Annotated in this window: 50 protein-coding genes (1 of these 50 only partly in view); 26 read left to right on the plus strand and 24 right to left on the minus strand. The window is 60.2% G+C overall.

Annotated features, from left to right (window positions below; all coding sequences use genetic code 11):
• Positions 1-205: 205 nt before the first annotated feature.
• On the minus strand, positions 206-1,234 hold the full coding sequence (gene mtnA / locus ABIE02_RS16170; RefSeq protein WP_336994774.1) for an S-methyl-5-thioribose-1-phosphate isomerase: 1,029 nt from the start codon (positions 1,232-1,234) through the stop codon (positions 206-208).
• A gap of 105 nt (positions 1,235-1,339) precedes the next feature.
• On the opposite strand from mtnA, the gene mtnK reads away from it, so the two are divergent.
• Positions 1,340-2,539 carry an S-methyl-5-thioribose kinase gene (gene mtnK / locus ABIE02_RS16175; RefSeq protein WP_336994873.1) on the plus strand — a complete coding sequence of 400 codons (1,200 nt, stop codon included), beginning with the start codon at positions 1,340-1,342 and terminating at the stop codon, positions 2,537-2,539.
• Between the two features lie 66 nt (positions 2,540-2,605).
• Here the strand turns inward: mtnK and ABIE02_RS16180 are convergent, their stop codons facing one another.
• The 4 genes from ABIE02_RS16180 to ABIE02_RS16195 all read right to left on the minus strand — a co-directional run bounded on the left by ABIE02_RS16180 (position 2,606) and on the right by ABIE02_RS16195 (position 7,527).
• Positions 2,606-3,847: an LVIVD repeat-containing protein gene (locus ABIE02_RS16180; RefSeq protein ID WP_032617000.1), complete on the minus strand. Its 1,242-nt coding sequence runs from the start codon at positions 3,845-3,847 to the stop codon at positions 2,606-2,608.
• 101 nt (positions 3,848-3,948) lie between these two features.
• Entirely contained in the window at positions 3,949-5,013 is a 1,065-nt protein-coding gene (locus tag ABIE02_RS16185) for a sugar ABC transporter substrate-binding protein (RefSeq protein WP_077227977.1), read from the minus strand.
• A gap of 19 nt (positions 5,014-5,032) precedes the next feature.
• Entirely contained in the window at positions 5,033-6,028 is a 996-nt protein-coding gene (locus tag ABIE02_RS16190) for an ABC transporter permease (protein ID WP_032616998.1), read from the minus strand.
• Positions 6,025-7,527 carry a sugar ABC transporter ATP-binding protein gene (locus ABIE02_RS16195; RefSeq protein ID WP_336994775.1) on the minus strand — a complete coding sequence of 501 codons (1,503 nt, stop codon included), beginning with the start codon at positions 7,525-7,527 and terminating at the stop codon, positions 6,025-6,027. The genes ABIE02_RS16190 and ABIE02_RS16195 overlap by 4 nt, the downstream gene beginning before the upstream one ends.
• Positions 7,528-7,688: 161 nt before the next feature.
• Between ABIE02_RS16195 and ABIE02_RS16200 the strand changes: the two genes are divergently transcribed.
• Together ABIE02_RS16200 and ABIE02_RS16205 are read left to right on the plus strand one after the other, a co-directional pair.
• Complete coding sequence (locus ABIE02_RS16200) at positions 7,689-8,786, plus strand: oxidoreductase (protein WP_059308533.1); 1,098 nt, start codon at positions 7,689-7,691, stop codon at positions 8,784-8,786.
• Between the two features lie 61 nt (positions 8,787-8,847).
• Positions 8,848-9,591 carry an SDR family NAD(P)-dependent oxidoreductase gene (locus ABIE02_RS16205; protein ID WP_103791895.1) on the plus strand — a complete coding sequence of 248 codons (744 nt, stop codon included), beginning with the start codon at positions 8,848-8,850 and terminating at the stop codon, positions 9,589-9,591.
• Positions 9,592-9,658: 67 nt separating this feature from the next.
• Here ABIE02_RS16205 and ABIE02_RS16210 read toward each other — a convergent pair whose 3' ends face one another.
• Entirely contained in the window at positions 9,659-9,856 is a 198-nt protein-coding gene (locus ABIE02_RS16210; protein ID WP_032616994.1) for a YbdD/YjiX family protein, read from the minus strand.
• A 58-nt stretch (positions 9,857-9,914) separates the two neighbouring features.
• On the minus strand, positions 9,915-12,020 hold the full coding sequence (cstA, locus tag ABIE02_RS16215; RefSeq protein ID WP_059308535.1) for a pyruvate/proton symporter CstA: 2,106 nt from the start codon (positions 12,018-12,020) through the stop codon (positions 9,915-9,917).
• A 279-nt stretch (positions 12,021-12,299) separates the two neighbouring features.
• Between cstA and ABIE02_RS16220 the strand changes: the two genes are divergently transcribed.
• From ABIE02_RS16220 to ABIE02_RS16230, 3 genes are read left to right on the plus strand one after another with little or no spacing between them, the layout of a single operon-like run.
• Positions 12,300-13,022 carry a nucleoside recognition domain-containing protein gene (locus ABIE02_RS16220; protein ID WP_059308536.1) on the plus strand — a complete coding sequence of 241 codons (723 nt, stop codon included), beginning with the start codon at positions 12,300-12,302 and terminating at the stop codon, positions 13,020-13,022.
• Positions 13,019-13,483: a YjiG family protein gene (locus ABIE02_RS16225; RefSeq protein ID WP_032616991.1), complete on the plus strand. Its 465-nt coding sequence runs from the start codon at positions 13,019-13,021 to the stop codon at positions 13,481-13,483. The genes ABIE02_RS16220 and ABIE02_RS16225 overlap by 4 nt, the downstream gene beginning before the upstream one ends.
• 13 nt (positions 13,484-13,496) lie before the next feature.
• Positions 13,497-14,609 (plus strand): M20 family metallopeptidase, encoded by a 1,113-nt coding sequence (locus ABIE02_RS16230; RefSeq protein ID WP_270736398.1) that lies wholly within the window; start codon positions 13,497-13,499, stop codon positions 14,607-14,609.
• Between the two features lie 255 nt (positions 14,610-14,864).
• On the opposite strand, the gene entH is transcribed toward ABIE02_RS16230, so the two are convergent.
• Genes entH through entC form a run of 5 tightly spaced genes read right to left on the minus strand, consistent with a single transcriptional unit; the run spans position 14,865 to position 19,682 of the window.
• Complete coding sequence (gene entH, locus ABIE02_RS16235; protein WP_032616989.1) at positions 14,865-15,278, minus strand: proofreading thioesterase EntH; 414 nt, start codon at positions 15,276-15,278, stop codon at positions 14,865-14,867.
• Positions 15,279-16,034 carry a 2,3-dihydro-2,3-dihydroxybenzoate dehydrogenase EntA gene (gene entA, locus ABIE02_RS16240; RefSeq protein ID WP_032616988.1) on the minus strand — a complete coding sequence of 252 codons (756 nt, stop codon included), beginning with the start codon at positions 16,032-16,034 and terminating at the stop codon, positions 15,279-15,281.
• Positions 16,034-16,888, minus strand: coding sequence for an isochorismatase (locus tag ABIE02_RS16245; RefSeq protein ID WP_059308538.1), 855 nt, complete (start codon positions 16,886-16,888; stop codon positions 16,034-16,036). The genes entA and ABIE02_RS16245 overlap by 1 nt, the downstream gene beginning before the upstream one ends.
• A gap of 10 nt (positions 16,889-16,898) precedes the next feature.
• The gene (gene entE, locus ABIE02_RS16250; protein WP_130589177.1) at positions 16,899-18,497 is read right to left on the minus strand and encodes a (2,3-dihydroxybenzoyl)adenylate synthase EntE; all 1,599 of its coding nucleotides are present in this window, start codon (positions 18,495-18,497) and stop codon (positions 16,899-16,901) included.
• A 9-nt stretch (positions 18,498-18,506) separates the two neighbouring features.
• On the minus strand, positions 18,507-19,682 hold the full coding sequence (gene entC / locus ABIE02_RS16255) for an isochorismate synthase EntC (protein ID WP_077227982.1): 1,176 nt from the start codon (positions 19,680-19,682) through the stop codon (positions 18,507-18,509).
• A 187-nt stretch (positions 19,683-19,869) separates the two neighbouring features.
• Here entC and fepB point away from each other — a divergent pair, with 187 nt between their 5' ends.
• Positions 19,870-20,829 carry a Fe2+-enterobactin ABC transporter substrate-binding protein gene (gene fepB / locus ABIE02_RS16260; protein ID WP_103791891.1) on the plus strand — a complete coding sequence of 320 codons (960 nt, stop codon included), beginning with the start codon at positions 19,870-19,872 and terminating at the stop codon, positions 20,827-20,829.
• Between the two features lie 850 nt (positions 20,830-21,679).
• Here the strand turns inward: fepB and entS are convergent.
• Positions 21,680-22,927, minus strand: a complete 1,248-nt coding sequence (gene entS / locus ABIE02_RS16265; protein ID WP_148569776.1) for an enterobactin transporter EntS — start codon at positions 22,925-22,927, stop codon at positions 21,680-21,682.
• A gap of 111 nt (positions 22,928-23,038) precedes the next feature.
• Here entS and fepD point away from each other — a divergent pair, with 111 nt between their 5' ends.
• From fepD to fepC, 3 genes are read left to right on the plus strand one after another with little or no spacing between them, the layout of a single operon-like run.
• Positions 23,039-24,043, plus strand: a complete 1,005-nt coding sequence (fepD, locus tag ABIE02_RS16270) for a Fe(3+)-siderophore ABC transporter permease (protein WP_032616982.1) — start codon at positions 23,039-23,041, stop codon at positions 24,041-24,043.
• On the plus strand, positions 24,043-25,032 hold the full coding sequence (gene fepG / locus ABIE02_RS16275; protein WP_059308542.1) for an iron-enterobactin ABC transporter permease: 990 nt from the start codon (positions 24,043-24,045) through the stop codon (positions 25,030-25,032). Before fepD ends, fepG begins: the two co-directional genes overlap by 1 nt.
• Positions 25,029-25,829, plus strand: a complete 801-nt coding sequence (gene fepC / locus ABIE02_RS16280; protein ID WP_336994776.1) for an iron-enterobactin ABC transporter ATP-binding protein — start codon at positions 25,029-25,031, stop codon at positions 25,827-25,829. Before fepG ends, fepC begins: the two co-directional genes overlap by 4 nt.
• A 306-nt stretch (positions 25,830-26,135) precedes the next feature.
• Here fepC and entF read toward each other — a convergent pair whose 3' ends face one another.
• Genes entF through fes form a run of 3 tightly spaced genes read right to left on the minus strand, consistent with a single transcriptional unit; the run spans position 26,136 to position 31,425 of the window.
• Positions 26,136-29,999, minus strand: a complete 3,864-nt coding sequence (gene entF / locus ABIE02_RS16285) for an enterobactin non-ribosomal peptide synthetase EntF (RefSeq protein WP_336994777.1) — start codon at positions 29,997-29,999, stop codon at positions 26,136-26,138.
• A complete protein-coding gene (locus tag ABIE02_RS16290) occupies positions 29,996-30,208 on the minus strand; it encodes an MbtH family protein (RefSeq protein WP_336994778.1) in 213 nt (70 codons plus the stop codon). The genes entF and ABIE02_RS16290 overlap by 4 nt, the downstream gene beginning before the upstream one ends.
• A gap of 14 nt (positions 30,209-30,222) precedes the next feature.
• Positions 30,223-31,425: an enterochelin esterase gene (fes, locus tag ABIE02_RS16295; RefSeq protein WP_336994779.1), complete on the minus strand. Its 1,203-nt coding sequence runs from the start codon at positions 31,423-31,425 to the stop codon at positions 30,223-30,225.
• Positions 31,426-31,679: 254 nt separating this feature from the next.
• On the opposite strand from fes, the gene ABIE02_RS16300 reads away from it, so the two are divergent.
• The 6 genes from ABIE02_RS16300 (at position 31,680) to ABIE02_RS16325 (ending at position 39,804) form a co-directional block, all read left to right on the plus strand.
• The gene (locus tag ABIE02_RS16300; RefSeq protein WP_032616976.1) at positions 31,680-33,920 is read left to right on the plus strand and encodes a TonB-dependent siderophore receptor; all 2,241 of its coding nucleotides are present in this window, start codon (positions 31,680-31,682) and stop codon (positions 33,918-33,920) included.
• Positions 33,921-34,846: 926 nt separating this feature from the next.
• Positions 34,847-35,491, plus strand: a complete 645-nt coding sequence (entD, locus tag ABIE02_RS16305) for an enterobactin synthase subunit EntD (RefSeq protein ID WP_336994780.1) — start codon at positions 34,847-34,849, stop codon at positions 35,489-35,491.
• Between the two features lie 135 nt (positions 35,492-35,626).
• Positions 35,627-36,568, plus strand: a complete 942-nt coding sequence (locus tag ABIE02_RS16310) for a D-ribose ABC transporter substrate-binding protein (RefSeq protein ID WP_032616973.1) — start codon at positions 35,627-35,629, stop codon at positions 36,566-36,568.
• A gap of 11 nt (positions 36,569-36,579) precedes the next feature.
• Positions 36,580-37,188: a DUF2291 family protein gene (locus ABIE02_RS16315; RefSeq protein ID WP_059308547.1), complete on the plus strand. Its 609-nt coding sequence runs from the start codon at positions 36,580-36,582 to the stop codon at positions 37,186-37,188.
• Positions 37,188-38,714 carry a sugar ABC transporter ATP-binding protein gene (locus ABIE02_RS16320; RefSeq protein ID WP_336994781.1) on the plus strand — a complete coding sequence of 509 codons (1,527 nt, stop codon included), beginning with the start codon at positions 37,188-37,190 and terminating at the stop codon, positions 38,712-38,714. Before ABIE02_RS16315 ends, ABIE02_RS16320 begins: the two co-directional genes overlap by 1 nt.
• A gap of 1 nt (position 38,715) precedes the next feature.
• Positions 38,716-39,804: an ABC transporter permease gene (locus ABIE02_RS16325; RefSeq protein ID WP_032616970.1), complete on the plus strand. Its 1,089-nt coding sequence runs from the start codon at positions 38,716-38,718 to the stop codon at positions 39,802-39,804.
• A 787-nt stretch (positions 39,805-40,591) separates the two neighbouring features.
• On the opposite strand, the gene ABIE02_RS16330 is transcribed toward ABIE02_RS16325, so the two are convergent.
• The gene (locus ABIE02_RS16330; protein ID WP_032616967.1) at positions 40,592-41,545 is read right to left on the minus strand and encodes a sugar-binding transcriptional regulator; all 954 of its coding nucleotides are present in this window, start codon (positions 41,543-41,545) and stop codon (positions 40,592-40,594) included.
• Between the two features lie 296 nt (positions 41,546-41,841).
• Here ABIE02_RS16330 and ABIE02_RS16335 point away from each other — a divergent pair, with 296 nt between their 5' ends.
• Genes ABIE02_RS16335 through ABIE02_RS16350 form a run of 4 tightly spaced genes read left to right on the plus strand, consistent with a single transcriptional unit; the run spans position 41,842 to position 46,582 of the window.
• The gene (locus ABIE02_RS16335; protein ID WP_164539997.1) at positions 41,842-42,672 is read left to right on the plus strand and encodes a transketolase; all 831 of its coding nucleotides are present in this window, start codon (positions 41,842-41,844) and stop codon (positions 42,670-42,672) included.
• Positions 42,665-43,615, plus strand: a complete 951-nt coding sequence (locus tag ABIE02_RS16340; RefSeq protein ID WP_032616965.1) for a transketolase family protein — start codon at positions 42,665-42,667, stop codon at positions 43,613-43,615. Before ABIE02_RS16335 ends, ABIE02_RS16340 begins: the two co-directional genes overlap by 8 nt.
• A gap of 34 nt (positions 43,616-43,649) precedes the next feature.
• Positions 43,650-45,068 carry an L-fucose/L-arabinose isomerase family protein gene (locus ABIE02_RS16345; protein ID WP_059308548.1) on the plus strand — a complete coding sequence of 473 codons (1,419 nt, stop codon included), beginning with the start codon at positions 43,650-43,652 and terminating at the stop codon, positions 45,066-45,068.
• Positions 45,069-45,082: 14 nt separating this feature from the next.
• Complete coding sequence (locus ABIE02_RS16350) at positions 45,083-46,582, plus strand: FGGY family carbohydrate kinase (protein ID WP_336994782.1); 1,500 nt, start codon at positions 45,083-45,085, stop codon at positions 46,580-46,582.
• A 96-nt stretch (positions 46,583-46,678) separates the two neighbouring features.
• On the opposite strand, the gene ABIE02_RS16355 is transcribed toward ABIE02_RS16350, so the two are convergent.
• The 3 genes from ABIE02_RS16355 to ABIE02_RS16365 form a co-directional block, all read right to left on the minus strand.
• Positions 46,679-46,831: a Hok/Gef family protein gene (locus ABIE02_RS16355; RefSeq protein ID WP_032616956.1), complete on the minus strand. Its 153-nt coding sequence runs from the start codon at positions 46,829-46,831 to the stop codon at positions 46,679-46,681.
• A 376-nt stretch (positions 46,832-47,207) separates the two neighbouring features.
• Positions 47,208-47,360, minus strand: coding sequence for a Hok/Gef family protein (locus ABIE02_RS16360; RefSeq protein WP_032616956.1), 153 nt, complete (start codon positions 47,358-47,360; stop codon positions 47,208-47,210).
• 361 nt (positions 47,361-47,721) lie between these two features.
• On the minus strand, positions 47,722-48,435 hold the full coding sequence (locus ABIE02_RS16365; protein WP_032616955.1) for a GNAT family N-acetyltransferase: 714 nt from the start codon (positions 48,433-48,435) through the stop codon (positions 47,722-47,724).
• A gap of 210 nt (positions 48,436-48,645) precedes the next feature.
• Here ABIE02_RS16365 and ABIE02_RS16370 point away from each other — a divergent pair, with 210 nt between their 5' ends.
• From ABIE02_RS16370 to ABIE02_RS16390, 5 genes are all read left to right on the plus strand, one after another.
• Complete coding sequence (locus tag ABIE02_RS16370) at positions 48,646-50,214, plus strand: ABC transporter substrate-binding protein (RefSeq protein WP_155166417.1); 1,569 nt, start codon at positions 48,646-48,648, stop codon at positions 50,212-50,214.
• 66 nt (positions 50,215-50,280) lie between these two features.
• Positions 50,281-51,303, plus strand: coding sequence for an ABC transporter permease (locus ABIE02_RS16375; protein WP_032616953.1), 1,023 nt, complete (start codon positions 50,281-50,283; stop codon positions 51,301-51,303).
• Positions 51,303-52,136, plus strand: a complete 834-nt coding sequence (locus ABIE02_RS16380; RefSeq protein ID WP_059308556.1) for an ABC transporter permease — start codon at positions 51,303-51,305, stop codon at positions 52,134-52,136. The genes ABIE02_RS16375 and ABIE02_RS16380 overlap by 1 nt, the downstream gene beginning before the upstream one ends.
• Positions 52,129-52,965, plus strand: coding sequence for an ABC transporter ATP-binding protein (locus tag ABIE02_RS16385; protein ID WP_130589196.1), 837 nt, complete (start codon positions 52,129-52,131; stop codon positions 52,963-52,965). Before ABIE02_RS16380 ends, ABIE02_RS16385 begins: the two co-directional genes overlap by 8 nt.
• Positions 52,952-53,656 (plus strand): ABC transporter ATP-binding protein, encoded by a 705-nt coding sequence (locus ABIE02_RS16390; protein ID WP_032616950.1) that lies wholly within the window; start codon positions 52,952-52,954, stop codon positions 53,654-53,656. The genes ABIE02_RS16385 and ABIE02_RS16390 overlap by 14 nt, the downstream gene beginning before the upstream one ends.
• A 150-nt stretch (positions 53,657-53,806) precedes the next feature.
• On the opposite strand, the gene ABIE02_RS16395 is transcribed toward ABIE02_RS16390, so the two are convergent.
• The 3 genes from ABIE02_RS16395 to ABIE02_RS16405 all read right to left on the minus strand — a co-directional run bounded on the left by ABIE02_RS16395 (position 53,807) and on the right by ABIE02_RS16405 (position 55,170).
• The gene (locus tag ABIE02_RS16395; protein WP_032616949.1) at positions 53,807-54,289 is read right to left on the minus strand and encodes a cold-shock protein; all 483 of its coding nucleotides are present in this window, start codon (positions 54,287-54,289) and stop codon (positions 53,807-53,809) included.
• A gap of 96 nt (positions 54,290-54,385) precedes the next feature.
• A complete protein-coding gene (locus ABIE02_RS16400; RefSeq protein ID WP_032616948.1) occupies positions 54,386-54,631 on the minus strand; it encodes a YmjA family protein in 246 nt (81 codons plus the stop codon).
• Between the two features lie 44 nt (positions 54,632-54,675).
• Positions 54,676-55,170, minus strand: a complete 495-nt coding sequence (locus ABIE02_RS16405; protein WP_032616947.1) for a GNAT family N-acetyltransferase — start codon at positions 55,168-55,170, stop codon at positions 54,676-54,678.
• 165 nt (positions 55,171-55,335) lie between these two features.
• Between ABIE02_RS16405 and ABIE02_RS16410 the strand changes: the two genes are divergently transcribed.
• On the plus strand, positions 55,336-56,457 hold the full coding sequence (locus tag ABIE02_RS16410) for a YbdK family carboxylate-amine ligase (RefSeq protein WP_155166416.1): 1,122 nt from the start codon (positions 55,336-55,338) through the stop codon (positions 56,455-56,457).
• Here the strand turns inward: ABIE02_RS16410 and ABIE02_RS16415 are convergent.
• On the minus strand, positions 56,447-57,270 hold the 3' end of the coding sequence (locus ABIE02_RS16415) for an efflux RND transporter permease subunit (protein WP_336994783.1). It continues 2,272 nt past the right edge of the window; 824 of the gene's 3,096 nt are visible here — the last part of the coding sequence; the start codon falls outside the window, past its right edge — the gene reads right to left on this strand; the stop codon is at positions 56,447-56,449. The genes ABIE02_RS16410 and ABIE02_RS16415 overlap by 11 nt on opposite strands.

A 57,270-nucleotide genomic window follows, 5' to 3' on the forward strand; every position in this document is an offset into this window, starting at 1 on the left:
CACCAGCCTGCATCCCTGCAGGCTATGCCCTCTCGGCGCGTCCCTGCGCCTCGCCCCGGCCTTACGGAAACGCTTCGTCGATTTTCAGCCGGACAAGGGAGTCGCTGTAAGTCATTTATAATATTGTGATTATTTCATTGCTGTAAGGGCAATAAAATGACTGGGGATCCCTCCCCCTGTGGCAGAGAGTTATCACCAAGGAATATCAGCTCACACGCTCCCCAAACCCCCCCTTCGCCACCTCTTCCGGCGTCACAACCCCGCTATCCAGCACCCAGCCACTGATCAGCGCCGCAGGCGTAACGTCAAACGCCGGGTTATACACCTGCGCGTCAACCGGTGCCCACTGCACTGCCCCAAAGCTCCCCGCCACACCGGTCACTTCCCGGGCATCGCGCTGCTCAATCGGGATGGCCTCGCCGTTCGGGCACGCGGGATCGAGGGTGGTTTGCGGGGCCGCCACGTAAAACGGAATACCGTGGAATTTCGCCAGCACCGCCAGGGAATAGGTGCCGATTTTGTTCGCCACATCGCCGTTGGCGGCAATGCGATCCGCCCCGACCCATACCGCATCCACTAGCCCTTTTGCCATCAGGCTGGCGGCCATGGAGTCGGTGATCAACTGATAAGGAACGCCCAGTTCGCCTAACTCCCAGGCGGTTAACCTACCGCCCTGCAACAGCGGACGGGTTTCATCCACCCAGACGTGGCTGACATTGCCCTGCTGATGCGCGAAGGCAATCACGCCGAGCGCGGTGCCCACGCCTGCCGTCGCCAGCCCGCCGGTATTGCAGTGGGTCAGCAGGCGGCTGCCCGGCGTCACCAGCGCGCTACCGGCGCGGGCAATGGCATCGCAAAGCCGCTTGTCTTCGTCGATCAGGCGCAGCGCCTCAGCCACCAGCGCCGGAACATAATCCTCCTGCCACAGCGCCTGTTTCATGCGGTCGAGGTTGTTCATCAGATTCACCGCCGTCGGGCGTGCAGCGCGCAGGGTCTCCAGCGCCACCGCCAGCGCGTCCCGGTTATGGCCGTTTTCCGCCAGCAGCGCCAGGAGCAGGCTGGCAGAGAGACCAATCAGCGGCGCACCCCGCACGCGCAGGGCGTGAATATGCCCCACGAGGGCGTCAACCGTCGAGGCATCCAGCCAGCGTTTCTCCTGCGGAAGCGCCTGTTGATCGAGAATAAATAGCTGATTTTCCGTCACCCGCAGGCTGGTCGTCTGTAATCTCTGCATGTCGTTAATTCTCTGTTGCGTTGTTGTAGCACATTGTGTCAGGATAAAATTCAGATGTATAGACGTCTAAATGTCTTTATTACCGGAACAGATGAGGAACTGGCAATGTCGCAATACCGTACCTTTACCGCTCATGACGCCGTGGCCTACGCCCAACAATTTGGCGGCCTTGAAGATCCCTCGTCACTGGTGGAGGCGCAGGAGGTGGGCGACGGCAACCTTAATCTGGTGTTTAAGATTTTCGACAGCGCGGGCGTAAGCCGCATTATCGTTAAACAGGCGCTGCCCTACGTGCGCTGCGTGGGGGAATCCTGGCCGCTGACGCTGGACCGCGCCCGTCTCGAAGCGCAAACCCTGGTGGAGCACTATCAACACAGCCCGCAGCACACGGTGAAGATCCACCACTTCGACCCGGAACTGGCGGTGATGGTGATGGAAGATCTCTCCAGCCATAAAATCTGGCGCGGCGAGCTGATCAACAATGTTTACTATCCACAGGCGGCCCGTCAGTTGGGGGAATACCTGGCCCACACCCTGTTCCACACCAGCGATTTTTACCTGCATCCTCACGCTAAAAAGGCGCAGGTGGCGCAGTTCATTAACCCGGAAATGTGCGAGATCACCGAAGATCTGTTCTTTAACGATCCGTACCAGATCCACGAGCGCAATAACTACCCGGAGGCGCTGGAAAACGACGTCGCCGCCCTGCGCAATGACCATCAGCTGAAGATTGCCGTCGCCTCCCTGAAGCACCGCTTCTTCTCCCAGGCCGAAGCGCTGCTGCACGGCGATATTCACAGCGGCTCGATTTTTGTCGCCGAGGGGAGTCTGAAAGCCATTGACGCAGAGTTCGGCTATTTCGGCCCGATTGGGTTTGATATCGGCACGGCGATTGGCAACCTGCTGCTTAACTTCTGCGGCCTGCCGGGTCACCTGGGCATTCGCGATGCGGCAGCCGGTCGTGAACAACGCCTGATCGATATCCAGCAGCTCTGGACCACCTTCGCGGAACGTTTCCAGGCCCTGGCGGCGGAAAAATCCCGCGATGCAGCCCTCAGCGTGCCGGGCTACGCCAGCGCGTTTCTGAAGAAGGTCTGGCAGGATGTGATTGGCTTCTGCGGCACCGAACTTATACGCCGCAGCGTCGGCCTGTCCCACGTGGCGGATATCGATTCTATCCGCGACGACGAGATGCGCCACGAATGCCTGCGCCACGCCATCACCCTCGGTAAGGCGTTGATTGTGATTGCCGACCGTATCGACAGCGTGGATGAGCTGGTGGCGCGGGTGCGTCAGTACAGCTAAGAGCAGGCGCGACACTTACCGGGCCTCTCTCCCAGAGAGACCCGGCGTAAAAACATCACACCGCACTCATCCCAGATACTCAATCACCGACAATCCGCCGTTGTAATCCGTGCTGTAGATAATTCCCTGCGCATCCACAAACACATCGCAGGACTGGATCACCTGCGGGCGATTGGGCCGGGTATCCATCATTTTCTCTGGCGCCGCGGGCACCAGCGCCGCGGTTTCTACCGGACGGTACGGGTCCGAAATGTCATAGGCGCGGACGCCTGCATTCTGATAGGTCGCGAAAATCAGGGTTGAGCTGATAAAACTGCCGGGGCGGTTTTCATGCAGGTTATGCGGCCCGAAGTGCGCCCCTTTCGCCACGTAATCCCGCTCGTTGGGCTGCGGGAAGGTGGCAATACTCACCGGGTTCGACGGCTCGCGAATATCAAACAGCCAGATCAGCTTTTCGCCATCCTCCTGATTGTCGAGCACCGCTTCGTCCAGCACCACCAGCAGATCCCGGTCCGGCAGGGGTAGCGCGGTATGGGTGCCGCCGCCAAACGGCGGACTCCAGTTGCGATGGCTGATCAGCTTCGGCTGCGTTCTGTCTTTCACATCCAGCAGCGTCAGGCCGCCGTCACGCCAGCTCCCGTAGGCGGTATCACCCGCAATGATCGCATGATGCAGAGCATAGCGTTTGCCTTCCGGCCACGCTGGCGTTTCGCCTGCCGCCTGGTTCATCCCCGGTAGCCACCAGCGCCCCGCGACCTCTGGCTTGCGCGGATCGGCAAGGTCTATCGTCAGAAAGATATAATCGGTAAAGCCGTCGATCAGCGCCGAGACATAGGCCCAGCGTCCCCCCACGTACCAGATGCGGTGAATGCCGATCCCGTCCAGCGACAGAAAGCCGATCTCCCGTGGCTTATCCGGGGTAGAGATATCAAAGATGCGCAGCCCGGCGCTCCAGCCTCTGTCCTGTACGTCGCTGACCGTCTCCCCCACCTGGCGGGTGTAGTAGACCTTTTCGTCCGCAAAGCGGGCATCGGCAAACAGATCCCGGGCGTTAATCACCAGCAGCAGGTCGTCATGCGCCTGAAGATGTACGTTCCAGGTGCCGGGCGGCGCGGGCACATAGCCTGCGGCCCTCGGGTTTTTCGGGTCGCGCACATCAACGATCGAAAAGCCCTGCGACACCATATGGCCGATATAGGCAAAGCCGCGATGCACCATCAGCTGCACGCCGTCCGGGCGTCCGCCCTGGTCGCTGTGGCCGATCAGCCGCATATTGCGGCTGTATTCGGGGGTGGGTAGTTGAGACACCTTAAACTCCTTTCGCCCGGTGGCGTAGGTTTCATCCTCTTTCTGGGGAAGAGAGTCAGGGTGAGGACACCAGGCCCCACCCCGCCACGTCCGGGAAAGTGTTACTTATTCTTCGCTTCTAACGTCGCGAACCACGGGGCAATAAAGTCTTCGGTCTGGCCCCAGCCCGGGATGATTTTCCCTAATGACGCCACATTCACCGCGCCCGGCTGGGCCGACAGCAGCGCCTGCGGAATGGCCGCGGCTTTGAAGTCATAGGTTGCAGGCGTAGCTTCACCGGCAATCTTATTGGCGATCAGACGCACGTTGGTCGCACCAATCAGCTTCGGATCCACCGCCACGCTCACCACCCACGGACTGCCCGCCTCACGCATCAGCTGTAAATCCTGGTTGGAGATGTCGATGCTGTAGAGTTTGATCTCCGTGCGGCCATTCTCTTTCAGAGCCTTATACGCGCCCTGGCTGAAGGCATCCCAGGTGCCCCAGATGGCGTCGATCTTACCTTTCGGGTATTTCGCCAGCACCGCGCCCACTTTGTTGGCGGTGTCACCCTGCACGTCGGAGGAGACCGCGCCGATGGACTCCAGCTCTTTGATGCCCGGATTCTCTTTCAGTAACGCCTGGTAGGCCGTCTGACGACGCTCCATCGGCGGGAAGCCAGCGACCCACAGCTTGATGATGTTGGCCTGGCCGTTGAAATCTTTCACCAGCTGGCCGAAGGAGAGATTGGTCAGGGAGGCATCATCCTGCTGCGTGACGGTCACGCCCGGGATCTCCCCGGTCACTGCGGTATCGAACACCGCCACTTTGATCCCGGCATCGACGGCTTTTTTCACCAGCGCGGTGGAGTACGGATCGCGCCCCTGAGAGAGAATAATGCCGTCATATTTCTGGGTGATCGCCTGGTTAACGAAGTCCTGGAATTTGGCGTCGTCGCCGTTGCTTAAAAAGGTGCTGACCTTAAAGCCGAGCTTTTTGCCTTCCTGGATCGCGCCCGCCACAAACTGGGTGGTGTTGTCGTCAGAGCCGAGGTTACGGATCACCGCGATGCGGATCTGCCCGTCGTGGTTGGCGATGGCAGCCGGCACCGGCGCAGGTGTCGCCGCATAGCCCGGCAGTGAACTCAGTAATCCCAGCGTCAGCAAAGAGAGTGCAACTTTTTTCATTTTAAATCCCGTCGTGTTGTTAGCGTTTTTGTACGTAGGTGATGGCCAGCGCAATCGCCAGCACCAGCCCTTTTATAATGTCCATGGCGTAATAGGGCACCGAGAGCATCACCAGCCCGTTAGAGAGCACCCCAAGGATGACCGCCCCCACCAGGGTGCCCAGCGCATTCGGTTTACCGGAACCGGCCAGCGAGAAGCCGATCCACGCCGCTGCCACCGCATCCATCAGGTAGCCACCGCCGGCATTCACCTGCGAGGAGCCAATACGCGAGGCCAGCAGAATGCCGCCGAGGCCCGCCAGCAGCGAAGCAATCACATAGGCGGCCACCTTGTAGCGGGTGGTACGAATGCCGGATAAGCGCGCCGCCTCCGGGTTGCCGCCAATCGCGTACATACGGCGTCCGTGGGTGGTCAGCGACAGCCCCAGTTGCGCCAGCAGAGTCACCGCCAGCATGATAATCACGATGGTCGGCACCTGCCCCAGCGCGCCAAAGGCCGCCGGGATGGTGCCCTCTGCCATGTCGCCGCTCGGCAGTACCATGTTTTCGGTAATCGACCCGCCATAGCTGTACGTCATCGCCACGCCCTGGATCACAAACAGACTGGCAAGCGTGGCGAGCATGTCAGGAATGCGCAGAATGACGATCAAGAAGGCGTTAAACAGCCCCACCAGCGTGCAGAGCGCGAGGGTGATCAGAATGGATTCGGTAGTGCCGAAGCCATGCCAGACAAACAGGGAGATCACCAGCGCATTGGCAAGCGATGCAGTGGAACCCACGGAGAGGTCAAACCCGCCAATGGTCAACGAGATCGAGACCCCGATAGCAATCACCGTCACAATCGCGATAGAGCGCAGAATGTTGATGATGTTGTTGGGATCGAGAAAGTTCTCTGACGCCACGCCGAAGATGGCTACCAGCGCCACCACCGTCAGCAACATGCCCCATTTATAGAGAAAATCGAAAATTTGCTGACGGCCAGACGCCGCCGCCGTCACTGAAAGGGCCTTGCTCACGACGCCGTTCCTCCGGTTGAATAATAAAGTAATGTCTCTTCGCGGGTGGTTGCCCCCTCGAGTTCCGCCACAATGCGTCCGTCCCACAGCACGCAGATGCGGTCGCACAGGCCCACCAGTTCGGCAAACTCACCCGAGGCATAAATCACCCCTTTGCCTTCCCGCGCCAGGCCATCAATCAGCCGGAACAGATCGGTTTTGGCCTTCACGTCCACCCCTTTGGTCGGCTCGTCGAAGATCAGCACCTGGGCGTTGCCGCGCAGCCATTTGCCGATCGCCACCTTTTGCTGGTTGCCGCCGGAAAGCCGACGCAGTACCTGCCCCGGACCGCGGGTGCGCACACCCACCCGGGCGATCACCTCTTCAGCCCAGCGCCACGCCTGGCGATGGCCGAACAGGCTCCAGCGCGAGAAACTGTTATCCGCGCTGACGGCGAGGTTCATGCTCACCGTCTCCTCGATAAAAATGCCCTCTTTGCGCCGCTCTTCCGGCACCAGCGCCAGCCCACGCAGCACGGAGTCCGCCGGATCGCGCGGTTTCCACGGCTTATGATTCAGCTCGCCCTTTGCCACCTGGCTTTTGGTCGCGCCAAACAGTGCTTTGCAGAGTTCGGTTTTTCCCGCCCCGGCCAGCCCGGCAATCCCGAGGATTTCACCCTTGCGCAGATGCAGGGAGATATCTTTCAGCAGCTTTTCATCATGCAGCCCCTCGACCCGCAGCAGCGTTTCATTGCCGTGTGGCGGGCGCGCAGGCGGGTAGATATCACTCAGTTCATGGCCGAGCATCTTCTCGACGATCGCTTCTCCGCTGAGGTCCACCATCGGCCCGGACTCAATCAGCTTGCCGTCGCGCAGCACCGTTAAGGTGTCGCAGATCGCTTTCAGCTCATGGATCCGGTGGGAGATAAACACCACCCCGATCCCCTGCTGTTGCAGGCGTCGTACCACGGCGAACAGCCGCTCGCTCTCGTGGGCATCCAGCGGCGCGGTGGGTTCATCCAGAATCAAAAACCGGCAGTGATGGGAGAGCGCCCGGGCCAGCAGGATTTGCTGTTTTTCTGCCAGGGTGCAGCTGTCGATGGCACGGCGAACGTCGAGGGTGACGTCCAGCTGCGCCAGCGCCTGCCGGGCCTGTTCGCGCAGTTTCCGCCAGTGAAAGCGATGCCCCGGCTGCGCCAGATGATCGAGCATGATGTTTTCCGCAATGCTCAGGCCGGGGATCAGCGCCACGTCCACCTCCTGCTGCACCAGATGAATACCCAGCTGTTTGGCATCCACCGGCTCACGAAGGGTGACGGGCTGGTTATTAATGCTGATTTCGCCTTCATAGCGCGCGTGCGTGCCGCACAGTACCGCCATCAGGGTGGATTTGCCGGCGCCGTTCGCGCCCGTAAGCGCGTGTACCGATCCACCTGTCAGCGTGAAATCGACGCGCGACAACGCCTGAAAGCCAGAAAAAGCCAGGCTGATGCCGCGCATCTCGAGGCGACTGGTTAACATTCGCTGCGATCCCTTATCATTAATCTTTTGATTTATGGAATTTTTCACAGCCGGGTCTGGCTGGCAACGAAGGAAAAAGCATAAGATAAAGCAAAATAGTATTAGCCATCTGGATGTCTAGCCATAACATCAGGTTAGCGCTTCATAAAAAGGACACCATCATGAGCAACACCGATATCCGCGTCGTACCCGGTCCGGCCAACTACTACTCCCACCGCGGGGTACTTGCCCGTCTGGACGCTTTTTTTACCCCGGAGCAGCTCTCCCGGGCGGTATGGATCTACGGTGAACGCGCCCTTGCCGGTGCGCAACCCTTCCTGCCGCAGAGCTTCCATGCAGAGGGCGCAAAACATCTGTTGTTTAAGGGCCACTGCAGCGAGCACGATGTGAGTCAGCTTGTGAACGCCTCCGGCACCGATCGCAGCGTGGTGATTGGCGTCGGCGGCGGCGCGCTGCTGGATACCGCCAAAGCGGTAGCACGGCGTCTGGGCTTACCGGTGGTGGCCATTCCCACTATCGCCGCCACCTGTGCCGCCTGGACGCCGCTGTCGGTGTGGTACAACGATGCCGGGCAGGCGCTGCACTTTGAAATTTTTGACGATGCCAACTATCTGGTGCTGGTTGAGCCGGAGATTATCCTCAATGCCCCGGCGGAATACCTGCTGGCGGGGATCGGCGATACCCTGGCGAAATGGTATGAGGCGGTGGTACTCGCGCCGCAGCCGGAGCTGTTGCCGCTGACGGTGCGGCTTGGCATCAACGGCGCGCTGGCGATCCGCGATGTCCTGCTCGAACACAGCGAACAGGCGCTGGCCGATCAGACGCGCCGGGAGGTCACCCGGGAGTTTCATGATGTGGTGGATGCCATTATCGCCGGTGGCGGCATGGTCGGCGGGCTGGGGGAGCGCTACACCCGCGTGGCGGCGGCCCATGCCGTGCATAACGGCTTAACGGTATTGCCGCAGACCGCGGCCTTTCTCCACGGCACCAAAGTGGCCTACGGCATTCTGGTGCAGAGCGCCCTGCTCGGCCAGGACGAGGTGCTGCGCGAGCTGGTCGCGGCGTACCAGCGCTTCAACCTGCCCACCACCCTGCGCGAGCTGGACGTGGATATCCACAACCGCGACGAACTGGATAAGGTGATCGCCCATACCCTGCGTCCGGTAGAGTCTATTCACGCCCTGCCCATCGCCCTGACGCCTGCGGTGCTGCACGCCGCCTTTGAGAAAGTGGAAAACTTCAGCCACCCGGCGGATTGACGCCGGGCAAACGCCCTCTATACCTAATGATGGTTCTCATTACTTTCGTGTTGAGGTCATCATGCAGATCGATTTAACAGGTAAGAAGGCGCTGGTCACCGGGGCCAGCCGGGGTTTAGGACGCGCGATTGCGCTCTCGCTGGCCCGGGCGGGGGCCGATGTGGTTATCACCTACGAGAAATCCACCGTGAAAGCCCAGGCCGTGGTCGATGAAATTGTGGCGCTGGGACGGCACGGCGAGGCGATTCAGGCCGACAGCGCCAGCGCAGAGGCCATTCAGAATGCCGTGACGCAGGCGGCGCGTACCCTGGGCGGGCTGGATATTCTGGTGAACAACGCCGGGATTGCGCGTGGTGGCCAGCTGGAGTCCATGACGCTGGCAGACATTGATGCCCTGATTAACGTCAATATTCGCGGGGTGGTGATCGCCATCCAGGCCGCGCTCATGCATATGTCCGACGGCGGACGCATCATCAACATCGGCAGCTGTCTGGCCAACCGCGTCGCCCAGCCGGGTATCGCGGTCTATTCAATGACCAAATCGGCGCTCAACTCCCTGACCCGGGGGCTGGCGCGTGACCTGGGGCCGCGCGGTATTACCGTCAATCTGGTCCACCCTGGCCCCACCAATAGCGATATGAACCCGGAGGATGGCGTGCAGGCTGAATCCCAACGTCAGCTCATTGCGACCGGTCATTACGGCCAGCCGGAAGATATCGCCGCGGCGGTCACCTTCCTTGCCAGCCCTGCCGCCGGGCAGATCTCCGGCACCGGCCTGGACGTGGACGGCGGTCTGAACGCCTGACGCCTCGTTGCAAAGATTGGGTAGGCCTCTGCCGTCTGGCAGAGGCGTTTTCATCTGGTCTGGAGGGTTAACAGCACTTGGCTCCGCCTTTAGCACCGTAACGGGCGTCCTGGCGATCGCGGAAGAAGGCTTCGTAGGTCATCGGGGTCTGATCGGGATGGTTGACCCGCATATGCTCAACGTAGTTGTCATAGTCCGGCACGCCGATCATCATTTTCGCGGCCTGGCCTAAGTATTTACCTGCTTTGGATAGGGTGTCGAACATCGCTTTTATCTCACAGGGAATAGAAGCCGGGTAGCGCTAGCGCCACCCGGCATTGTCTTTAATGCGCCCCTTTCGCCTGCGTCACACGCTCATCATAGTTAGCAGGCATCGGCTGATACGGCGTCTCTTTCGCGGTAGGTTTGTCCTGTTTCAGGGCAGCCATGGCGGTCTTCAGAGAATACAGCGCCAGCACCACAACCACCACCATAAAGAAGATGGTCAGCCCGGCATCCAGACGGTTATTAAACACCAGCTGTGACAGCTGCGACTCGGTGTACTGCGCCGGGATCTTGCCGCTGTCGATCATCGCCTGGAACTTGTTGGCGATCGCAAGGAAGCCCACTTTGGCATCACTGCTGAAGGCTTTCTGCCAGCCAGCGGTCAGGGTACAGATCAGCAACCAGGCCGTCGGCACCAGGGCGACCCAGGCGTAACGCTGACGTTTCATCTTGAACAGCACCACCGCGCAGAGCATCAGCGCCATACCGGCCAGCATCTGGTTAGCAATACCGAACAGCGGCCACAGGGTGTTAATGCCGCCCAGCGGATCGACCACCCCCTGATGCAGGAAGTAACCCCACGCCAGCACGCAGAGTGCGGTCGCCAGCAGGTTCGCGGGAAGCGACTCGGTGCGTTTCAGCCCCGGAGAAATCACCCCCAGCAGATCCTGCAACATAAAGCGCGCCGCACGGGTCCCCGCATCTACCGCCGTCAGGATAAACAGCGCTTCAAACAGGATGGCAAAGTGATACCAGAACGACACATCCATCAGGCCGCCCAGCGCGCCGTGCAGGATGTAGGCCATCCCCACCGCCAGGGTCGGGGCACCGCCCGCGCGGGAGATAATCGACTGCTCGCCCACTTCGTTGGCAATCTGGGCCAGGGTATCCGGGGTAATGGCAAAGCCCCAGCCGCTGACTACCTGCGCCGCAGAGGCCACCACGTCAGCCGTACCGGCGGGTGCCAGCACCGCAATCGGGCTGTTCATCGCAAAATAGACGCCCGGATCGATAATGCAGGCCGAGACCAGCGCCATAATGGCGACGAAGGACTCCATCAGCATGCCGCCATAGCCGATAAAGCAGGCCTGATTTTCATTGGCCAGCATCTTCGGCGTGGTGCCGGAGGCAATCAGCGCATGGAAGCCAGAGACCGCGCCACAGGCGATGGTGATAAACAGGAACGGGAACATGTTGCCGGACCAGACCGGGCCGGTGCCGTCGATAAACTTCGTCACCGCAGGCATGGTCAGGGTCGGACGCATAATCAGAATGCCGATCGCCAGCCCAACGATGGTGCCGATTTTCAGGAAGGTGGAGAGGTAGTCGCGCGGGGCCAGCAGCAGCCATACCGGCAGTACCGCCGCCACAAAGCCATAGCCCACCAGCATCCAGGTCAGCTGCACACCGGTATAGTCAAAGTACGGTGCCCAGGTAGGGCTTTCAGCCACCCAGCCGCCGGAAATAATGGCGAACACCAGGAAGAACAGCCCAATCACTGACACTTCGCCGATACGCCCCGGTCGCAGGTAGCGAATGTAGATCCCCATGAAAATCGCCAGCGGGATGGTAAAGGCGACGGTGTAGGTTCCCCACGGGCTGTGGGTCAGGGCTTTCACCACGATCATCGCCAGTACCGCGAGGATAATCACCATGATCATGAAACAGGCCACCAGCGCAATCACCCCGGCAGTGGGTCCCATCTCCTCTTTCACCAGCTCCCCGAGCGAACGCCCGTCGCGGCGGGTGGAGACGAACAGCACCATAAAGTCCTGCACCGCCCCCGCCAGCACCACCCCGGCGAGGATCCAGATCATCCCCGGGAGATAGCCCATCTGCGCGGCCAGCACCGGCCCCACCAGCGGCCCGGCACCGGCGATGGCGGCAAAATGGTGACCAAAGAGCACTTTTTTGTCGGTCGGCACATAGTCCAGACCGTCGTTATGCCGCACCGCAGGCGTCATGCGCGTGGGATCGACAGAGAGCACGTTACGGGCAATAAACTTGCCGTAAAAACGATAGGCAATCAGATAGATACAGACCGCTGCAACCACTATCCACAGCGCATTGATCTGTTCCCCCCGGTTAAGGGCGATATAGCCCAGGGCAAAGGCTCCCACAACGGATAGCCCTGCCCATAAAAGGTATTTCCCTGAGTTATTCATAATGGATGTCCGTTGTCGTGAAACAGTGGAATGTTACATTTTGTTTCTAGAACACCGCTTAAAATTTAACAACTTTAAAACGCAATAATGCGTGGTCAAACCAGAGATTTACACCACAGTGTTAAGCCGATCACTATTACTCTCCCCCTGCTCTGTCGACGGTCACATTTTTATCTTTTTCATCCTGCAACGCCGTTACGAAATGATTTGTATCATCTTTTTTGCGCACAACCTCGCCAGAATGACCCTGCGCACCCGCGCACTTACAAGGAAAAGGATATGAATAGTTCACAACATCAGGAGTATAAGGTCGGGCCAGGCGCTTACTTTGCGCTGGCTTTCGCCGCCGTTTTCTTTTCTGGCCTGTTAGGGGGAAAAGAGTGGTACGGCGTATTTGATTTCACCACCCTCAATGGGGCGTTTGGCAAAGTGGTCAGCAAGGCCAGCCTGAACGATGGCACGCTCACCACCGCCACCAGCGCCTTTCGCGGTACGGGCGGCAGCGGTGCGATGGACGGATTTCTGTTCGCGCTCGGGCTGATTCCGGCCGTCATGTTTGCCCTCGGCATGATCAACGTGCTGGAGCATTACGGCGCACTGCGTGCTGCCCGCAAGCTGTTAACCCCCTTGCTGCGCCCGCTGCTGGGCATCCCTGGCACCGCCGGGCTGGCGCTGATTGGCAGCCTGCAAAGCACGGACGTCGGTGCCTCCCTCACGCGTAATCTGGCCGATGAAGGGCAAATCAGCGAAACGGAAAAAGACGTTTTCGCCATGTTCCAGTTTTCCGCTGGCGCGATGATCACCAACTTCTTCTCTTCCGGGGCCATTCTCTTCACGCTGGTGGCCGTCGATGGCACAGCGGCGGTGCCCGCCTCGATTGGAGCCTGCATCGCGGTGATGTTCATCATGAAAATCGTCGGCGCTAACCTGCTGCGTCTGATCCTGGCCTTTACCGGAAAAAACACCGCTGAATCACCACAGGCAAAAGGAGAAGCCGCATGAGTGCGCCACAATCCAATCCCGTCATTACCGATGTGTTCGTCGAAGGGGCACGTAAAGGCTGGGGGATCGCCACCAGCAGTACCCTGCCCAATGTGGTCATGGCATTTATCATCATCAAAGCCCTGGAGATCACCGGCGCGCTGAAAGGCCTGGGCATGATCTTCGCGCCGTTAATGGGCCTGTTTGGCCTGCCGGGGGAAGCGGCCGCTGTGTTGATCGGTGGCTGGATGTCGATGGGCGGTGGCATCGGTGTCGCCATTGGCCTTTTTGATAAAGGCATCCTGACCGGGGAGCATCTGGCCATCCTCGCCCCGGCTATCTATCTGATGGGCTCCCAGGTGCAGTATCTGGGCCGCATTCTGGGTGTGATTGGCACCCGCGCCAAACGCATTCCGCTGATGATCGCCCTTTCGGTGGTCAACGCTTTCTTAGCCATGCTGCTGATGCGCATTATTCTCTGAACAGGACGTAACCATGAATCTTGACCACTATATTGAAGAACTCAAAACCCTGGTGAACGTAGACTGCGGCACCCAGACCATCGCAGGCGTCGCCACCGTCGCAGGCATCATGCAGACGCTGTGGCAACGCGAAGGCTGGCACACCGAGCAGGTTAATTTGGGTGATAACGTCGGCCCCGGCGTCTTCGTCAGCAATAAGCCGCACGCAGAGCAGTTTGACGTTCTGCTGGTGGGCCACCTCGATACCGTCTTTGCCCCCGGCACCGTAGCCGAACGTCCGCTGAGTGAAGACGATACTCGCCTGTACGGCCCTGGCGTCTCCGACATGAAAAGTGGATTGCTGAACATCCTCTGGGCGATGCGCGGGCTGGACGCGGCGGATAAGGATCGCCTGGCGATTGCCGTGGCTATGAACCCGGACGAAGAGACCGGCTCGGTCTACTCCCACGAATGGATTGGCGAACTGGCTAAACGCGCCCGCTGCGTGCTGGTGTGTGAAGCGGCACGTGCCGACGGTTCCCTGGTCAAAGCGCGCAAAGGCATGGCGGGCTACCACCTCACCTTTAGCGGCGTGGCGGCGCACGCGGGTAACGATCCGGAAAAAGGCCGCTCGGCGATTAACGCCCTGGCGCATGCTGTGACCGCCATTAACGCGCTCACCGACTGGGATCGCGGCACCACGCTGAACGTCGGCGTGATTCACGGCGGCAGCGCGGCCAACGTGGTGGCGGATAGCGCCGTTGCCGAACTCGACGTGCGTTTCTGGGAAAACGACGAGTACGACCGGGTCAATCAGGCGCTGGAAGCCCTGTGTGAAAAAGGATTTTTAGAGGGCGTTACCACCTCGCTGACGCGCGTCAACCACAAGCCCGCCATGGCAGCGAGTGAAGCCACGCAGGGACTGATGCAGCTCGTTGAGAAAGCCGGGAAAGAAGAGGATATCGCCATCACCTGGCAGGCGGTGGGTGGCGGCAGCGATGCCAACCACACTGCCGCGCTCGGCATCCCAACGCTCGACGGCTTAGGGCCGATTGGCGCGGGCTTCCACAGCCCGGCGGAGTGGCTGGATAAGGCGTCGATCGCGCCGCGGATCCGGTTGCTGAAGCGGATTGTGTCGATGCTGTAAGCGCATTTCCCCCTCACCCCGGCCCTCTCCCCGCAGGGGAGAGGGGGAAAACAGTGCTCAGTTCTCTCCCCCATCCCCGCAGGGGAGAGGGGAAAACAGTGCTCAGATCTCTCCCCTATCCCCGTAGGGGAGAGGGGGAAAACAGTGCTCAGATCTCTCCCCTATCCCCACAGGGAAGAGGGGGAGAACAGTGCTCAGATCTATTCCCTCTCCCCTCCGGGGAGAGGGTTAGGGTGAGGGGCAACTCCGCCTCCCTCACCCCAGCACCATCGTACTCAACCGACAGGTACAGCACCGTCTTCCCTGCTCGTCATACACCACGATCTCCCAGCTCTGGCTGGTACGCCCCAGATGCAGCGGCTGGCACACGCCGCGCACCTTTCCCTGCGACACCGCACGATGGTGCGTCGCGTTCAGCTCCGTGCCCACCACGCTCTGCCCATCGCGGGTCATCAGGAATCCGGCCATCGACCCCAGCGTCTCCGCCAGCGCCGCCGATGCGCCGCCGTGGAGCAGGCCAAACGGCTGATGGGTGCGGGCATCCACCGGCATCTCGGCTTCGAGGGTGTCGTCGCCAATCCGGGTGTAGACGATCCCCAGATGCGCCACCATGGTGTTCAGGCTGGAGCGGTTTAATTCCTCCAGCGACAGATGTCGTTTCCAGATCATCTAGGCCCCCAGCGTCGAGCCGCCATCCACCACGATATCCTGCAAGGTGATATGGCTGGCGAGGTCGGAAGCGAGGAACAGTACGGTGCTGGCAATCTCCTCAGGACGGGCGATTTTACCCAGCGGAATGCCGAGCTTGAACTGCTCGCCAAAGCCGCGGATACGCTGCTGCTCGGCGTCATCGCTCACCCACAGGGTGCGCTGCATGTCGGTGTCGGTGGACCCCGGCGACACCAGATTACAGCGCACGCCGCTGCCCGCCAGCTCAAGGCCGACGGTCAGGGCCAGGCTTTTCAGCGCCGCTTTCGATGCCCCGTAGGCGCTCATCCCGAGGCGCGGAGTGTGTGCCGCGTCGGAGGCCACGGTGACAATCGCCCCGCCCTGCTGACGGCGGAACTGCCCCATCGTCTGCTGGAACAGGTTAAACGCCCCGCCAACGTTGACCGCGAAGGTCTGCTGCCAGTCGTCCTGCGAGAGCTGGTCAGTCGCCCCCATCCGCAGGATCCCTGCTGCATTCACCAGCACATCCAGACGATCGACCGAAGCCAGCAAACGCCCGCAGACCTCGCTCACCTGCGCAGCGTCCGCTACGTTCAGCACTTCGGTGGTAAAGGGATAGCTCGCCTGCGGGAAGGCCACGTCAAAGCCCGTCACCCGGGCGCCCGCCTCTGCGAACGCCACCGCGGTGGCGTAACCGATGCCTTTCCCGGCCCCGGTCACCCAGACGGTTTTCCCCGCAAAATCGAACGTAGCCATTATTTCACCTCGCGGGAGAGCAGCGCCCACCAGGCATCCAGCGTCGGGTTTTTCGCCAGCATCACAAAGTCGATATCGCCATGCACTTTGCGCCAGCGCGCCGCCAGGGCCATCATGCGTACCGAATCCAGACCGTAGTCGATCAGGTTTTCGTCATCCATCGGTTCGTCGGACTCGTCCAGCAGGGGCAGGATCGCCTCGCGCAGCGCCGCTTTACTGGCGGGCACTGACGGCAGCAGTTCGTCGGTGGTCACCACGCGCCCGGAACGACCGGCCACGTACTTGAGCGACATCAGATGCTCATCCCGGGTGAAATCCGCCAGCGCATCGGCGACGAAGAACGGCTGGATGTCGCGCATAAAGGCGTCGGTCGCAGTGGTCATGCAGCCGATGTGGGCATACACGCCGGTGATGATCAACTGGTCGCGCCCGCTCTCTTTCAGCATCTGCTCCAGCGGCGAGCGGTGAAACGCGCTGTAGCGCCACTTCACCAGCACGGTGTCTGCTTCGTCCGGGGTCAGTTCAGCGACAATGCGCTGCTGCTCCGGGGAACGGGTCAGGCCCGGTCCCCACATGTCGTTCAGCAGAGCGCGGTCTTCATCGCTCTGCTCTTTCGGCTGGGCGGTGTAATAGACCGGGATCCCCTGCTGCTTGCAGTAGTCGCGCAGACGGGCGATGTTCGCCACCACCTGCGCCATCATCGGACAGTTATCGCCCCAGAAGTTAAGAAAATACTCCTGCATATCGTGGATCAGCAGCGCGGCGCGCGCGGGCTCCATGGTCCAGCTCACTTTATTGCTGGGCAGATCTGCCGCGCCTGGCAGCGCATAACCGGTTAATTTTGGAATTGCCATCGTTCGCTCCTTAGCCCTGCGCCCGTTCGGCCAGCCACAGGCGTAATTGTTTTTTATCGACTTTGCCTACCGGCGTCAGCGGCAGTGCGTCCAGGCACTCCACGCGATCCGGCAGTTTGAATTCAGCCACGCCCTGCTCGCGCAGGAAGCGGCGCACGTCAACTGCACGCAGGGGCTGTTTCACCACCAGATACGCGCAGCTCTTCTCGCCCAGCAGGCTGTCCTCCATGCTGACCAGCGCGGCGTGGATCACCGCCTCGTGGCGCAGGAGCAGGTTTTCCACCTCTTCGGCGGCGATCTTCTCCCCGCCGCGGTTGATCTGATCTTTCTCGCGCCCCTGCACGGTGATGTAACCCTGCTCGTCAATGGCGATCAGATCCCCGGAGCAGTAAAAGCCGTTCGCGTCAAAGGCGCTGGCGTTGTGCTCCGGGCTTTTGTAGTAGCCGCGGAAGGTGTACGGCCCGCGGGTCATCAGACGCCCGACCTCGCCGCGCGGCAGCGGATTACCGTTCTCATCGGCTACCCACACTTCATCATCCGGGCACATCGGACGGCCCTGGGTATTCATGATGCGTTCCGGGGTGTCATCCAGGGCGGTGTAGTTCACCAGCCCTTCCGCCATCCCAAAGACCTGCTGGAGTTGGCAGCCCATCTCTGCCGGAATGCGGGCAGCCAGCGTGGCAGAAAGCCGCGCCCCGCCCACCTGCAACAGTTGCAGCGACGCCAGTTGGGCATTGCCTGCGCCTTCGGTAATGGCCTGCAGCCACAGGCTGACCGCTGGCGGCACCAGCGAGGTGACGGTGATGCGATGCTCTTCAATCAGCGGGAAGCAGAGCGTGGCGCTCGGATCGTGCGCCAATACCACGCAGCCACCGGCCATAAAGATCCCCAACGAGCCGGGGGAACTCATCGCAAAGTTGTGGGCAGCAGGCAGCGCGTTCAGGTAGCGGGTATCCGCGGTGATGCCGCAGATCTCGTTGCTGCGGCGAATGCTGTAGTAATAGTCGTTATGGGTGCGCGGGATCAGCTTCGGCGTGCCGGTACTGCCGCCAGAAAGCTGGAAGAACGCGACCTCGTCGGCCGGAGTCGGGCTGGCGATAAAGTTTTCTGCCGGACGGGCAATGGCCGCTTCCAGCCCTTCGCCGCGCAGCAGCGCCACGCGCACGGAGGGGTGCTGATCCCTGAAGGTGTTAAGGAAATCGTCGCCAGCAAACAGGCCATGGGCGCGGTCAGCAATCAGCAGCGTCGGTTCAATCTGGGTGGCGTAGGCGTTCAGTTCGCTGCGCTGGTGGCTAAAGAGCGCATTCACCGGGGCCACGCCCACCTGCAACAGCGCGAAAAAGGTGATGTAGAACTCCGCGACGTTACCCAACTGCACCAGAGCGGTTTCACCCCGCTGGATCCCCTGCGCCTGCAACGCTGCCGCGAGGTTATTGACGGACTGCTGGAACTGGCGGTACGTCAAGCGGCGTTCGCCGTCGATAATCGCCAGCGCATCGCTGTCAGCGTGGCGGGTCAGAATGTCCGTCAGGGGCAGATCCTGCCAATAACCTTTTTCACGATAGCGACGGGCGAAGTCGTCGGGCCAGCGGGTAAAGGGAAGGGTCATGATTAATCCTTAATGCAAGCCAAAAACATTGAGCATGGTGGTCAGTTTGACGCCGGTTTCGCGCCACTCGGCAACCGGTGAGGAGGCAGGCACAATCCCGGCACCGGCAAACAGGCGCACGCGGTTGGCGTGAAGGCGCGCGCAGCGGATAGTCACCACCCACTCGCCGTTGCCTTCGCTGTCGCACCAGCCGACGATTCCGCCGAAGAGTTCACGGTCGAACGGCTCCAGCTCGGCAATCAACGCTTTCGCCGCCTGGTGCGGGAAGCCGCTCAGGGCCGGGGTCGGGTGCAGCAGACAGGCCAGGGTCAGGGCGTTTTCATCTTCACGCGCTTCGCCCTCTACCGGGGTAGCGAGGTGCCACAGGGTCGGGGTGGTCACTAACTGCGGCGAAGCGGGCATAGTCAGCTGGTGGCTGCGCGGGGCGAGCACCGCCTTCATCGCCTGGGTAACCAGGTCATGTTCATGACGATCTTTTGCCGAAGCCAGCAGCTTGTTGCCCGCCTCACGATCGAGCATATCGTCCGGCTGACGACGCGCGGAACCGGCCAGCGGCAGGGAGCTAAAGTGAGCCCCCTCTTTACGCAGCAGCAGTTCCGGGCTGGCGCCAAGCAGTACCCCGCCATCCTCCAGCGGGACGTGGAAGTTAAAGCTGGCCGGGTTCTGGGCAATCAGTTTTTCCAGCAGCACGCTGCTGTCGAGGTTCTCTTCGGTGGCGATGTCGATCAGGCGCGACAGCACCACTTTATTCACGCGCGGCGTCGCCGTCAGGGCGGCGGCGCGGGCCACCATCTCTTCAAAGGCTAACTGGGCCGGGATCTCGGTGCGGGATTTCACCGTCAGCGGCGGCGTCTGGGTCGCATAACGGGCAGACTGCTGGCGTGCCGGACGGGCAAAATTTTGCGATGTTTGCGGAATGAACAGCGACGACGGCTGACGGGTATCAAAGGGGATCGCCCCTACCATCACCGGGTTAGCAATCCCGGCGGCTTTGGCATCGGCAAAGGCCTGGGCAAGCTGTTGCTGGAAGGGGCTTGCCGGATCGTCGCCGCCCACGGCAGGGGTGGAAAAACGGCGAAAACAACCCGAGGTGGTAAAACTGCGATAAGGCGACATAAAAAAGAAGCTGTCTTTTTGCAGCCGGGTCGCGTTGTGCTGAATGTCCTCAGCCAGTGACGTATCCATATCATCCTCCTGAAATGATAAAAGCAGTAAGAATTATTATCATTTATATTTTCGCTGGCTAACCTAATCCCAGAGCGCGATGGTGTCAACCGATGAGCGCGCAACTTGTGCGACTATCGCTTGCATCCCTGCGGTGCATTTATGAAAATGAGAAGCATTAACTTCAACAAAAACAGGATGCCCCTTAGTGAAACTGCCCGCTGTTTGTCGTAACACCCTGCTTTTAACCGGACTTTTAATTTCAGGATTAACCTCAGCGCTCGCCGCCGACTGGCCGCGTCAGGTCACGGACAGCCACGGAACCCACACGCTTGAGAGCAAACCGACGCGGATTGTCTCCACCAGCGTGACCCTTACCGGCTCGCTGCTGGCGATTGATGCCCCGGTGATCGCCAGCGGAGCCACGACGCCAAACAATCGGGTGGCCGACGATCAGGGCTTTTTGCGCCAGTGGGGCGAGGTGGCAAAACAGCGTAAGCTTGCGCGCCTGTATATTGGCGAGCCGAGCGCAGAAGCCGTAGCCGCCCAGATGCCGGATCTGATCCTGGTCAGCGCCACCGGAGGAGATTCAGCCCTGGCGCTGTACGATCAGCTGTCAGCCATCGCCCCGACGCTGCTCATCAACTACGACGATAAAAGCTGGCAGGCGCTGCTGACCCAACTGGGCACCATTACCGGCCAGGAGAAACAGGCCGCGGCGCGGATTGCCGAATTTGATAAACAGCTCACCCGGGTGAAGCAGCAGCTGAAACAGCCGCCGCAGCCGGTGAATGCCATCGTCTACACCGCTGCGGCTCACAGCGCCAACCTGTGGACCGCCGAGTCGGCCCAGGGCAAGCTGCTGCAACAGCTGGGCTTCTCTCTGGCCCCCCTGCCCGCCGGGCTGAACGCCTCGCAGAGCCAGGGCAAGCGCCACGACATTGTGCAGTTAGGGGGAGAAAACCTGGCGACCGGGCTGAACGGCGAAGGGCTGTTCCTGTTTGCCGGGGGTCAGAAGGATGTGGATGCTATCTACGCCAACCCGCTGCTGGCCCATCTGCCGGCGGTACAAAACAAACGCGTCTGGGCGCTGGGGACAGAGACATTCCGACTGGATTACTACAGTGCGATGCGGGTGCTGGATCGTTTAGAGGGGTTGTTTAAGTAAGGGCACAGACCGCCTCCCTCTCCTGATATTGGCACGGTCGGCCCCCTCTCCTCTTTGGGGAGAGGGTTGGGGTGAGGGGGAACATGCGACCTCCCTGTGGGCTGTGGGATCCCTACAAAAAAATGGGCACGGTCGGCTCCCTCTCCTGATATTGGCACGGTCGGCTCCCTCTCCTGATATTGGCACGCTCGGCCCCCTCTCCTCTTTGGGGAGAGGGTTGGGGTGAGGGGGAACATGCGACCTCCCTGTGGGCTGAGGGATCCCTACAAAAAAATGGGCACGGTCGGCTTCCTCTCCTGCTATTGGCACGGCCGGCCCCCTCTCCTCTTTGGGGAGAGGGTTGGGGTGAGGGGAACATGCGACTCAGGTGGCGGTTCCGTCAAAAAAATGGGCCCGGTCGGCCCCCTCTCCCGATATTGGCACGGTCGGCCCCCTCTCCTCTTTGGGGAGAGGGCTGGGGTGAGGGGAACATGCGACTCAGGTGGCGGTTCCGTTCACCTTACGTTCTGCACTTCTCTGTCAGGCGCGTCACCCGTGAACGTGCCAGGGGGGCTCGCCGCCTCCCCCCTGGCTACCCCGGCTCCCGGCAAAGAAAATCGCCGCTTCGCGGTGCACTCAGCTTATTCCTTCAGGCTTTCGGGTCGGGCACCAGCCTGCATCCATGCAGGCTATGCCCTCTCGGCGCGTCCCTGCGCCTCGCCCCGGCCTTACGGAAACGCTTCGTCGATTTTCAGCCGGACAGCGGAGTCGCTATAAGTCGTTTAAAATACTGTGATTATTTCATTGCTGTAAGGGCAATAAAATGACTTGGGATACCTCAGCTCTGTGGGTGAATGTCAGGGAGCAGGCATCAGACCGCACTGTCGTTTAAAACGGGCGCCTGCCGGAACCGGCGCAACTCGGCTAACACCACCAACAACATCGCCCCGACGATGGCCAGCACAAATCCGCTGCTGCTGGCCGACGCCACCGGGGTCATGATCACCCCCAGCCCGCCCAGAATGGCGGCACCAATCGCATCCCCCGTCACGTTCTGCGCCGTCCACAGGCCGTTGATGCGCCCGAGCATCGCTTCCGGGGTTTGGGTCTGAATCAGGGTGTATTGCAGCAGCGAGCTGACCGCACTCAGCCAGCCGAACAGGGCCAGACAGATCACCCCCAGCGCCCAGACCGGCATCAGGCTGAAGAAGCCAATCGCAATAAACGAGGCCAGGGTCGCCAGCAGCATAATCAACCCTGGACGGGCACTCTGCGCCAGATTGCCGCTGGTCAGGGCACCAAAGGCCGCCCCCAGAGGGATGGCGGCATACAGCAGACCAATCTGCGACACGCTCATCTGCCACTCCATCGCCAGCGCCGGATAGAGTACCCGCACCGCGCTCGCCATCGTCAGTAACCCGCCCAGCAGGGCGATACCGCCAATCAGCGGATTGCTGAACAGAAAACGGATCGCCGCCAGCAAGGATTTAAGCGGATGTTCACGCGGCTGCGGCGGTGGCGGCAGTAAAGGCAGACGCAGCAGGGTTAAGGTGGTGATAAACGTGCCCGCCGCCGCCAGGCCGTAGTTCCAGGCCACGTTGCCGGTGCCGAGCAATAACCCTCCCACCATCGGCGAGATCACCGACCCCAGGCGCACGGTCAGCATGGTAATGGCCCCGGCCTGCATCAGGTTTTCGCGCCCCACCAGCGCTGGCGTCGCCGCCAGCAGCGCCGTCACGCCGAGCGAGGCGAAAAAGCCGTCCCACAGGCCGAGAAGGTAAATGGCGATTAACGACGGCTCCGGCAGCATCGCGTTCAGACACAGGCCGACAAACCCCACGCCGCACGTGCCGCGCGCCAGCAGAATCAGCTTTTTACGCTCGTAGCGATCCGCCAGCACCCCGCCCACCATCAGGCCAATAAACATCGCCCCGCCGGTCAGGGTGACGGATAGCCCCACCAGCCAGCTGGAGTGGGTCATCGCCTGGATTTGGACCGGAACGGCCACGCCGAGCAGACCAAGGGATAAAATGGAGATAAAACGGGCAATAAAAACAGCACGAAACGCCGGATGGGTCTTCAGCAGGCTCAGATTGAGCAGCCAGGATTGTCGGGTCATTACAAAGCCTTAATGGTTTCTTTTGTACCAATTCCATGGCCGCACATGCTAACATAGCTAAATAAGATAGATAACGATAATTACTATCATTATCAAGTCATGGACATTGCTATGTCGTACTCCTCTTCCGCGCCACGTGCCCTTGCCGTGCCCGGTTTACTGCTATTGCTCACGTTTGCGATCGCCCTCAGCCTGTCGGTGGGTGCGAAACCGCTGCCGTTTTCCGTGGTGGTGGATGCCCTCACCGCCACCTGTCAAAGCGCCGATTGCACCATCGTGCGGGATGCGCGTCTGCCGCGTACCCTCGCCGGTCTGCTGGCCGGAGCCGCCCTCGGTCTCGCCGGGGCGCTGATGCAAACCCTGACCCGCAATCCGCTGGCCGACCCGGGCATTCTCGGCGTTAACGCCGGTGCCAGCTTTGCCATCGTGCTGGGCGCAGCGCTGTTTGGTTTCTCCACCCCCGGTGAACAGCTGGTGATGGCGCTGTGCGGCGCCTTTGCCGCCTCGCTGCTGGTGGCCTTTACCGGCAGCCAGGGCGGAGGCCAGCTCAGCCCGGTACGCCTGACGCTGGCAGGTGTGGCGCTCGGCGCGGTGCTGGACGGCCTCTCCAACGGTATCGCCCTGCTCAACCCGGACGTTTACGATCAGCTGCGCTTCTGGCAGGCGGGTTCGCTGGATATCCGCACCCTGCAAACCTTACAGGTGGTGAGCGTGCCGGTGCTGATCGCCGCAACCGTGGCACTGCTGTTAAGCCGGGCGCTCAACAGCCTGAGCCTCGGCAGCGACACCGCCACCGCCCTCGGCAGCCGCGTGGCGCGCACCCAACTGACCGGGTTACTGACCATCACCGTTCTGTGCGGCAGCGCCACGGCGGTGGTCGGCCCCATTGCCTTTATCGGCCTGATGATGCCGCACATGGCGCGCTGGCTGGTGGGGGCCGATCACCGCTGGTCTCTGCCGGTGACGCTGCTTGCCACCCCTGCCCTGCTGCTGTTTGCCGACATTATCGGGCGTCTGCTGGTGCCGGGCGAACTGCGCGTCTCGGTGGTCAGCGCCTTTATCGGCGCGCCGGTGCTGATTTTCCTGGTACGCCGCAAGCGCGGAGGTGCCCTGTGATGGCCCCTTCCCGTCGGTTAGTGCTCAGTTGCCTGCTGCTGATGCTGGTCAGCCTCGCCGTGGCCGTGTTTAGCCTGCGCAGTGGCGCGGTGACGCTTGATTTTACTCAGGTCTTTAATGCCCTTACAGGCAGTGCGCCGCGCAATATCACTATGGTGGTGACCGAATGGCGACTGCCGAGGGTGATGATGGCGTTGCTGGTGGGCGCGGCGCTGGGGATCAGTGGCGCGATTTTCCAGTCGCTGATGCGTAACCCCCTCGGCAGCCCGGATGTGATGGGCTTTAACACCGGGGCCTGGAGCGGCGTGCTGGTGGCGATGGTGCTGTTTGGTCAGCATCTGACGGCCATTACTCTGGCGGCGATGGCGGGCGGAATTCTCACCTCCCTCATCGTCTGGGCGCTGGCCTGGCGCGATGGCATCGAGACCTTCCGCCTGATCATCATTGGCATCGGTATGCGCGCCATGCTGATGGCCTTTAACACCTGGCTGCTGTTGCAGGCGTCGCTGGAGACTTCGCTCTCTGCCGGGCTGTGGTTCGCCGGATCGCTCAACGGCCTGACGTGGGCCAAAACCCTGCCCGCTGCCCCGCTGATCCTGCTGATGTTTATCTGCGCCTTACTGCTGGTGAAACGGATGCGCCTGCTGGAGATGGGCGACGACAGCGCCTGCGCGCTGGGCGTGAGCGTCGAGCGCTCGCGTCTGATGCTGATGCTGGTGGCGGTGGTGTTAACCGCTGCCGCGACGGCAATTGCCGGGCCGATCTCCTTTATTGCACTGGTGGCCCCGCACATCGCGCGGCGTCTCAGCGGCACTGCCCGCTGGGGGTTAACCCAGTCGGCGCTGTGCGGATCGCTGCTGTTGCTGGCCGCCGATCTCTGCGCTCAGCAGCTGTTTATGCCGTATCAACTTCCGGTGGGGGTGGTAACCGTCAGTCTTGGCGGGATCTACCTCATCGTCTTGCTTGTTCAGGAGTCCCGCAAGAAATGACAGAGACTGCAACCCGCTTGCGCGGCGAAAATCTGACCCTCGGCTACGGTAAAAAAACCGTGGCCAAGGATCTGCAGGTGGCGATCCCCGACGGCCACTTTACCGCCATTATCGGCCCCAACGGCTGTGGAAAATCGACGCTGCTGCGTACCCTGAGCCGCCTGATGACCCCGTTGCACGGCAACGTGTTTCTCGATGGCGAACAGATCCAGCGCTTTGCCAGCAAAGAGGTGGCGCGCCGGGTCGGACTGCTGGCGCAAAACGCCACGACGCCGGGGGATATTACGGTGCAGGAGCTGGTCGCGCGCGGGCGCTATCCGCACCAGCCGCTCTTCACCCGCTGGCGTAAAGAGGACGAAGCGGCGGTGAACAAAGCGATGCAGGCCACGGGTATTACCGACCTGGCGGCACAGAGCGTGGACACCCTCTCCGGCGGGCAACGTCAGCGGGCGTGGATTGCGATGGTGCTGGCCCAGGAGACGTCAATTATGCTGCTGGACGAACCGACCACCTGGCTGGATATCAGCCATCAGATTGACCTGCTGGAGCTGTTGAGCGACCTGAACCGCCGCCAGGGTTTTACCCTGGCGGCGGTGCTGCATGACCTCAATCAGGCCTGCCGCTATGCCACCCATCTGATTGCCCTGCGCGAAGGAAAAATTGTGGCGGAGGGTGCGCCGAAGGAGATTGTCACTCCGGAATTGATCGAGCGGATCTACGGGATGCGCTGCATGATTATTGACGATCCGGTGGCGGGCACACCGCTGGTGGTGCCGCTGGGGAAACGTGCGGTCTGACCCCCTCACCCCGGCCCTCTCCCCAAAGGGGCGAGGGTGAAAATATGGCTCCGTGCTATCTTCCACAAAGGGCGAGGATGAAAAGACGGCCCCCTACCCTCTTCCCCTAACGGCGAAGGTGAAAAGACAGCTCCGTGCCCTCTTCACCAAAGGGCGGGGGTGAAAAACCGGCTCCGTACCCTCTTCCCCGAAGGGCGAGGGCGAAAAACCGGCCCCGCACCCTCTTCCCCAAAGTGCAAGGCCGAAAAACTGGCTCCGTACTGTTCCCTCTCCCCTATGGGGAGAGGGTTAGGGTGAGGGGATAAGCTACCCCAATATCCCTTTCAACACCGGCCCTATCTGTTCAAACGCCTGTGGAGAGATGATATCGACGTGGGCGCAATCCTGGCGATAAACCTCCAGTTCCCCCACCCAGGGCGCCCAGGCCTGGTGCGGATCCATCGTTCGTGTGCGCTCGGCAACAAACAGCGTCGCTTTACCGTCAAAGGATGAGCTGTGCGCCGTGGTCAGCAGACGTACCGCATCGGCGTAGTTGCCCTCTATCGCGCTGAACAACTCCCCGGAAGCCTGCCCCTGCTGGGCGGCGAGAAACGCCTGACGCTCGCGCTCGATCTCCGCTAATACTTCAGGATCGAGGCCATTCGCCTCTTTTTCGCGCCAGTTTTGCGTCTCAGGCGGCCAGGTATCCAGCAGTCCCAGGAACGCGACTGCTTCCCCCTGCGCGCGCAGCCGGGCGGCAATACCCTGCGCCAGCGTGCCGCCGAGGGAATAACCGAACAGATAATAAGGCCCGTGCGGCTGTTGGGCGCGCAGCGTCGCCAGATGATGCTCGATCACCTCATCCAGCGTGGCGCACTGCTCCATCGGCCCTGGTCGCGGCGACTGAATGCCGGTGATCGACCAGCGTGGATTGAGGTAGCGCGCCAGCACGCTGAACTGCCAGGCAAAGCCGGAGGCCGGATGGAAGCAGAACAGCGTCGGGCCGTGGCTTTCGCGCAGCGGCAAGAGCGTCTCGTAGCCCAGACGCTGCGCCTGCTCATCGCTCATGTCACCCGTCAGCAACGCGCTCAGCTTGCCCACCGTCGAAGCCACCATGACCTGACCAGGCGTGACCTGGCGGGCAAAGTGGCGACTCAAACTTGCGGCAAGACGCATCGCCAGCAGCGAGTGCCCGCCGAGGGCGAAGAAATCGGCCTCGATGTCGTTGATCTCACAGCCCAGCAGGGCAGAAAACGCTGCCGCAATCGCCTGCTCCGCGTCGCTTTCCGGGGCGCGCCCCGGGGTTTTCACCGTCAGTTCAGGCAGCGGCAGCGCCTTGCGATCCAGCTTGCCGTTGGCGCTGAGCGGTAGCGCGCTTAACTGCAATAACACCACCGGCACCATATGCGGTGGCAGCTGCGTTTTCAGGATGGTCAGCAGCGCATCGCGGTCCAGCGGCAGGCCGGACTCCGATACCACATAGCCCACCAGCTGACGGGCATCGCCGCCGGTGTCTGCGGCCTGGTTGATAACGCAGGCATGGGTCACCGCCTGGGCCACATCGGGCAGGGTCAGCATCGCCCGGTCGATTTCTCCCAGTTCAATACGCTGACCGCGAATTTTCAGCTGATCGTCGCTGCGGCCTAAATACTCCACCGCGCCGTTATCCAGCCAGCGGGCCACATCGCCGGTGCGGTACATGCGTTCACCCGGCGCGAACGGGTCAGCGATGAATCGGCTGGCAGTCAGATCCGGGCGGCCCAGATAACCCTGCGCCAGCTGAATGCCGGTGAGATAGAGATCCCCCGCCACGCCGAACGGCACCGGGCGCATCATGGCATCCAGAATGCGCAGGCCGGTATTCCACACCGGGAAGCCAATCGGCACGCTGTTGCCTGTAACCAATGCCAGCTCCGGGCCAAAGGCCGGATACCAGCTGACATCCACTGCCGCCTCGGTGGGGCCGTACAGGTTATGCAGCGGCACATGAGTAAGGTGTTCCCACTCGCGGCACAGCAACGTCGGCAGGGCTTCACCGCTGCAGAACACCTGTTTCAGGCTGGCGCAGCAGGCGGCGTTTTCCGGGGTCAGCGAGGCGACAAAAGCCGCCAGCATTGACGGCACAAAGTGGGTGGTGGTGACGCCATATTTCGCGAAGAACGCCTGCATCGCCAGCGGATCGCGGTGCGCCTCCGGCTCGGCCATCACCAGCTTCGCCCCGGCGATAAAGGGCCACCAGAACTCCCATACCGAGACGTCAAAACTGCACGGCGTTTTTTGCGCCACCACGTCGTCGTCGGTGAGCGGATAGTGATTTTGCATCCACAGCAGGCGGTTGACGATGGCGGTCTGGCCGACCATCACCCCTTTTGGCCGTCCTGTCGAGCCAGAGGTAAAGATGATATAGGCGGTCTGTTCCGGGGCACTGAGGTTGAGCGGTTCGCTGCCCTCAGCACTAAATAGTGTGTTGTAACTAAACACCTCCACCGACAGATGGCTGAAGCGCGGGCGCTGGTCGTCCGTGGTGATCAACAGGGATGGTCTGGCGTCCTCCAGCATCATCTGCAGGCGATCGTCGGGATAGCCGGTGTCCAGCGGCAGCCACGCGGCACCCGCTTCGACGATGGCGTGCAGTGCCAGCGTCAGGAACACTGAACGCGGTAACGCCACCGCCACGCTGTCGCCGGGCTTCACGCCCCGGGCGCGCAGCTGGTTCGCCAGGGCCACCACCTGCTCACGCATCTCGCGGTAGGTCAGATGGTGTTGCGCGTCGGCCAGCGCTGACGCGTGCGGGGTTTTCGTCGCCTGCTCCGCCACCAGCGCGCTCAGGGTGGTGCGCGGCAGCGTCACCTCAGTCTGGTTAATCTTCTCCAGCCGCTGATATTCGGCGTCAGACACCGTTTCTGCCTCGCCGCAGCGCAGGTCAATATTGGCGGCAAACTGCGCTAATAGCCCATGCAGGCGCTCGACGTGGCGCACCAGGGTGGCTTCATCATAACGCTGCTTGTTAGCAAGGATCTCAATGCTCAGGCCGCCCTGCTCGTCCGGGAACAGTGCCATCTCCAGGTCGTTGACCGGGCCGGTGGCGAGGGTGTGAGTGACCGCCTGAACGCCAGCAAGATCCAACTGGTAGTCGAAGACTTTTACGTTGAACACCGGGCCAAACAGCGCTTCGTCGCTGGCGGCGCGCCCGCTGTCGCGCACGATCTGCTCGGCGTCGTAACGCTGATGGCGGCGCATCTTTTTCATCTGCCCGGCCAGGCGCTGGGCCAGCTCCGGCAGCGTCTCCTGCGCCCTGATGTTCACCGCCAGCGGCAGCACGTTCAGCACCGGGCCAGTGGCCGTCAGGGCCGCAGACCCCATCCGGCGCATAAAGATAAAGCCAGCGGCATAGTCCATGCGCCCGGTCAGGCGGGCGAGCCACAGGGCCACCAGCGCCAGGGCGAGGTCAGTGCGCTGGCTCTGGCTGGCAGTGGCCAGCTGGGTAAAGGCGTGACGATCGGCGGTCAGCTTCAGGCGCAAAATGTCGGTCGTGGCAGCACGCCCTGGCAATGGCGCGCTGGAGAGCGACACCGGCGGTGGAAGCTGCTTGCGCTGTTCGGCCCAGAAAGCACCGTCGCGGGTATACGCCTCGCTGTCGCGGTAGCGTTGATACTCCTCCGCCACCTCCGCGAAGGGGGTAAAAGGCGACTCCGGCGTGGCTTCGCCGTTGGACCAGGCACGATAGATGGCAACGATCTGGCGGGTAATGGCCGGGAAGCTGAAGCCATCCACCACTAAATGGTGATAACGCTGATACCAGTACCAGCGGTTGTCTGCCACCTGAATCAACAGATGAAAGGCCAGCGGTTGTCCGCTGTCCACGCGCAGGTTCTGGTTAAGATCGGCCTGCATCTGCGCCAGCGCCGCGGCATGGGGGTTGGGGTTCGTGCGCAGATCAATGATCTGCGGCTCCGGCAGGATAATGCTCTCGTCCACCCACTGCGCGATCTCGCCGTTGTCCTCGGTAAACCGCATGCGCAGGGTATCGGCCTGCATCATGCCCGCCGCTACTGCTTTCGCCAGCAGTGGGGCGTCAACCGGGCCGGTCAGTTCGACGTAGTGGGCCACGCTCCAGGCGTTGGGCAGGTCGGAAAGCTGTTCCGCCATCCAGATACCCGGTTGGGCGGCAACAAGAGGATAGGCGTTCATGGTTTCACCTGTGCAAAATGGGCCGGGATCAGCATTTGCCAGTGGGCAGCAAGCCACTGCTGACAAGCTTCCTGCGACTGCGGCTCGCACACCGCGCGCCAGCCTTCCGGCAAGGCGCACTGCTGCGGCCACAGGCTGTACTGCTGTTGCGCGTTTTGCACCAGGGTGAACAGACCCTGTGGATCGTCGAAGGGGTTACTGAATTCCATACCAGACTCCGTGATTAAATAAGCGGCTGCCAGAGAGTCATCAGCCCCTGCGTCAGCCCTCCCCGCCAGCAAAGTGCATCATGTCCACCCTCAACCGGCCGCCAGATAACCGGCTGCCGGGTGTGCTGTAGTTCGGCGTACAGCGCCTGACAGGCGCGGTAAATCAGAGGTTCCCGTCGCCCCGCCTCAAGGACGATGCGCAGCCCCTGTGCCGACAGTTGGTGGTTTTTAAGCTGCTCGAGGATCAGGCCGTCCTGCTTGCCGCCGCGGTGGGGCCACCAGAAGGAGCCGGACTGGCTGAGCACGCAGCCAAAACGCGCGGGCCAGTACAGCCCGGCATACAACGCGGAAAGCCCGCCGAAGCTCTGCCCGGCGACCACGGTACGATCGGCGCGGTCGCTGAACGGGGCCAGCTTATGCACCTCCGGGAGTAATTCCTGCTGTACCGCCAGCCAGAAATCGGGGTTACAGGGCAGCTCATGGCTGCGGTGGACGGTGTCTATCACATCGATCAACACATAAACGGCAGGCGGCAGTTGGCCTTGTTCAGTCAGCGCCGTCAGCGCGGGCCATACCGGCATGCTTTCGGCCCAGAACTGGCCGTCAAGCAGCACCGCCAGCGGGCGCTCATGAGAGGTATCCTCACCGGTGGTGAAGATCCAGACCCGGCGGGTATTGCCGAGACGGGTACTTTGCCAGGCAAGACAGTGCGGAGGACGATAAAGGGTATCGAGTCGATCCCAGCCGGGCTGAACCGGTGCCTCGGGCATCTCAAGCGCTGATACCGGATGGCCGCGCCCGCCGCGCCAGTGCTGGCGGTTAAGCGGATCGGCGACGGCATGTGGCAGCAGCTTGCGCCAGCCTTCGCGCAGCGCTATGCGGTCCGGCGGATCGGTGGCAAACACCGCTTCGGCAAAGTCATCTTCAAGGGTTGAGGGGATAAAACAGTAACTGCCGCGCCAGGTCGGGCTGAACTCGCCCTGCCACTGCCAGATATCGGTTCCGGCAATGCGCACCAGCGTCTGCGGGCGGGCATTATGGTGGTGATCGGTCACGCCGGTGATGTAGATCCACACCCGCTTCAGCGGCGAGGTCTGCTCGGTTCCAGCCGGATCGCGCCACCAGAACGTCACCCGATAATGGTCGTCTTCCCGTACCCATTCCGGCCCCTGCTTCGACAGCCACCAGCCATCGCTCCCCGTTTCCAGCGTCGTCACCGATATAACCCCATGACCTGTTCGGTTTTTTTGATAAAAGATAAACAATATCGATAATATTATTGATAACTATTTTCATTTGCAATAGCGTATGGGCGCGCTGTGGGAAGCGCGCACATTAAATAACCATGCCATGCGCTGCGTACTGACTCAGGACAGAGAGGTTTTCGCAGACTGCGGGCGATATCCTTCCGCCGCCTCACCCATTCGGGACGGAGCCTTGAGGCATGCGGCATTGAAAAGCAGGACAGACAATGAATAACAAGCTTCACTCACTGGCCTTACTGGTCAATCTGGGGATTTACGGTGCGGCACTGCCTGCGATGGCAGCCGATACCGCGGCTAACGAAGATACCATGGTGATCACCGCCGCCGAGCAGAACCTGCAGGCGCCGGGCGTTTCCACTATCACCGCGGATGAGATCCGTAAAAATCCCGCCGCGCGCGATGTGTCAGAGATCATCCGCACCATGCCGGGCGTCAACCTCACCGGTAACTCCACCAGCGGCCAGCGCGGCAACAATCGCCAGATTGATATCCGCGGCATGGGTCCTGAAAATACCCTGATCCTGATTGACGGTAAGCCGGTGACCAGCCGCAACTCTATCCGTCTGGGCTGGCGCGGCGAGCGTGACACCCGCGGCGATACCGGCTGGGTGCCGCCAGAGATGATCGAGCGCATCGAGGTGATCCGTGGCCCGGCGGCTGCACGTTACGGTAACGGCGCAGCGGGCGGCGTGGTGAATATCATCACCAAAAAGGTCAGCAACGAGTGGCATGGCTCCTGGAACACCTATCTGAACGCCCCTGAGCACAATGAAGAAGGCTCCACCAAACGCACCAACTTTAGCCTGAATGGCCCGCTCGGCGGAGATTTCAGCTTCCGCCTGTACGGCAACCTGGATAAAACCCAGGCCGACGCATGGGATATCAACCAGGGCCATCAGTCTGAACGTACCGGTGCCTATGCCGATACGCTGCCTGCCGGACGCGAAGGGGTCGAGAACAAAGACATCAACGGCGTGCTGCGCTGGGACTTTGCCCCGATGCAGGCCCTGCAGTTTGAGGCCGGTTACAGCCGTCAGAACAACCTTTACGCAGGCGATACGCAGAACACCAACAACGACAACAGCAGCAACGGGCTGGTGAAGAAGAACTACGGCAAAGAGACCAACCGTCTCTATCGCCAGAACTTCGCGCTCACCTGGACCGGCGGCTGGGATAATGGCATCACCACCAACAACTGGGCGCAGTACGAACACACCCGCAACTCGCGTCTGGGCGAAGGGCTGGCAGGCGGTCTGGAAGGGCTGTTTAATAGCAATAAATTCACCGATACCGACCTGTCTGACGTGATGCTGCACAGCGAAATCAACCTGCCGATCGACTTTATCGTCAACCAGAACCTGACCCTGGGCACCGAGTGGGATCAGCAGCGGATGAAGGATATGTCCTCCAACGGCCAGACCTTGCAGGGCGGCGCCATTCCAGGGATGAGCAACAACCGCAGCCCGTACTCGGATGCCGAAATCTTCTCCCTGTTCGCGGAGAACAACATGGAGCTGACCGACAGCACCATGCTGACCCCGGCGCTGCGCTTCGATCATCACTCCATCGTGGGCAACAACTGGAGTCCGTCCCTGAACCTGTCGCAAGGTCTGGGGGATGATTTCACCCTGAAGATGGGGATCGCCCGGGCCTATAAAGCCCCGAGCCTGTATCAGACCAACCCGAACTACCTGCTCTACAGCAAAGGCCAGGGTTGCTATGCAAGTTCGGACGGCGTCGGCTGTTATATGCTGGGTAACGAGGATCTGAAAGCCGAAACCAGCATCAACAAAGAGATCGGCCTGGAGTGGAAACGCGACGGCTGGCTGGCGGGCGTGACCTGGTTCCGTAACGACTATCGCGACAAGATTGAAGCGGGCTACGCCCCGGTGGGTCATACCTCTTCCGGTAAAGTGCAGACCGATATCTATCAGTGGGAAAACGTGCCGAAAGCGGTGGTGGAAGGGCTGGAGGGCACGCTGAACGTGCCGGTGAGCGACACCATCAACTGGACGAACAACGTAACTTACATGCTGCAAAGCAAGAACAAGGAGACCGGCGACCGCCTGTCGATCATCCCGGAGTACACGCTGAACTCAACCCTGAGCTGGCAGGTACAGCAGGATGTGTCGCTGCAGTCGACCTTCACCTGGTACGGCAAGCAGCAGCCGAAGAAGTACAACTACAAAGGTCAGCCGGTGAGTGGTTCTGAGAAGGACGAAGTTAGCCCTTACAGCATCGTCGGCCTGAGCGCGACCTGGGACGTGACCAAATACGTCAGCCTGACCGGCGGCGTGGATAACGTCTTCGATAAACGTCAGTGGCGTGCGGGTAATGCCCAGACCACCGGGAATACCACTACCGGGGCGTATATGTATGGCGCGGGCGCGTATACCTATAACGAACCGGGACGGACCTGGTATATGAGCGTGAATACGCAGTTCTGATGCTTTACGCCCTGTCCGTCAAGGTTTGAAGGATCCTCGCAAAAAACAGTGGCACGGTTGGCCCCCTCTCCTGATATTGGCTCGGTCGGCCCCCTCTCCTCTCTGGGGAGAGGGTTGGGGTGAGGGGGAACATGCGACCTCCCTGTGGGCTGAAGGATCCTCACACAAAAATTGGCACGGTCGGCTCCCTCTCCTGATACTGGCGCAGTCGGCCCCTCTCCTGATACTGGCACAGTCGGCACCCTCTCCTGATACTGGCACAGTCGGCTCCTTCTCCTGATACTGGCACAGACGGCTCCCTCTCCTGATTCTGGCACAGTCGGCTCCCTCTCCTGATACTGGCACAGTCGGCCCCTCTCCTGATACTGGCACAGTCGGCACCCTCTCCTGATACTGGCACAGTCGGCCCCCTCTCCTGATATTGGCTCGGTCGGCCCCCTCTCCTGATACTGGCACAGTCGGCTCCCTCTCCCCTTTGGGGAGAGGGTTGGGGTGAGGGGTACATGCGGCTCAGGTGGCGGTTCCGTTCACCTTACGTTCTGCACTTCTCTGTCAGCCGCGTCACCCGTGAACGTGCCAGGGGGGCTCGCCGCCTCCCCCCTGGCTACCCCGGCTCCCGGCCAGGAAAATCGCCGCTTCGCGGTGCACTCAGCTTATTCCTCCAGGCTTTCGGGTCGGGCACCAGCCTGCATCCCTGCAGGCTATGCCCTCTCGGCGCGTCCCTGCGCCTCGCCCCGGCCTTCCGGAAACGCTTCGTCGATTTTCAGCCGGACCAGGGAGTCGCTGTAAATCTTTTATTATTCTGTAATTATTTCATTGCATTAAGCGTAAGAAAATGACGGGTGATCCCTCTCCCCTCAAGGGAGAGGGAACCGTCCGGGCGCGTGTGTTAACATAGGTGCCCTTTTTTCAGCGCCGGGAAACTCATGCAAACCACGTACTCCACGTTTCTCCTCGCCGGGCGCACCGTCCATCAAATTACCTTCGATCCCGCGACCTTTACCGAGGCCGATCTTCTGTGGCTTCCTCATCATGAACAGCTGAGCAGTGCCGGGCGCAAGCGTAAAGCCGATCATCTCGCCGGGCGCATTGCCGCGTTCCATGCCCTGAACCGGCAAACCCTTCCCGGCATCGGCAGCAATGGCGAACCGCTGTGGCCTGCGGGTGTCTGCGGCAGCATTTCACACAGCGGTTCGCTGGCGGTGGCGATATGTCAGGAAAAGAGCCTGGTGGGCATCGATTGTGAAGCCATCATTGCCGAAAATGAAGCCCGCGACATTCAGGACGGCGTAGTCGATACCCAGGAGGCTCAACGGCTCGCGGAGAGCGATCTCCCCTTCGAGCTGGCCTTCACGCTCGCCTTCAGCGCGAAAGAGAGCCTGTTCAAAGCGCTGTTCCCCCGGGTGCAGACGTGGATGGGCTTCGAGAGTGCGCGTGTGACGGCGCTTACGTCCGACACCCTGACCTTAACCCTCACCTGCCCTCTGCCGCCCTTTGTACAAAATCAGGCATTTACCCTTCACTGGTGCCGCATCGACGCACAGGTTATCACCCTGATCTGTGATGCATAACGGCTCAGGATCGTGATCCTTTTCTCCTTTTAAACAAATTAGCTGCCTAAACCGTAGACAGTTTTAGCAGGCAGTCTTATCGTTACATTGAATAATAAATCATTATTGAATAAATATTCAATGTGGAGAAAAAGAATGAACACGACCTTTGTAAAATCCGCTTTACTGGCCTCAATGATCGCCGCTTCCGGTTCCCTGTTTGCCGCCGATAACGGACTCATTGCGATTATTACTCCCTCACACGACAACCCGTTCTTCAAGGCAGAAGCCGACGGCGCGGCAGCGAAGGCAAAAGAGCTGGGTTACACCACGCTTGTCGCCTCGCATGACGACGACGTGAACAAACAAAACCAGCTGATTGAGACCGCCATCGCCCGTAAAGCGAAAGCGATCATTCTGGACAACGCCGGGGCAGATGCCACCGTCGGTCCGCTGGAGAAGGCCAAAGCGGCAGGCGTCCCTGCCTTCCTGATCGATCGTGAAATCAACAAAACCGGTATTGCGGTGGCGCAGATTGTGTCGAACAACTATCAGGGGGCACAGCTGGGTGCAGAGAAGTTCGTGAAGCTGCTGGACGGCAAAGGCAAATACGTTGAGCTGCTGGGCCGTCCGTCGGACACCAACGCCCATGTGCGCTCCCAGGGTTACCACGATGTTCTGGACGACTACCCGGACATGAAGATGGTAGCGCAGCAGACCGCTAACTGGAGCCAGACCGAAGCCTTCACCCGTATGGAAGCCATTCTGCAAACCAACCCCGATATCGTCGGCGTGATCTCCGGTAACGACACCATGGCGCTGGGTGCTGAAGCGGCGCTGAAGGCCGCAGGTAAGAACAACGTGATTGTGGTCGGCTTTGACGGCAGCGACTACACCCGCGACTCGATCCTGAAAAACGGCAACATCAAAGCCACGGTCCTGCAACCGGGCTGGCAGCAGGCGCAGATGGCGGTGGAACAGGCGGATTACTACCTGAAAAACGGCAAAGCGCAAAAAGACGAGAAGCAGCTGATGGATTGCGTGCTGATCGATGAAACCAATGCCAGCAAGCTGAACCTGTTTAACCTCAGCAAATAAGCGGAGGCCGTATGCGTTTAACACAATGGGGCGCGGCGCTGACAGGCGCAGCCGCCCTGTTGCTGACGGCCTGCACGGTGGTGGATCTGGATGAGAACGGCAAGCCAATCATGCCTGCCGATCCCAACGCCAAAGCCAGCTTTGACAACCAGACACCCCAGCAGATCGCGCAACAAACCTGGCAGCCGCGGATCCTCGACGCCGCCAAAAATCATGCGCTGGATGCCAGCGCCCTTTCCACCCAGTTGAAAACGCCCTCTGACAAGCCGCAGAGCGTCTTTGTACGGCTGAGCGGCAAAGTGGAGCGCGTGGAAGCCAGCAATGCCAACGAGCAGAAACTGGTGATGACGGTGAACGGCCAGCCGCTTGAGATCCAGAGCGGCCCGGTGATGCGCGGTAACGCCATCCGCGACGCCGCCGGTTTCCGCTTCGATGAATTTACCAACCAGGTGCAGTATGCCCAGCTCTCCCGCGCCTTAAACCGCGAGGCGGTGAAGCATCTGCCCAAAGTGGATGACAGCTGGCGCGGCAAAAACGCCACCGTGCTGTTCGCCACCACCCTCACGGGCGGAAAAGCGAACGAGGCGGCGGCGCTGGAACTGAAACAGGAGGCACCGTGATGAGCGATAACCCGGCAGAGGACATTATCCTCAGCACCCAGGGCATCTCGATGCTGTTCCCCGGAACCGTGGCGCTGGATAAGGTCGATTACCGCGTCTGGCGCGGCAAAGTGAACGTCATTATCGGTGAGAACGGCGCCGGGAAATCGACGCTGATGAAAATCCTTGCCGGGGTGCAACAGCCCAGCCTTGGCGAGATGTGGCTCAACGGCAAACAGGTGGCGTTCTCCAGCACCCGCGATGCCGCCGCTCACGGCATTGGCATGGTGCACCAGGAGCTGAACCTGTTTGAGAACCTCAACGTGGCGGAAAACGTCTTCCTTGGCCGGGAGCTGCAAAAGGGCGTGACGCCGATCAACGAGGCGGAGCAGGAGTACCGCACCGCGGCGCTGCTGAAACGCCTCGATCAGCCCATCTCCCCGCGCGAGCTGGTTGGCAACCTGAAGGTGGGGCAGCAGCAGCTGATTGAGATCGCCAAGGCGCTGGCGGAGGACGCCGACATCCTGATCCTCGACGAGCCGACCTCGGCGCTCAGCAAAACCGAGGTGGAGATCCTGTTTCGGGTGATCCGCGAGCTGACCCGCCAGGGGGTTACCATCATCTATATCTCCCACCGGCTGGAAGAGCTGATGGCGATAGGCGATGTGATCACCATCCTGCGCGACGGCAAATTCCAGGCCGAGGCGAAGGTAGAGGATATCGACGTGCCGTGGATTGTGCGCGAGATGCTCGGTAGCGATCCGGTGAGCAATTTCCTCGAGCCGGGCCGCACCTTTGGCGCACCGGTGCTGGAGGCCGAACATATCACCTGCGTGAATGCTGCGGGCAACACGGTGGTCAACGACGTCAGCTTCCAGGTGAACGCCGGGGAGATTGTCGGTATTTACGGCCTGATGGGGGCCGGGCGTACCGAGCTGTTCGAGTGCATGCTCGGCACCGAGCGCAACTATCTGGGCAAGCTGTGGCTCGACAGCAAACCGGTGCCGCAGCGTTTAACCACCGCCGAGCGTATCCGCATGGGGATGAGCCTGGTGCCGGAAGACCGCAAACGAACCGGGATTTTCCCTGGTTCGTCGGTGGCCAGCAACCTGACCATCGCCAGCCTGTGGCGACGTTTGCAGCGCGGTTTCACCATTGCGCAGAAAGCGGAGCAGGAGGTCGTGGCCAGCACCATTGGCAATCTGTCGATCAAGGTCTCCACCCCGGAGGTGGAGATCCAGGCGCTCAGCGGCGGCAATCAACAAAAAGTGGTGATTGGCCGCTCGCTGCTGACCAATCCGAAGGTGCTGTTCCTTGATGAGCCGACGCGCGGCATTGACGTGGGCGCCAAAGCGGATGTGTTTCGCATGATGGTGCAGCTGTCGCAGCAGGGTATCGCGGTGGTGTTTTCCACCTCGGACCTGAAAGAAATTATGGCGGTATCGGACCGCATTCTGGTGATGTCCGGCGGCAAACTGACCGCCGATATTGTTCGCGATCGGGCCGATGAATCGGCACTGGTAACTGCAAGTGCTCAGGGGTTCTAAGATGAAAACAACACAGTCTGTCGCGCTGGTGCCGCAAAAAGGGGCCGCGCCTTCCCGGGAAAAACTGCTTCTGCTGTTGCTGAAAATGCGCACCTTCATTGCGCTGTTTTTAATTGTCGGCTTTTTCACCATGACCGTGCCGGGCTTTCTCTCCGCGGGCAGCCTGGTGATCATGATTAAGCATATCGCGATCAATGCGTTTCTGGCGCTGGGGATCACCTTCGTGATCATCACCGCCGGGATCGACCTGTCGATTGGGGCGACGCTGGGGCTGTGCGGGATGATCGCCGGGTGGATGATCACCAAAGGGATTGTGCTGCCGATGTTTGGCATCGCTATTTTCCCGAGCGTGTGGGTTATCGTGCCCGTCGTGCTGCTGATTGGCGCGCTTATCGGGGCGGTGAATGGCTGGATCATCACCCGCTATAACGTCGCCCCGTTCATTTGCACCCTTGGCACCATGTACGTGCTGCGCGGGGCCTCGATGCTCACCTCCGACGGCCAGACCTTCCCGGGCCTGTCCGGCAACCCGCAGTTGGGCAATACCGGCTTCGATGAGATTGGTGCCGGGACGCTGCTCGGTATTCCGTGGGCCATCTGGATGATGATTGTGCTGGCGCTGGTGATCGCCTACATCGCCCGCCGCCTGCCGTTTGGCCGCCACGTTTACGCCATTGGTGATAACGAGCGCGCCGCCGAGCTTTCCGGGGTGCGGGTGAAGCAGGTCAAAGTGCTGGTCTATACCCTGTCGGGGTTCTGCGCCGCCATCGCCGGGATTGTGGTCTCCGCGCAACTGCTGGCAAGCCACCCGGCCAACGGCACCGCGTTTGAGATGAACGCCATCGCCGCGGTGGTCCTGGGCGGCACCTCGCTGGCTGGCGGACGCGGCACCATTCTCGGCACGCTGATCGGCGCTTTTGTGATCGGCTTCCTGGCCGACGGCCTGGTGATGATGGGCGTTAGCGAGTTCTGGCAGATGGTGATCAAGGGGATTGTGATTATCGTTGCGGTGATTATCGACCAGATGCAAAACCGGATGCAGCAGAAAGCGGCGGTAGTGGCGCAAAAGGCGGTAATGGAGGGGAAATAGCGTCTGAATGGGCTTTAAGCCGTGTGACGGAGGCAAACGCAAAACGGCAACCCGGGTTGTGATGCCAGTCAGTTAAGCCTGGCGGGTTATTCCGTTCACCTCATGTTCAGCAGAACATGGCATTACACAACCCGTGAACGTGACAAGGGGGAATCAACACCCGTGCCACATTCAGGCGACTGAGAAGCGTGAGGGAGCGTGAATCCGGCTGAAAATCGCCGAAGCGTTGACCGCAGGCCGGGGCGAGGCGCAGGGACGCGCCGAGAGGCATAGCCTGCAGGGATGCAGGCTGGTGCCCGACCCGAAAGCCGGAGGGAATAAGCTGAGGGCACCGCGAAGCGGCGATTTTCTTTGCCGGGAGCCGGGGTAGCCAGGGGGGGTGGCGGCGAGCCCCCCTGGCACGTTCACGGGTGACGCGGCTGGCAGAGAAGTGCAGAACGTAAGGTGAACGGAACCACCACCTGAGTCGCATGTTCCCCTCACCCCAACCCTCTCCCCAAAGAGGAGAGGGAGCCGACCGTGCCAATTTGTTGTAGGGATCCCTCAGCCCACAGGGAGGTCGCATGTTCCCTCTCACCCCAACCCTCTCCCAAAAGAGGAGAGGGAGCCGACCGTGCCAATATTTTTGTAGGGATCCTCAGCCCACAGGGAGGCCGCATGTTCCCCTCACCCCAGCCCTCTCCCCAAAGAGGAGAGGGAGCCGACCGTGCCCATTTTTGTGGGGATCCCACCGCCATGTGGAAGAAGGCCAGGGTGAAAGCATCAGGCCGCACCGATCCCGGCTAACTTACGCCTCTTTCAACAAACTGCGCGCCGTCGGGTAGTCGGTGATTAACACATTGATGTAGTTCCCCTCCAGCGCCCCGCGGATGGCGTTGCCTTTTTCGGCGCCACCGGCCAGGGCAATCACCTGCGGACAGGCGCGGATCTGCGCCAACTCCATCCCGATCACCGGGTCCTCTTCCGGGCTCAGAACCGGCTCGCCGTTGGCGTCGTAATAATGCAGGCAGATATCCCCTACCGCCCCGCGTTCGGCCAGCAGTTTGAGCATGTCCTCGTTGTAGTAGTTACCGGAGTTTTTCAGCAGCTGCGAAGGCTCCAGCTCGCCGATGCCGACAATCGCCACATCCACTTCCGCGAATTTGCTCACCACGCCCGCCACGTCCGGGCTGCTCACCAGGCGCGCACGCTCTTCAACCGAATGCTCAATACTTTGCGACGGCAGCAGCCACGCCGGGCAACCGAGGTGCGCCGCCAGCTGCTGGGTGAGGATGGTCGCCTGCACGTTGCCATTCGGCCCTACCCCGCCGAGCAGCTGGATCACCCCGGCGGCACGGATATTCTGCGGGTGCATCTCATCCACCATGCAGCGGATAGTGCTACTCCAGGAGGAGATCCCCACCAGGTCTTCCGGGCGCAGGCGGGTTTCAACATAGTGCGCCGCCGCACTGCCGATGGCGTGTTTAATCTGAGCGTTGGAGGGGTTCTCCCCCACGTCCACCACGATGGCCTGGCGGATGCCGTACTGCTCTTCCAGCGCCTTTTCCAGCGAGACAAAAATGTTGGTGGGCTGGACGACGGTAATTTTTACCAGCCCCTCTTTCTGGCAGCGCGTCAGCGCCCGCGACACAAAAGATTGCGAGAGATGCAGTAGCGAGGCAATCTCGGACTGCTTTTTATTCTCGCTGTAATACAGTGTGGCGATCTTGACCAGTAATCGCTGTTCATCCTGCTTCGACATAACGTTCCCCTTAATCGGCTGCCGTTATTTTTATTCATCACTGAATATTTAACAAGCAAGCGCCGGTACGATCCCACGGGCAAATGTGATCCTTTTCTCCTTTCTTCGAAATTTGCCCGCTCAAAGCGTAGACAAACCCCGGGGCAAGGCATATCTTACATTACATGAATAATAAATCAGCATTGAATATATATTCAAAGCGGTCATAACTCCCTGCTGTGACAATGAGAACAGGGAAATAACGCACCCGGCTGGAATAATTATTCACAATAGATTATAAATTCAGGAGGTATGTTATGAATCCGTTTTCGCTCTCCATCGCGGAGCTTGAATCCCGGGCGCGCTCGATACGTCGCCGGATCATCGTGCTGAATGCCGAAAGCCCGGCGGGCGGCCATACCGGCGCCGATCTTTCGCAGGTTGAACTGCTCACCGCCCTCTACTTCCGCATTCTGAACTGCTCCCCGCAGCTGAAGGACAGCGATGAACGCGATATCTACATCCAGTCGAAAGGCCACGCGGTAGGCGGCTATTACTGCGTGCTGGCCGAGGCCGGGTTTATCCCGGTCGAGTGGCTGTCCACCTATCAGCATGCCGACTCTCACCTGCCTGGCCACCCGGTCAAACACAAAACCCCCGGTATTGAGCTGAATACCGGCGCGCTGGGGCATGGCCTGCCGGTGGCGGTGGGGATCGCGCTGGCCGCGAAACGCAACAACAGCAAACGCCGGGTGTTTGTGGTAACCGGCGACGGTGAACTGGCGGAAGGCAGCAACTGGGAAGCCGCGCTGGTGGCTGCCCATTACCAGCTGGATAACCTGTTTATTATCAATGACAAAAACAACCTGCAACTGGCTGGCTCCACCAAAGAGATCCTCAATACCGATCCGCTGGATGCGAAGTGGAAAGCCTTTGGCCTGGAGGTCACCGGCTGTAACGGTAATGACATGGCGGATGTGGTCGCCACGCTTGAAGGCCTGAAGCCCAACGGCAAACCGCATGTCGTGATCGCCCATACCACCAAAGGCGCGGGGATCTCGTTTATTCAGGGACGGCCTGAATGGCACCACCGCGTGCCGAAAGGGGAAGAAATTGAACTGGCGCTGGAGGAACTGAAAGATGAGTAATAGCGAACACCTCGCCACGGTGATGGTTAATGCCTTTATTGATGCCGTCGATCGCGGCGTGGACCTGGTCCCGGTGGTGGCAGACTCCACCTCCACGGCAAAAATCGCCCCGTTTATGCAGCGTTTTCCGGGCCGCCTGGTGAACGTCGGCATCGCCGAGCAGACGCTGGTCGGTGCCGCAGCCGGGCTGGCGATTGGCGGCAAGATCGCCGTCACCTGTAACGCCGCGCCGTTTTTGATCTCCCGCGCTAACGAGCAGATCAAAGTCGATATCTGCTACAACAACACCAACGTGAAGCTGTTCGGTCTGAACGCGGGTGCCAGCTACGGCCCGCTCGCCAGCACCCACCACAGCATCGACGATATCGCCATTATGCGCGGCTTCGGCAATATCGAAATTTACGCCCCCTCCAGCCCAAACGAATGCCGCCAGATCATTGACTACGCGCTCGACCACGTGGGGCCGGTCTATATCCGTCTGGATGGGAAAAACCTGCCGGAGCTGCATGACGAGAATTACCAGTTTGCCCCAGGCAAGATTGACGTCCTGCGTGTGGGCCAGGATGTGGCGCTGGTGGCAATGGGTTCCACCGTACATGAAATAGTGGAAGCCGCCGCACAACTCGCGGAAGAAGGTATTGACGCCACTGTTATCAGCGTTCCATCTATTCGTCCCTGTGATACCCAACAGTTACTGGCAGCCATGCGATCCTGCAAGGCGGTGGTGAGCGTCGAGGAGCATAACGTCAACGGCGGCGTCGGCAGCCTGGTGGCGGAAGTGCTGGCCGAAGCCGGATGCGCCGTGCCGCTGAAACGGCTGGGGATACCGGATGGACAATACGCGATTGCCGCCGACAGAGCGTCAACGCGGGCACGCCATGAGATTGATGTCGCGGGGGTGGTGAAACACGCCCGGGAAATGCTGACGCGACAACTTTGCTGAAAATAACAACAACATCTTACTGGAGAAAAAAGCAATGTCCCGAATTCCTCAACAACTCACAATGGGCGTGATCATCGGCAACCGCGGATTTTTCCCGAGCTATCTGGTGGCAGAGGCACGCGAGCAGGCAATTGCCCTGTTTGGCCGCCTGGGGATCAACACCGTGATGCTCGATCCCAGCCAGACCGAACTGGGCGGCGTCGAAACCCGTCAGGATGCGAAAGTCTGCGCCGAGCTGTTTCGTGCCCATCGCGATCGTATTCACGGTGTGGTGGTGCTGCTGCCTAACTTTGGTGATGAAAAAGCGGTGGCGGAAACCCTGCGTCTCTCCGGCCTGAACGTGCCGGTGCTGGTACAGGCCGAGGAAGACAACCTCGACAAGATGGGGCTGGCGACCCGCCGCGACAGCTTCTGCGGCAAGATCTCCCTGTGCAACAACCTGCGCCAGTATGGCATTCCCTTTACCCTCACCTCCCAGCATGTTTGCGCCCTGACCGGGGAGGTGTTTGAGCAGGATCTGAAGCGTTTCGAGCAGGTGTGCCGCGTGGTAAGCAGCATGCGAGGGGTGCGCGTGGGGGCCATCGGTGCCCGTCCGGCAGGCTTTAACACCGTGCGCTACAGCGAGAAGCTGCTGGAACGCCTCGGCATTGCCGTGGAAACCCTCGACCTGTCTGAAGTCTTCACCCGCATTAAAACCCTGCGCGATGACGATATCCGCGTGGATGAAAAACGCCGGATCCTGATCGACAACGCCGACGCCAGCCGCATTCCGGCCGACAAGCTGGTGACCATGGCGAAGCTGTTTGTGGTGATCAGCGAGTGGGTGGTCGCTAACGACATCGACACTACCGCTATCCAGTGCTGGACCTCCCTGCAGGAGAACCTCGGCATTAACGTCTGCTCGATCATGAGCGTAATGTCCGGCCAGCTGATGCCGAGCGCCTGCGAAGTGGACGTGATGGGGGCGCTCTCTATGTACGCTCTGGCAAGCAGCAATATGAATCCCGCCTCGATTGCCGACTGGAACAACAATTTCGGCGACGATCGCGACAAATGTGTCCTGTTCCACTGCGGTAACTTCGCCGCCTCCAGCCTGGAATCGCCACATATGGGCACCGCCGACATCATCGGCACCACGGTGGGGAAAGAGAACACCTGCGGCGCGGTCCACGGTCGTCTGAAAAGCGGCCCGCTCACCTACTTCCGCCTGAGCACCGACGATCTCACCGGGGAAATCAAAGCCTATGTAGGCCAGGGCCAGTCGGTAGACGATCCGCTGGATACGGTGGGCTGCCGGGCGGTGATTCAGGTTCCACATCTGGAAAACCTGCTGAACTGGATCTGCCGCAACGGTTTTGAGCATCACGTGGCGATGAACCACTCCGCCAGCGCGGAGATCCTGCATGAAGCCTTCACCCGCTACCTTGGCGTCTCAACCTATCTTCATCGTTAAGGCAGGAGGCCGCTATGTCGGTGAACAAGGACATTATTATTGCCCTCGATGAGGGCACCACCAATGCGAAAGCGGTGGCGCTGGACGCAAAGGGGCACGTCGTGGCGAGCTTCTCCCAGGCGCTGGCGATCCAGACCCCACACGAAGGCTGGGTAGAGCAATCCGCCGAACTGCTGGTGGCGGCCTCTTTCGAGGTAGTCGCCCGGACGATTGCCTCCGTCGGGGCAGATCGCGTTGCTGCGCTGGCAATCAGCAACCAGCGCGAAACCGTGGTGGGCTGGGATCGGGCAACCGGCCAGCCTATTGCGCCTGCGCTCAGCTGGCAGTGTTCCCGCACCGCGGCCTTTTGTCATCAACTGCGGGAACAGGGCCATGGACCACGCATCAAGGCGGCAACGGGCCTGCCCATCGCGCCGCTGTTTTCAGGCTCCAAAATGCGCTGGCTGCTGGATAACACGCCCGACGGCGCACAGCGCGCCGCCCGGGGTGAAATCTGCCTGGGCACCGTAGACAGCTGGCTGCTGTGGCAGTTGACGCAGGGTCAGTCCTTCAGCTGCGACCACGCTAACGCCGCCCGCACCCAGCTGATGAACCTGCATACCGCCGACTGGGACCCGGATATGCTGGCGCTGTTTGGCATCCCGCGTGCGGCGCTGCCTGATATCAAACCTTCCAGCGGGCTGTTTGGTTATACCCGCGGTTGCCCGTCGATCCCTGACGGACTGCCGGTGATGGCGATGATCGGTGATTCCCACGCCGCGCTGTTTGCCCACGGGCTGGGCGCTGAAGGCTGCGTGAAAGCAACCTACGGCACCGGGTCGTCGGTAATGGCACCGGTCTCCTCCGCGCACTGCGATGTCAGCGCGCTGGCCACCACCGTGGCGTGGCATGACGGCGAGACCCTGGTCTACGGGCTGGAGGGCAATATTCCCCACACCGGCGATGCGGTGGCATGGATGGCAGATAGCACCGGCTTGAGTGAGCTGTCGCAGGCAGAGCTGATCCATGAGCTGAACACCCTGCCCCGCTCGGTGGATTCCACGCTTGGCGTCTATTTTGTGCCAGCGCTTACCGGCCTCGGGGCACCCTGGTGGGATGAAAACGCACGCGGCATGATCCATGGCCTGAGCCGGGGCGTGAAGCGGGCGCACCTGATCCGTGCGGCGCTGGAGGCAATTGCCTATCAGATTGCTGACGTGGTGCAGGCGATGCGCGTCCATCCGGGCTTTACGCTGAACGCGCTGATGGTTGACGGCGGGCCAACGAAAAACGACTGGCTGATGCAGTACCAGGCGGATCTGCTTGGCTGCCCGGTGATGCGCAGTGACGTGCCGGAACTCTCAGCCATGGGAGCCGCCCTGCTGGCCCGTAAGGCGCTGTTTAACCTGACTACCGCGCAGCTGCGCCAGTATCTGCCGGAGCATGTCACTTTTACCCCGGATATGGCGCGCCACGCCCGACTGCAGACCCGCTGGCAAGCCTGGCAGGAGACGGTTGAGCGGGTGCGGACGTAAAAATGCCCCGCCTGGTGATAAGCCAGACGGGGCAAAAAAACGGGTGCCTGTACCAAACCGACAACCGGATAGGCGGGGATTACTCCCCGCATACCGCTACTTCTTCGTTTCGTAAGCGAGAACAGCTTTCACTTCCCAGTCACGCTCCTTAAAGCTCAGCTCGCACAATGTCTCGCGAACCAGAAACGTGACCCCCAGCACGGTTAAACCCATTACCAGGATCGCCGCAAAGGCGTACTTGTTAAGCATGTCATTGCCTCCTTGCTAAGAAGGGGCTACCATCCAAATTGCTTAGGTTTGGTTGTGGTAGCCCCGGTTGATGGAAACATCTCCGGGGCATTTGCTTTCTGGCCCACCACACCTGCCTGCGCTCAGAAAGCATCAGGCACCCGCCGCAATACTACTCCTTCCCGGGCTGAAAAACCGCCACTTAACTGTACATTCATCCAGTCAAGATCATCTTTCAGAATACGTTTAGATCGCAGGAAAAATTGACCTTAGGGTGGCCGCCCGAGAAAGGCAGAAATAAAAATGCCCCATCTGGCGATACACCAGACGGGGCAAAAAAACGGGTGCCCGAACCAAACCGACAACCGGATAGGCGGGGATTACTCCCCGCATACCGCTACTTCTTCGTTTCGTAAGCGAGAACAGCTTTCACTTCCCAGTCACGCTCCTTAAAGCTCAGCTCGCACAATGTCTCGCGAACCAGAAACGTGACCCCCAGCACGGTTAAACCCATTACCAGGATCGCCGCAAAGGCGTACTTGTTAAGCATGTCATTGCCTCCTTGCTAAGAAGGGGCTACCATCCAAATTGTTCAGGTTTGGTTGTGGTAGCCCCGGTTGATGGAAACATCTCCGGGGCATTTGCTTTCTGGCCCACCACACCTGCCTGCGCTCAGAAAGCATCAGGCACCCGCCGCAATACTACTCCCTCCCGGGCTGAAAAACCGCCACTTACCTGTGCATTTATCCAGTCAAAATCATCTTTCAGAAAACGTTTAGATCGCAGGAAAAATTGACCTTTGGGTGGCCGCCCGAGAAAGGCAGAAATAAAAATGCCCCGTCTGACGATTAATCAGACGGAGCAATACAGCTAAAGAGACTTTTCAGAATACGTTCAGATTGCCGGAAAAATCAGGCCGTTTCCGGGCGAATATGAAATGTCTCCAGCCGCCTGATTTGCCGTCCATCCTCATCAAAATTATCCGCTGCCAGCCAGCCGCGAATGGCTGCGTCCCGTTCCGGCCATTCGCTGTCGATTATCGACAGCATATCGCTGTCGCGGTTGCGGCCTTTGCGCACCAGTTTCTGCCGCAGCCGCCCTTCCCAGACAAAGCCCAGCCGCTCAGCGGCACGACGCGAGGCAATATTCATCGAATCGCACTTCCACTCCAGCCGACGGTAGCCCCGTTCAAAGCCATACTTCAGCAGCAGCCATATTGCTTCGGTGCCGAGCGGGCTGTTTTTCATTTTCCGCGACCAGGTGACATGACCAATCTCCACCGAGCCGAGCTGCTGTTCAATCGCCATATAGCAGACCAGCCCGACGGCGCGCTCGCTGTGGCGATCGATCACCGCAAAGGGCACCAGTGCTTCATCCTGCACTTTGCCCTGCAACCAGTCGACGGTGGCTTCTATGCTGGCAGGCTGATTACTGGCAAGCCAGGTCCAGTCGCTGTCATCGCCCAGGGCGTAGGCGTCAAACAGATCCACCCCATGCTGTGCCGCATCCAGCGGCTCAAGACGACAAAACCGCCCTTCCAGCACGCCACGCTCTAATACGCTGGCCCCTTGCCAGTCGGGAACAGGATCGTTAACGGTTTGACCCCAGCTATTGATTTCCGGCACGCTCTACCCCTTTTTATTGTTAACAGATTGTTATTTTTACAATACAGGATTGCCTGCTTAACAGTAACGCTGCCTTTACTAATAACCATAAATAATTCGTTATGCGCTATGGTAATAAGCTAAGCAGAATTAAGACTTTCCTAAATTCAGCTTGCCCCCCTAACGTAACGGTCTATAAAACAATCAAAAACAAGACGTTCAGGGATCACTATGACAAAAAAAGTACTGCCGTTACTGGTGCTGGCTGCGCTGTCAGCAACCGTCCATGCCGCTACGCCACCGGATACGCTGGTGGTTGCTCAGGGTCTTGATGACATCGTGAGCCTCGATCCGGCAGAAGCCAATGAGCTTTCCAGCATCCAGACCGTGCCGAGCCTGTATCAACGTCTGGTGCAGCCGGACCGCGACAACCCGGAAAAAATAACCCCGATTCTGGCCGAAAGCTGGGAAGCGGATGCGGCCGCAAAAACCCTGACCATTAAGCTAAAACCGGACGCGAAATTTGCCTCCGGCAACCCGCTGCGCCCGGAAGATGTCATCTTCTCGTATACCCGCGCCATCACCCTGAACAAGTCTCCGGCCTTTATTCTTAACGTGCTGGGCTGGGAGCCGGGCAACATCGCCAGCCAGTTGAAGAAGGTGGATGACCACACCCTGCAGCTGCACTGGACGGCAGACGTCAGCCCGTCCGTTGCGCTGAACATCCTCTCTACGCCAATCGCTTCCATCGTGGACGAGAAGTTAGTCACGGCGAACGTAAAGGGTGATGACCTTGGCAACGCATGGCTGAAGATGCACTCTGCGGGCAGCGGCGCGTATAAAATGCGCGTCTATCAGCCGCATCAGGCCATCGTGTTAGAAGCCAACGCCAGCGCACCGGGCGGCGCGCCGAAGCTGAAAAACATCATTATCAAAAATGTGCCAGATCCCGCCTCCCGTCGCCTGCTGATTGAGCAGGGTGATGCCGATGTCGCCCGCGATCTCGGTGCCGACCAGGTGGGTGCCCTCACCGGCAAGCCGGGCGTCAGCGTCTTGAGCATCCCCTCTGCGGAACAAAACTACCTGGTGTTTAACGCCGGGAACAGCGCCAACCCGCTGCTGAATAACCCGGCCTTCTGGGAAGCGTCACGCTGGCTGGTGGATTATGAAGGCATCACCAAAGATCTGCTGAAAGGCCAGTATTTTGTCCACCAGAGCTTCCTGCCGGTAGGCCTGCCGGGCGCGCTGGAGAACAATCCGTTCAGATTTGATCCCGCAAAAGCGAAAGAGATTCTGGCTAAAGCGGGTATCAAAGACGCCCACTTCACGCTGGACGTAGAGAACAAACCGCCGTTTATCACCATCGCCCAGTCAATGCAGGCGAGCTTTGCCCAGGGCGGCGTGAAGGTTGATCTGCTGCCAGCAGCGGGCAGCCAGGTGTATGCCCGCGTGCGCGCTAAACAGCACCAGGCCGCCATCCGTCTGTGGATCCCGGATTATTTTGATGCGCACTCCAATGCCAGCGCCTTCGCCTGGAACGACGGCAAATCCAGCACCGTGGCCGGGCTTAATGGCTGGCAGATCCCGGAGCTGAACAAAGCCACGCTGGCGGCGGTAGCCGAGCCGGATCCAGCCAAACGCCTCGACCTGTATAAGCAGATGCAGGAGCAACTGCAGCACACATCGCCGTACGTGTTTGTCGATCAGGGCAAAACCCAGATCGTGGTGCGCGATAACGTGAAGGGTTATCAGCAGGGGCTGAATGCGGATATGGTCTGGTACGACCGCGTAACGAAGTAAGTTTTCCCCCTCTCCCCCTGGGGAGAGAGGAAGCCCGTGCTCTCATTCAGGAATAACGATTTTCCCATGCCTCCTCTTTCTACCCACGTGGCACGCGTTTTACAGGGCCTGCTGACCCTGTTCCTCACGCTGCTCGGGCTTTTGCTCGTGACCTTTGCGCTCTCCGCGCTCTCGCCGGTCGATCGCGTTTTGCAGATCGTTGGCGATCACGCCAGCCAGTCCACCTACGATCAAGTTCGCCACCAGCTTGGGCTGGATCAGCCGTTGCCGGTGCAGTTCTGGCACTATCTGGTTGATCTTGTGCACGGCGATCTCGGTACCGCCAGCGCCACCGGGCAACCGGTACTCCAGGACCTACTGCACGCCTTCCCGGCGACCCTTGAGCTGGCTACTCTGGCGTTAATTCTCGGTTCCCTGCTGGGAGTCATGGCGGGGGTGCTGTGCGCCCGGTACGCCGGTTCGCCGCTCGATATGGTTATCCGCACGCTTACCCTGCTCGGTAACTCGGTGCCCATTTTCTGGCTCGGGCTACTGATGCTGGCGCTGTTCTACGCGAAGCTGCAGTGGAGCGCCGGGCCAGGTCGGCTGGATGATATCTGGCAATACACCGTCGAACCGCGCAGCGGATTTGCGCTGATCGACACCTGGCTTTCCGGCGACATGGCGGCCTTCAAAAATGCCGCCAGCCATCTGGTGCTGCCGGTGCTGCTCCTGGCCTACTACTCACTGGCGAGCATCACCCGCCTGACCCGCTCGGCGTGCCTGAGTGAGATGAATAAAGAGTACATCCTGCTGGCACGCGCCAAAGGGGCGGGCGAAATGACCATCCTGCTGCGCCACGTGCTGCCCAATATTCGCAGCACCCTGTTCACCGTGATTGCGCTGGCCTACACCAGCATGCTGGAAGGGGCGGTGTTAACGGAGACCGTGTTCTCGTGGCCGGGGATTGGTCGTTACCTCACGACCGCCCTGTTCGCCGGGGATACCACCGCTATCATGGGCGGGACGCTGCTGATCGGCGTCTGTTTCGTGCTGATTAATAACCTGACCGACCTGCTGGTGCGGTTCACTGACCCGAGGGTGCGCTGATGCCGTTTTATCTGTTTTTGCGTCGTCTGCGCCGCTCGCCAGCGGCATCTTGTGGGCTAATCATTATTACCCTGCTGCTGCTGGTGGCGCTGTTCGCCCCGTGGCTGGCTCCGCTGGATCCGAACTGGCAGGACGCCGCCGCCCGTCTGCAACCCCCGAATGCCCAACACTGGCTTGGCACCGACAGCTACGGGCGTGACCTGCTTTCAAGGCTGATCTACGGTAGCCGACCGGCGCTGGGGCTGGTGGCCTTAGTGACGGTCATTACCTTGCCCGCGGGCCTGCTGGTGGGGATTTTGTCAGGTTACTACGGCGGCTGGCTGGAGCGGGTGCTGATGCGCTTCACCGACGTGGTGATGTCGATGCCGCGGCTGATCCTCGCCTTTGCTTTTGTCGCCATGCTCGGCCCGGGGCTGGTTAACGGCGCGCTGGCGCTGGCGTTAACCACCTGGCCCGCTTACGCTCGTCAGGCGCGCAGCGAGATCCAGCGCCTGCGTCACAGCGACTATCTGGCCGCCGCCGAGATGATGGGCATTCGCGGTTTTCGCCTGCTGTTGGGGCACATTCTGCCGCTGTGCCTGCCCTCGGCCATTGTGCGGCTGGCGCTCGATCTGGCGGGAATTATCCTCGCAGCGGCCGGGCTGGGCTTCCTCGGTCTGGGCGCGCGTCCACCGATGGCTGAATGGGGGGCGATGATCGCGGACGGGATGCAGGTCATTTTCGATCAGTGGTGGATTGCCGCCATTCCGGGCGGGGCGATCCTGATTGCCAGCCTGGCCTTTAATCTGCTGGGCGACGGCCTGCGCGACGTGCTGGAGCCACAACATGACTGAACCACGCATTATTGTCGATTCCCTGACGATTGATTATCCCGCCGCACGGGTCGTCAACAACGTCAGCTTTACCCTGGGCAATGAACGCCTGGCGGTGGTCGGGGAGTCCGGCTCGGGCAAGTCGATGACCGCCCGGGCGCTGATGGGGCTGGTGCGAACGCCAGGCCGGGTCAGCGCACAACAGCTCACTGTGCTGGGGCACGACCTTACCACCCTGTCGCCACGCGGCTGGCGACAGTTGCGCGGCAATGAGATTGCGATGGTGCTTCAGGATCCGCGCTACGCCCTCAACCCGGTGAAAAACGTGCAGGCGCAGCTGGATGAAGCATTAACCCTGCACCAGTCGCTGCCGCGCCGGGAGCGTGTGGCACGCATCCGCGAGATGATTCACGCTGTGGGTCTGACCGACGCGGTGCTGAGCCGCTATCCGGGGGAGCTCTCTGGCGGTATGGGCCAGCGGGTGATGATCGCCATCGCGCTTATCAACAACCCACGGGTGCTGATTGCCGATGAACCGACCTCTGCGCTTGATGCACGCTTGCGGAATCAAATCCTTGAGCTGCTGGTAGAGCAGTGCGCGCAACGCCAGATGGCGATGCTGCTGATTAGCCACGATCTGCCGCTGGTAGCGGAACATTGCGACCGCGTGCTGGTGATGTATCAGGGGGAGAAGGTGGATGAGATGGCGGCGAGTCAGCTTTCCCAGGCCACCCATCCCTATACGCAGACGCTGTGGACCTGCCGCCCTGATGCCAGCACTTTCGGGCAGATGCTGCCGACGCTCGACCGCACTCAGCCGTGGAAGGAGACACCTCATGGCACTCGTTAATGTAGAACAGCTTCAGGTGACTTTCGGTGAGAAAACGGCGGTCTCTGCGGCCAGCTTTGCGATTGAGCCAGGCGAAACCTTCAGCCTGATTGGTGAATCGGGCTGCGGAAAATCGACCATTCTGCGGGTGCTGGCCGGGCTGCAGCGCCAGTGGCACGGCAACATTCAGGTGCTGGGCGACCGGCTCCAGCCCGGGATGCGCTTTACCGGCGCGCTGCGGCGCAACGTGCAGATGGTCTTTCAGGACCCCTGGGCCTCGCTGCATCCGAACCACACCCTGTCACGCACCCTGGGGGAGCCGTTACAGATCCACGGTGAAACGCAGATCGCAGAAAAGGTGGCGGAGGCGCTGCAGCAGGTGGGGCTGACCGCCGACGCGGGCAAGCGCTATCCCCACCAGCTCTCCGGCGGACAACGTCAGCGCGTGGCGATTGCCCGGGCGCTGCTGTTACGCCCTCAGCTTCTGCTGCTGGATGAACCCACCTCGGCGCTGGATATGTCGGTGCAGGCGGAGATCCTTAACCTGCTGAATCGCCTGAAAAAGCAGCACGGAATGACCTATCTGTTGGTTAGCCATGACGCGGATGTGATTGCCCATATGTCAGACCGGGCCGCGTTTATGGCGGGTGGCGCGATCGCGCGTTTCTTTGACCGCGAAGCCTTAAACGCGGGTGAACATCGGATGAAATAGCGGCAAAGCCTTGCGGCGCTTACGCGGGCTGGAAGGTAAAAGCAAAACGGCGACCAGGTCGCCGTTTTTAGGGTTCGCGCACCCGGTGAGTGCCACGGGGTGAGAGCATCAGGCCGCACTTTCTCAGGCCGGGTAACGCCAGCCGGCAGATTACTTCAGGCTCTGCAGCTGTTTCACCGTGGCATCGATGTCGATCTCATCTTCTGAGAAGATGAACGTTCTGCCCGAGAAAGTGGTGATCGCCAGCTTTTTCACCGAACGCATCTCCCCGGCTTTCGCGGTTGATTTCGGGGCGATATTGCCCATCAGGCTCTTCACCGTCAGCACCCCGTTTTCTTTATCAATCCGGGCTTCGGCAGGCTCTTCTTCGCGGTACACCAGGTACGACTTGATGGCGGTAATTTTATGACGCTCGCCATCAAGGAAGATGTATTTGCTTTCCGGTATGACTTTTACCGCAAACGCTGACAAACCCTTGTTGTTGGTGGTAGGTTCAAACGTCACTGCGGCATCTTTCTTAATCAGATCAGGGTTGGCGACCTTAATCACGTGAAAATAGCGGTTATCGCCGTTTTCATCTTTGATAAATCCAAAACCCTTATCTGCAAACCACGTCGTGATTGTTCCGTTCATCGCCTTTACCACCTGATTAATCGTTTACCAACTCAATTTTTGCCGCGCGCAGTGTAAAGCACAACGCCTGCACAGACTATGCCTTTCATGCAGGAACTACTCATTACCCCACTGATTGAGGAAATTGGCGATATCATCGATGCGCTTCGTGTCGATACCCGCTTCGACTGCCATCTCGGTCTGCGCCTCTTCGCTGATCTCTTCGTTATTCATCAGACGGGTGATCAACAGCTGGAAATAGAGCGCCAGGGGATCGCGTTCTGCTTCGCTCACCGGCGTTGCGGCTTCCGTCGTGTACTCATCCACGATGTCATAATATTTAATCGGTACGTCGTTGCTCATGCGTTATCCTCAGGATGTCGGTTGCTGCCTGGATAATAGCATCCTCAGGTCCTTTTTTCCGCGAGACCCACAATAGACTTGCTCATGTTGACGCCCGTAACCCCAAAACCGCTGGTCTCGTAGAGGTGCCGGGCACGAGCATTATCACCTGCCACACGCAGTCTGATCTCCTTGAAACCCTGCTCGCGCAGATGCGCTTCCAAATCGCGAAGCGTCTGTTTACCCAGCCCCTGCCCCTGACAGGCTGTGAAAATATGAAAATCATAGATAAACACTGAACGCATCATCGTATCGGGTTTGTACCAGAGATAACCGACCTGCCTGTTGGTCTGATCTATCGGCGCAACAAGAGAGCATAAAACGTGTCCATGCGTATTCACGCCCTCAGGAAGCATTTCGGCGATTTCCTGCTTTGCTCTGGCAAGCGAATCAGGTTGAGAGAGCCCATAGTTTGACCCGATCTCATCGGCATAATCGTGAATAAAATAGTCAAGATAAGCAGGATACTCATCTTCTGTCAGCGGACGAAATGAGACCATCGCTTACTCCGTAGTGTTCATAATCAGGGCGATATTAATAACGATAAGGCCGCTGAAACGTCAATATGATTAGCTTTTGAACCCGGTCGGGTTTCGTTGCTATGGGGAAAAGGTGAACGTCACCCGTTGTCTATACTCATCTGATAACAGACAACGGAGTGCGCTATGCCTTTACCCGACTTTCATTCCTCTGAACCTTTCACCCTTGGCGTTGAACTCGAACTGCAGGTGGTTAACCCGCCAGGCTACGATTTAAGCCAGGACTCCTCTGCCCTGATCGACGCCGTGAAAAATGACATTAAAGCTGGTGAGGTGAAGCACGATATCACCGAAAGCATGCTCGAGATCGCGACCGGCGTGTGCCACGACATCGACCAGGTGGCAGCGCAGTTCTCCGCCATGCAGCAGAGCATTTTGCGCGCAGCGGCGAAGCACCATATTCAGATTTGCGGCGGCGGCACCCATCCGTTTCAGAAATGGCAGCGTCAGCAGGTGTGCGAAGACGAGCGCTATAACGTGACGCTGGAGCGCTTTGGTTATCTGATTTTGCAGGCGACGGTGTTCGGCCAGCACGTCCATGTGGGATGTCGCACCGGCGATGAGGCCATCTACCTGCTGCACGGCCTGTCGCGCTTTGTGCCGCACTTTATCGCCCTGGCGGCCAGTTCACCCTATATGCAGGGCACCGACACGAAGTTTGCCTCATCGCGGCTCAATATCTTCTCCGGTTTCCCGGACAACGGCCTGATGCCGTGGGTCAACAGCTGGCAGGAGTTCGAAGGGCTGTTCCGTCGCCTGAGCCACACCAGCATGATCGACAGCATTAAAGATCTGCACTGGGACATTCGCCCCAGCCCCCATTTTGGCACGGTGGAGGTGCGGGTGATGGATACGCCGCTCACCCTCGCCCATGCCATTAATATCGCCGGGCTGATCCAGGCCACGTCGCACTGGCTGCTGACCACACGCCCCTATAAGCATCAGGAAAAAGATTTTCTGCTGTACCGTTTTAACCGTTTTCAGGCCTGTCGTTACGGACTGGACGGGATCCTGACGGACGTGCATACCGGGGAGCAGAAAACCATCGCCGAAGATCTCACCTGGCTGCTGGAGCAAGTCGCGCCGTCTGCGGAGAAGCTGGGGGCGTCGAGTGCGATTCAGGAAATTACCCTGATGCTCAAACAGGGCAAGAGCGAGGCGCAGCGCATGCGGGACTTTATCGCAGACGGTGGCTCGCTCATCTCCCTGGTGCAAAAACATGCCGAGTTGTGGGCCACTAGCCCGTAAGCCGATGCCCCCACTCGCGCAGGCGCTGGAACAGCACAAACAGCGCCGGGATAAAGACTATCCCCACCACGGTGGCGACAAGCATGCCGCTGAACACCGTGGTGCCGATGATGCGACGGCTCTGGGCGCCCGCCCCGGTCGCCAGCATCATCGGTAATACCCCGATAATGAACGATACTGCGGTCATCATCACCGCCCGGAAGCGACGGGAGGCCCCTTCCCTCGCGGCATCCACTATCGCCCTGCCCGCCATACGCTGCGCACGGGCAAACTCAACGATAAGAATCGCGTTCTTCGCGGCCAGGGCGATTAACAACACCAGGCCGATCTGCACGTAAACATCGTTGGCGTACCCGGCCGCCCACAGCCATACCAGCGCCCCGCCGATGGCGAACAGCACCGAAAGCATTACGCTTGCCGGTAATGTCCAGCTCTCGTACTGGGCGACAAGAAACAGCCACGCCATGACCACCGCTGCCAGCACAATCCAGATCGCCTGGTTCCCGGTCTGCTGCTCCTGATACGACATACCGCTCCAGGCGTAGTCATATCCGGCTGGCAGGTTCTGCGCCAGAATCTCACCCATCACTGCCATCGCCGTGCTGCTGCTTACCCCTTCAGCTGCCGAACCGCTTACCGACACGGACGGGAACTGGTTGTACTGCTGCAGGAAAGGTGCGCCAACGGTGGGGGTGATGGTCACGAGGTTACTCAGGCGTACCCGCTCGCCGTTATTGCTGCGCACGAACAGCTCGCTGATTTGCTCCGCCCGCTCGCGCCACTGCATCTCGTTTTGCATGACCACGTGGTAGA

Origin of the sequence: Leclercia sp. 1548 (assembly GCF_050435045.1) — a bacterium.
GTDB classification, from domain to species: Bacteria; Pseudomonadota; Gammaproteobacteria; order Enterobacterales; family Enterobacteriaceae; genus Enterobacter; species Enterobacter adecarboxylatus.

What these genes read in the sequence shown, in the direction of transcription:
- ABIE02_RS16390 (WP_032616950.1), top strand. Translation starts at nt 52,952, where the DNA reads ATGGCACTCGTTAATGTAGAACAGCTTCAGGTGACTTTCGGTGAGAAA.
- entC (WP_077227982.1), bottom strand. Translation starts at nt 19,682, where the DNA reads ATGGATACGTCACTGGCTGAGGACATTCAGCACAACGCGACCCGGCTG.
- ABIE02_RS16185 (WP_077227977.1), bottom strand. Translation starts at nt 5,013, where the DNA reads ATGAAAAAAGTTGCACTCTCTTTGCTGACGCTGGGATTACTGAGTTCA.
- ABIE02_RS16300 (WP_032616976.1), top strand. Translation starts at nt 31,680, where the DNA reads ATGAATAACAAGCTTCACTCACTGGCCTTACTGGTCAATCTGGGGATT.
- ABIE02_RS16245 (WP_059308538.1), bottom strand. Translation starts at nt 16,888, where the DNA reads ATGGCAATTCCAAAATTAACCGGTTATGCGCTGCCAGGCGCGGCAGAT.
- ABIE02_RS16375 (WP_032616953.1), top strand. Translation starts at nt 50,281, where the DNA reads ATGCCTCCTCTTTCTACCCACGTGGCACGCGTTTTACAGGGCCTGCTG.
- mtnK (WP_336994873.1), top strand. Translation starts at nt 1,340, where the DNA reads ATGTCGCAATACCGTACCTTTACCGCTCATGACGCCGTGGCCTACGCC.
- ABIE02_RS16200 (WP_059308533.1), top strand. Translation starts at nt 7,689, where the DNA reads ATGAGCAACACCGATATCCGCGTCGTACCCGGTCCGGCCAACTACTAC.
- ABIE02_RS16330 (WP_032616967.1), bottom strand. Translation starts at nt 41,545, where the DNA reads ATGTCGAAGCAGGATGAACAGCGATTACTGGTCAAGATCGCCACACTG.
- entH (WP_032616989.1), bottom strand. Translation starts at nt 15,278, where the DNA reads ATGATCTGGAAACGACATCTGTCGCTGGAGGAATTAAACCGCTCCAGC.
- fepC (WP_336994776.1), top strand. Translation starts at nt 25,029, where the DNA reads ATGACAGAGACTGCAACCCGCTTGCGCGGCGAAAATCTGACCCTCGGC.
- ABIE02_RS16310 (WP_032616973.1), top strand. Translation starts at nt 35,627, where the DNA reads ATGAACACGACCTTTGTAAAATCCGCTTTACTGGCCTCAATGATCGCC.
- entA (WP_032616988.1), bottom strand. Translation starts at nt 16,034, where the DNA reads ATGGCTACGTTCGATTTTGCGGGGAAAACCGTCTGGGTGACCGGGGCC.
- fepD (WP_032616982.1), top strand. Translation starts at nt 23,039, where the DNA reads ATGTCGTACTCCTCTTCCGCGCCACGTGCCCTTGCCGTGCCCGGTTTA.
- entE (WP_130589177.1), bottom strand. Translation starts at nt 18,497, where the DNA reads ATGACCCTTCCCTTTACCCGCTGGCCCGACGACTTCGCCCGTCGCTAT.
- ABIE02_RS16405 (WP_032616947.1), bottom strand. Translation starts at nt 55,170, where the DNA reads ATGGTCTCATTTCGTCCGCTGACAGAAGATGAGTATCCTGCTTATCTT.
- ABIE02_RS16315 (WP_059308547.1), top strand. Translation starts at nt 36,580, where the DNA reads ATGCGTTTAACACAATGGGGCGCGGCGCTGACAGGCGCAGCCGCCCTG.
- ABIE02_RS16410 (WP_155166416.1), top strand. Translation starts at nt 55,336, where the DNA reads ATGCCTTTACCCGACTTTCATTCCTCTGAACCTTTCACCCTTGGCGTT.
- entF (WP_336994777.1), bottom strand. Translation starts at nt 29,999, where the DNA reads ATGAACGCCTATCCTCTTGTTGCCGCCCAACCGGGTATCTGGATGGCG.
- ABIE02_RS16195 (WP_336994775.1), bottom strand. Translation starts at nt 7,527, where the DNA reads ATGTTAACCAGTCGCCTCGAGATGCGCGGCATCAGCCTGGCTTTTTCT.
- ABIE02_RS16395 (WP_032616949.1), bottom strand. Translation starts at nt 54,289, where the DNA reads ATGAACGGAACAATCACGACGTGGTTTGCAGATAAGGGTTTTGGATTT.
- ABIE02_RS16210 (WP_032616994.1), bottom strand. Translation starts at nt 9,856, where the DNA reads ATGTTCGACACCCTATCCAAAGCAGGTAAATACTTAGGCCAGGCCGCG.
- entS (WP_148569776.1), bottom strand. Translation starts at nt 22,927, where the DNA reads ATGACCCGACAATCCTGGCTGCTCAATCTGAGCCTGCTGAAGACCCAT.
- ABIE02_RS16205 (WP_103791895.1), top strand. Translation starts at nt 8,848, where the DNA reads ATGCAGATCGATTTAACAGGTAAGAAGGCGCTGGTCACCGGGGCCAGC.
- ABIE02_RS16230 (WP_270736398.1), top strand. Translation starts at nt 13,497, where the DNA reads ATGAATCTTGACCACTATATTGAAGAACTCAAAACCCTGGTGAACGTA.
- ABIE02_RS16385 (WP_130589196.1), top strand. Translation starts at nt 52,129, where the DNA reads ATGACTGAACCACGCATTATTGTCGATTCCCTGACGATTGATTATCCC.
- ABIE02_RS16400 (WP_032616948.1), bottom strand. Translation starts at nt 54,631, where the DNA reads ATGAGCAACGACGTACCGATTAAATATTATGACATCGTGGATGAGTAC.
- ABIE02_RS16380 (WP_059308556.1), top strand. Translation starts at nt 51,303, where the DNA reads ATGCCGTTTTATCTGTTTTTGCGTCGTCTGCGCCGCTCGCCAGCGGCA.
- ABIE02_RS16360 (WP_032616956.1), bottom strand. Translation starts at nt 47,360, where the DNA reads ATGCTTAACAAGTACGCCTTTGCGGCGATCCTGGTAATGGGTTTAACC.
- ABIE02_RS16340 (WP_032616965.1), top strand. Translation starts at nt 42,665, where the DNA reads ATGAGTAATAGCGAACACCTCGCCACGGTGATGGTTAATGCCTTTATT.
- entD (WP_336994780.1), top strand. Translation starts at nt 34,847, where the DNA reads ATGCAAACCACGTACTCCACGTTTCTCCTCGCCGGGCGCACCGTCCAT.
- ABIE02_RS16320 (WP_336994781.1), top strand. Translation starts at nt 37,188, where the DNA reads ATGAGCGATAACCCGGCAGAGGACATTATCCTCAGCACCCAGGGCATC.
- ABIE02_RS16225 (WP_032616991.1), top strand. Translation starts at nt 13,019, where the DNA reads ATGAGTGCGCCACAATCCAATCCCGTCATTACCGATGTGTTCGTCGAA.
- ABIE02_RS16355 (WP_032616956.1), bottom strand. Translation starts at nt 46,831, where the DNA reads ATGCTTAACAAGTACGCCTTTGCGGCGATCCTGGTAATGGGTTTAACC.
- ABIE02_RS16335 (WP_164539997.1), top strand. Translation starts at nt 41,842, where the DNA reads ATGAATCCGTTTTCGCTCTCCATCGCGGAGCTTGAATCCCGGGCGCGC.
- ABIE02_RS16290 (WP_336994778.1), bottom strand. Translation starts at nt 30,208, where the DNA reads ATGGAATTCAGTAACCCCTTCGACGATCCACAGGGTCTGTTCACCCTG.
- mtnA (WP_336994774.1), bottom strand. Translation starts at nt 1,234, where the DNA reads ATGCAGAGATTACAGACGACCAGCCTGCGGGTGACGGAAAATCAGCTA.
- ABIE02_RS16325 (WP_032616970.1), top strand. Translation starts at nt 38,716, where the DNA reads ATGAAAACAACACAGTCTGTCGCGCTGGTGCCGCAAAAAGGGGCCGCG.
- ABIE02_RS16345 (WP_059308548.1), top strand. Translation starts at nt 43,650, where the DNA reads ATGTCCCGAATTCCTCAACAACTCACAATGGGCGTGATCATCGGCAAC.
- ABIE02_RS16370 (WP_155166417.1), top strand. Translation starts at nt 48,646, where the DNA reads ATGACAAAAAAAGTACTGCCGTTACTGGTGCTGGCTGCGCTGTCAGCA.
- fepG (WP_059308542.1), top strand. Translation starts at nt 24,043, where the DNA reads ATGGCCCCTTCCCGTCGGTTAGTGCTCAGTTGCCTGCTGCTGATGCTG.
- ABIE02_RS16350 (WP_336994782.1), top strand. Translation starts at nt 45,083, where the DNA reads ATGTCGGTGAACAAGGACATTATTATTGCCCTCGATGAGGGCACCACC.
- ABIE02_RS16220 (WP_059308536.1), top strand. Translation starts at nt 12,300, where the DNA reads ATGAATAGTTCACAACATCAGGAGTATAAGGTCGGGCCAGGCGCTTAC.
- cstA (WP_059308535.1), bottom strand. Translation starts at nt 12,020, where the DNA reads ATGAATAACTCAGGGAAATACCTTTTATGGGCAGGGCTATCCGTTGTG.